This is a genomic window from Streptomyces deccanensis (genome assembly GCF_022385335.1).
GTDB lineage: Bacteria > Actinomycetota > Actinomycetes > Streptomycetales > Streptomycetaceae > Streptomyces > Streptomyces deccanensis.
The window spans coordinates 3,484,670-3,542,340 of record NZ_CP092431.1 but is presented as its reverse complement, the minus strand read 5'-3'; the positions used below and the strand labels follow the sequence as shown (position 1 = coordinate 3,542,340).

The following is a 57,671-nucleotide window of genomic DNA, read 5'->3' as shown; positions in this document are numbered from 1 at the left end:
CAGGTAGCCGTACAGCGTGCCCGCGCCGAGCACGGTGAACCACATCTTCCGCCGGGGCACCCAGGCGAAGAAGCAGGTGGTGAGCACCATGGAGCAGCCGAAGAGCGCGAAGGTCATGACGACCCCGGCCCACCACGGCGCCCCCAGCTCCTGCGCGCTGTCACGGTGGTAAAACCACGCCGAGTTCATGTGCGGCCCCACCCAGTACGCCATCGCCAGCGCGGCGGCCGCCACCGGCACGGACAGCATCCGCACCTCACGACGCCGCATGAACTGGAAGTGCGCGGGCTTCATGAAGAGGCCGGCGACGAAGAACGGCAGGAACTGCAGGACGCGTTGCAGGTCCAGGTCGTCGCCGATGTCGGGCGAGACGGAGGCGAGCGCCGCGATGCCGAGTGCCACCGGGATCGGCCAGCGCACCACCTTCCACAGCGGGGTCGTCAGCCGCCACACGAACAGCGCGATCAGGAACCAGGTGAGGTACCACGGGTCGAGCAGGCTGATCGGGTGGGACGGGTCGTCGTTGCCGTACCGCTTGAAGAAGGAGTACGCGATCTCGAAGAGGACGTACGGCACGGCGATGCCGGTGATCAGCCGGCGGAGCCGGTCGGCGCGCATGTCGAAACTGCGCGAGAAGTAGCCGGAGATGATGATGAACGCCGGCATGTGGAAGGTGTAGACGAACATGTACAGCGCCTCGGCGGCGCGGCTGTGGTCGGTCAGCGGCTCCCACGCGTGCCCCATCGCGACGAGCACGATGGCGAGGTACTTGGCGTTGTCGAAGAACGCGTCACGTTGTTTGGCCGGTCTGGCGTCCGGGGAGGCGCCACCTGGCGTCGGGTGAGGGGACGAGGACTTCAGCGAGCGCGGGCTCGGCACTCCGTCGGCCGGCGACTGTGGTGACTGTGCCGGCGGGAGCGGCGCCCTGGACCGGTCGTGCGGTCGCAGCGAGTTCGTCACAGACCCTCCCGCCGGGGGCTCCGGGGGACGGTCCGAGCACTCGCTGCGCAAGCGGGGGACGAGGCAGCGGTGAACATCTGAGGCACCCTAGCGTTGTCTGTGCGATTTCGTAAAACCACCGACGTGAATCCTGTATTGAGGGGTACGTGTCACTCACGGGTACCCAGGATTCGGTGAAGTGTGCATCAGTCGGAACATCACCGTCCGTACACCTCACGGCGCTTGGCGTGCCTCGGTCTGTCCGCATTCATCCCGACTAAATGGTGCATAACGTGCGCAGGCGATTCCGGCGGAATGTCCGGTTAATTACCGCCCTGGGCACACCTCTTGGTGTGTCTGTGGCAACAATTCGAATTCCCTGCGCCCAGGTTGTGTGTGCACGGAAACGATCACCCCGAATTCACTTCCGAAGCCCTCCCGTTGACCGGGGGCGGGGGTGGCGCGGGTGCGGTGCCGTGGCCGACGTTGCCTCAGCCGCTGCATATGACGGCCTGGTTGGTGGCACGATGGTTCTGGCGGGGTGCGCGTGGGGTCGGCGCCCCGGGCCGGGAGTGCGGACCGACCGAGGGTGTGATCAGTGTGGCCATTTCGCTGTCAGTGGTGCTCTTGCTGGGGATCATCCTGGTGGTACTGATGCGAGGGGGGACGATCAAGGCCGGCCCGGCCGTCGTCGCCATCCTCTTCGGCTTCTTCCTCGCCTCGACGGGCATGGCCGACGACATCCAACGCTTCCTGAACTCGATAGCGGACACGATCAACTCGATCCAGTTCTAGCGACCGTGACCGTCCGACCACGCACGGTGAGCCGAGGAGCCGTCACGAAAAAACCTCCGGCCCGGTCCGAGGAATCCCTCGAACCGGGCCGGAGGCCGTTGGAGCGGGCGACGGGAATCGAACCCGCGTAGCTAGTTTGGAAGACTAGGGCTCTACCATTGAGCTACGCCCGCACAGCGCGCGCCGCAGGTCGGAGGACCGCGGCACTGAAGGCATCGTAGCGGGTCGGACGCCCCGGCCGCACACCCCTTCCGGTCGCGCCCCCCGGCCGCTCCCGCGCCCGCCGTCGCACGCGCCCGCGCACTCGGTAAATCCGGCAACCGTATGGCCTGCGGGCATGTACCCTACGTGTCGCACCAGACGGGGTGTGGCGCAGCTTGGTAGCGCGTCCGCTTTGGGAGCGGAAGGCCGTGGGTTCAAATCCCGCCACCCCGACCACCGTGCCGGTACGGCGCGCCCGCCCACCGGCAAGATCGCCTTTTGGGGCGTGTACCGCCTGCGGTTACTATGCAAGCTGCGCGCCCGTGTGTCTGCACTCTCACGTCTCTCAAGGGCCGCTAATCCGCTGAGGCCCTGCCGCAACCGGCAGGGGACCCCCCAGCAGAACCCCAAGAAGTCAGCCCCCAAGGAGACCGAACCGTGAAGAGCGCCGTGGAGACCCTGAACCCGACCCGGGTTCGGCTCAGCATCGAGGTGCCCTTCGAGGAGCTCAAGGACAGCCTCGACGCGGCGTACAAGAAGATCAACCAGCAGGTCACGGTGAAGGGCTTCCGCAAGGGCAAGATCCCGGCCCGCGTCATCGACCAGCGGTTCGGCCGCGGTGCGGTCCTGGAGGAGGCGGTCAACGACGCGCTTCCGAAGTTCTACACCGACGCGGTCAACGAGGCCGAGCTCAACGTCCTGGGCCAGCCCGAGGTCGACATCACGGAGCTGAAGGACGGCGAGACGCTGAACTTCACCGCCGAGGTCGACGTCCGCCCGACCATCGAGATCCCGGACTACTCCGGCATCGAGGTCGAGGTCGACGCCGTCGAGGTCACCGAGGAGGACATCGAGAAGGCGGTCGAGCAGCTGCGCGAGCGCTTCGCCTCCACCTCCCCGGTCGAGCGCGCCGCCGAGGACGGCGACGTCGTGACGATCGACCTGGAGGCCAAGGTCGACGGCGAGATCCTGGAGGACGGCGTCGCCGAGGGCGTCTCCTACACCATCGGCTCCGGCGAGCTGCTGGACGGCATCGACGACGCCGTGAAGGGCCTGGAGGCCGGTGGCGAGGCCACCTTCACCTCCGAGCTCAAGGGCGGCTCGGCGGCCGGCAAGGAGGCCGAGGTGACCGTCAAGGTCTCCCAGGTCGCCGCCCGTGAACTCCCGGCCCTGGACGACGAGTTCGCCCAGCTCGCCTCCGAGTTCGACACCCTCGAGGAGCTGCGCGCCGACAGCCGCAAGCGCCTGGAGAACATGAAGCAGTACGACCAGGCCACGCAGGCCCAGGAGCGCGTCCTGGAGAAGCTGCTGGAGCTCGTCGAGGTGCCCGTCCCCGAGAAGCTCCTCGAGGACGAGATCAACACCCGCAAGCACAACCTGGAGCACCACCAGCTCGGCCAGATGGGTCTCGACCTCGAGAAGTACCTCGAGATCCAGGGCAAGACGGTCGAGGAGTTCGACGCCGAGACCAAGGAAGCGGCCGTCAAGGGCATCAAGACCCAGTTCGTCCTCGACGAGCTGGTCTCCAAGGAGAAGCTGAACGTCAACCAGGAGGAGCTCACCGAGCACCTCATGCGCCGCGCGGCCTCCTCCGGCATGTCCCCGGACCAGTTCGCCCAGGCCGTCGTCCAGAACAACCAGGTCCAGCTCCTCGTCGGCGAGGTCGCCCGCGGCAAGGCCCTGGCCCTGGTCGTCGAGTCCGCCACGGTGAAGGACACCAACGGCGAGATCGTCGACCTGGACGACGAGGAGGAGGAGACCGAGGCCTCCGCCGAGACCACCGAGGAGACCGAGGGCTCCGCCGAGGCCGAGGAGAAGGCCCCCGAGGCCTGATCGCTCCGCTGTTCGCCTGACGACGGGCCCCTGGATCACTTGTGACCCAGGGGCCCGTCGGCCTACCCAAGGGGCGCGGGGAACTGCGCGACCAGCCCACGACAAGCCGCACTCGCCGATCCACAGCCCGTGGCAGACGCTTCTGCGGCTTGTTCCTGGCCGGTCGCGCAGTTCCCCGCGCCCCTGTCCGGGCCGGGGGCCACCACGCACCCGCTCAGCCAGCGGAGCGCATGCGCTGACAGCGAACAGTTCCCTCTGCGGGATTCACCGGCGGAGCCACCGCGTTAGGGTCCATGAATACGAGGGCGGAGCCGTCGGGAAAACGGCTCGGCCCCCGGAAGGGAAACGTGAAGACGGCCCGGCGCCGTCGTAAGACGAGCAGGTGGATACGTGACGAATCTGATGCCCTCCGCCGCCGGCGAGCCTTCCATCGGCGGTGGCCTCGGCGACCATGTCTACAACCGGCTGCTCAACGAGCGGATCATCTTCCTCGGCCAGCCGGTCGACGACGACATCGCGAACAAGATCACCGCACAGCTGCTGCTCCTTGCCGCCGACCCGGACAAGGACATCTACCTCTACATCAACAGCCCGGGCGGTTCCATCACGGCCGGCATGGCGATCTACGACACCATGCAGTACATCAAGAACGACGTGGTGACCATCGCCATGGGTCTCGCGGCCTCGATGGGGCAGTTCCTGCTCAGCGCGGGCACCCCGGGCAAGCGCTTCGCGCTGCCGAACGCCGAGATCCTGATCCACCAGCCCTCCGCGGGCCTGGCGGGCTCCGCCTCGGACATCAAGATCCACGCCGAGCGACTGCTGCACACCAAGAAGCGCATGGCCGAGCTCACCTCGCAGCACACCGGCCAGTCGGTCGAGCAGATCACCCGTGACTCGGACCGCGACCGCTGGTTCGACGCCTTCGAGGCCAAGGCCTACGGCCTCATCGACGACGTGATCGCCACCGCCGCGGGCATGCCGGGCGGCGGCGGCACCGGGGCCGGGCAGGCGTGACGGCACCCGCCGCCACGCACACCCCCGTAACGCCCCCAGCCGACCGCCTCAGCCCCTCTCAGGCTCCCAGGAGACACCAGTGAACGACTTCCCCGGCAGCGGCCTCTACGACAGCGCACGCTCCCAGTACTCGGGCCCTACGGCCGAGTCCCGCTACGTCATCCCGCGCTTCGTCGAGCGCACCTCGCAGGGCATCCGCGAGTACGACCCGTACGCGAAGCTCTTCGAGGAGCGGGTGATCTTCCTCGGCGTGCAGATCGACGACGCCTCCGCCAACGACGTCATGGCACAGCTGCTGTGCCTGGAGTCGATGGACCCCGACCGGGACATCTCGGTCTACATCAACAGCCCCGGCGGCTCCTTCACGGCGCTCACCGCGATCTACGACACGATGCAGTTCGTGAAGCCCGACATCCAGACGGTCTGCATGGGCCAGGCGGCCTCCGCCGCCGCGATCCTGCTGGCCGCCGGTACGCCGGGCAAGCGCATGGCGCTGCCGAACGCCCGCGTCCTGATCCACCAGCCGTACAGCGAGACGGGCCGCGGTCAGGTCTCCGACCTGGAGATCGCCGCCAACGAGATCCTCCGGATGCGCGCGCAGCTGGAGGAGATGCTGGCCAAGCACTCGACCACGCCGATCGAGAAGATCCGCGAGGACATCGAGCGCGACAAGATCCTCACGGCCGAGGACGCGCTGTCGTACGGCCTGATCGACCAGATCATCTCCACGCGGAAGATGAACAACAACAGCGTCCGCTGACCGCGAAAAGGCTGTAATGTCTGCCGCCCCTTGGCATGGTTGGCACCGTTTGACCCAGTGCACGACAAGGTGCACGTCAAAGCGAACCGTGCCAAGGGGGGCCCGAACGGGGGGCCCGGCAAGGTACCGTCGACATAAGGCAGCACCAGGAGCCGCTGGATCGAAATCGTCCAGTCGTCTCCCAGGCGAAGGGGAAGCACACCGTGGCACGCATCGGTGACGGCGGCGATCTGCTCAAGTGCTCGTTCTGCGGCAAGAGCCAGAAGCAGGTCAAGAAGCTCATCGCAGGGCCCGGTGTGTACATCTGCGACGAGTGCATCGACCTCTGCAACGAGATCATCGAGGAGGAGCTCGCCGAGACCAGCGAGGTGCGCTGGGAGGAACTCCCCAAGCCCCGCGAGATCTACGAGTTCCTCGAGGGGTACGTGGTCGGCCAGGAGGCGGCCAAGAAGGCGCTCTCCGTTGCCGTCTACAACCACTACAAGCGGGTCCAGGCCGGTGAGAACGGCGGCGGTCAAAGCCGCGAGGACGCCATCGAGTTGGCGAAGTCCAACATCCTGCTGCTGGGCCCCACGGGCTCCGGCAAGACCCTCCTCGCCCAGACCCTCGCGCGCATGCTGAACGTCCCGTTCGCGATCGCGGACGCGACCGCGCTGACGGAGGCGGGGTACGTCGGCGAGGACGTCGAGAACATCCTGCTGAAGCTCATCCAGGCGGCCGACTACGACGTCAAGAAGGCCGAGACCGGGATCATCTACATCGACGAGATCGACAAGGTGGCCCGAAAGAGCGAAAACCCGTCCATCACCCGCGACGTGTCGGGTGAAGGCGTGCAGCAGGCCCTCCTGAAGATCCTCGAAGGCACGACGGCCTCGGTCCCCCCGCAGGGCGGCCGCAAGCACCCGCACCAGGAGTTCATCCAGATCGACACGACGAACGTCCTGTTCATCGTGGGCGGCGCCTTCTCCGGCCTGGAGAAGATCATCGAGTCCCGGGCCGGCGCCAAGGGCATCGGCTTCGGCGCCACGATCCGCTCGAAGCGCGAACTCGAGTCGAAGGACCAGTTCGAGGACGTCATGCCGGAGGACCTGGTCAAGTTCGGCATGATCCCGGAGTTCATCGGCCGTCTCCCGGTCATCACCTCGGTCCACAACCTGGACCGCGAGGCCCTGCTCCAGATCCTCGTCGAGCCGCGCAACGCGCTGGTGAAGCAGTACCAGCGCCTCTTCGAACTCGACGGTGTGGAGCTGGACTTCGAGCGCGAGGCCCTCGAAGCCATCGCCGACCAGGCCATCCTCCGCCAGACCGGCGCCCGCGGCCTGCGCGCCATCATGGAGGAAGTCCTCATGTCCGTGATGTACGAGGTCCCGTCCCGCAAGGACGTGGCCCGAGTCGTCATCACAGCGGACGTCGTCCACTCGAACGTGAACCCGACGCTCATTCCGCGCGATGCACGGGGCCGGGGGCCGGGGGAGCAGAAGACGGCGTAGCCCGCAGAGACACGCACGCGGAGAGGGCACCCGACGAATGCGTCGGGTGCCCTCTCCGCGCTCGATCTCCTTCTGATTCAAGCCAGTTGATCGAGAAACAGTGGTGTCATGGCCGCCTCAATGATCTCCTGTCCCCATCAGGGCAGACCACCCTGACGGTTTGAGACGGAAAGGATCTTGGCGTTGAAGGTAAGGCGCTTCTTGACAGTGCTGAGTGTGGTTGCGGCGGCGGGGGTTCTGCCGGTGGTTACGGCTGGTGGGGCACACGCCTCCACTGCCCGGTGCGTGAACTATCTCGGCGGTAAGGGTTACGCAATCGGCCCGAGGGTGGGTGCGGCTTGCGCTTTCGCGGCTCTGACTGCGCCGATCGGCAACAGCAAGATTGCCAACCCCAATTGCTACTCACGGCTCGTTGGCCTGGGCGTTACCTCGACGCATGCGCTTGAAGCGTGCATACGGGCCTGACAGGCCCTTGAACAGCTGACGAGGCAATAAGGAAGAGGGGCACCCCCTGTCGCTTGGCATGGGTGCCCCTCTTCGATGTGGCTCAGGCCTTGACGCGGACCGCCTCGCGGAACTTCGCCGTGGTGTCTGCAGCCGTGGACTGGTCCGTCGCCTTCTCCGCCATGATGCTTGCCAGGTCCATCGGCATCACGATGCCGACGGTGCTGTAGTCACCCCACACGCAGAACGACAGGTTCATCACGCTCGGACCGTCGCTCGTACCGCCGGTCGGCTCCATCTTGGCGTCCTGGCACTTGAGGACCGCACCGTCGGCGGAGTCGTACGACTTCGGGTCCCCGACCATGGTGACCTTCGTGTCTTCGTCGCTCTTGCCGGACTCGGACTCCATGTGGTTCAGCATGGCGTCGACGACCTTCTCGGGGTCCTCGATCTCGCCGTAGACCCCGCTGAAGTGAAGCTGCTTCTGCGCCAGCGGGTTGTTCTCGTTGCCCGATACGTAAGAGGCGCTGACATCCTTGGGATTGCTCACCCCCCACTTCTCGGCGTCCTTCACGTCGCTATCCGACAAGGCGCCGCTGCCGCTGTCGTTCTTCTTGTAGTCACCGAGCACCGTCGCCGGCGTAGTCAGCTTGTGCGGCCCGTCGTCCGCGATGTCCGCGCCGCCGCCGCTGCCGAGGACGAAGTACGCGCCGACCGCGACCGCGGCCACCACGGCGACCGCGCCCAGGATGATGCCGACCTTCTTGCCGCCACCCCCGGAGGGGACCGGCGGCTGCGGCACCGTCGGGTAGGGCTGCTGACCGTACGGTGCCTGCTGCTGGCCGTACGGCGGGGTCTGCGGCGGAACGCCCTGGGGAGCCTGCTGGGGGTACCCGTAGCCGGGCTGCTGCGGCGGCGCCTGCTGCGGGTAGCCGTAGCCGGGCTGAGGGGCGGCCTGCGGCGGCTGCTGGCCGTAGGGGCCCGGCTGACCGTACGGTCCGGGCTGCTGGGGCTGCCCGCCGTACGGGCCCGGCTGGTTGTGACTCATGTTCTGGGTTCCCCTCCAGATGCTTATGTGTTCCTGACATCCTGGCGCAAAGTCGATGGGTGCCACGCACCGGGGGTCACACCGTTACGGAAGAATCCGGTTTCGGGACCACCCCGTGACACCCCTAAACTGAGCGGGTGACCGAGAACGCTCAGCAGCAGCCTCCAGCGCCCGCCACCGATCTGCCGACCCAGTACACGCCGGCCGATGTAGAGGGGACGCTGTACGAGCGCTGGGTAGAGCGTGGTTACTTCGCGGCCGACGCCAAGAGCGACAAGCCCGCGTACACCATCGTCATCCCCCCGCCGAACGTCACCGGCAGCCTGCACCTCGGGCACGCCTTCCAGCACACCCTCATGGACGCCCTGACCAGGCGCAAGCGCATGCAGGGCTATGAGTCGCTGTGGCTGCCCGGCATGGACCACGCCGGCATCGCCACCCAGAACAAGGTCGAGCAGCAGCTCGCCGAAGAGGGCAAGTCCCGCCACGACTTGGGGCGCGAGGAGTTCGTCGAGCGCGTCTGGCAGTGGAAGGAGGAGTACGGCGGCAAGATCCTCGGCCAGATGCGCCGCCTCGGCGACGGAGTCGACTGGGACCGCGAGCGGTTCACCATGGACGAGGGCCTGTCGAAGGCCGTCCAGACCATCTTCAAGCGGCTCTACGACGACGAGCTGATCTATCGCGCCGAGCGCATCATCAACTGGTGTCCCCGGTGTCTGACGGCCATCTCCGACATCGAGGTCGAACACCAGGAGGACGCCGGCGAGCTGGTCTCCATCCGGTACGGCGAGGGCGAGGACAGCCTCGTCGTCGCCACCACCCGCGCGGAGACGATGCTCGGTGACACCGCCGTCGCCGTCCACCCGGACGACGAGCGGTACCGGCACCTCATCGGCAAGCTGATCAAGCTGCCGCTCACCGACCGCTCCATCCCGGTCGTCGCCGACACCCACGTCGACCCGGAGTTCGGCACCGGCGCGGTCAAGGTCACGCCGGCCCACGACCCGAACGACTTCGCGATCGGCCAGCGTCACGACCTGCCGTCCATGACGATCATGGACGAGCACGGCGTCATCACCGTCCACGGCCCCTTCCTCGGCCAGGACCGCTTCGAGGCCCGCTCGGCCGTCGTCGGCGCGCTGCGCTCGCAGGGCCGGATCGTCGCCGAGAAGCGTCCGTACGTCCACTCCGTCGGCCACTGCTCGCGCTGCAGGACCACCGTCGAGCCGCGCCTGTCCATGCAGTGGTGGGTCAAGGTCGGACCCCTGGCCAAGGCCGCGGGTGACGCCGTCCGCGACGGCCGGGTCAAGATCCACCCCGAGGACATGTCGAAGCGCTACTTCGACTGGGTCGACAACATGTACGACTGGTGCATCTCGCGCCAGCTCTGGTGGGGCCACCGCATCCCCGTCTGGTACGGCCCCAACGGCGAGACCGTCTGCGTCGGCCCCGACGAGCAGCCGCCCGGCACCGAGGCCGAGGGCTGGACCCAGGACACCGACGTCCTGGACACCTGGTTCTCCTCGGGCCTGTGGCCGTTCTCCACGCTCGGCTGGCCCGAACAGACCGAGGACCTGCGGAAGTTCTACTCCACCGACGTCCTGCTCACCGGCCACGACATCATCTTCTTCTGGGTCGCCCGGATGATGATGTTCGGCCTCTACGCCATGGACGGCGAGGTCCCCTTCAAGACCATCGCGCTGACCGGCCTGGTCCGCGACGAGCGCGGCAAGAAGATGTCGAAGTCCTTCGGCAACGTCGTCGACCCGCTCGACTGGATGGACAAGTACGGCTCCGACGCGCTCCGCTTCACCCTCGCGCGCGGCGCCAACCCGGGCACCGACGTCCCGATCGGCGAGGACTGGGTCCAGGCCTCCCGCAACTTCGCCAACAAGATCTGGAACGCGACCCGCTTCGCGCTGATGAACGGCGCGACGGTCGAGGGCCCCCTGCCGGAGGCCTCGAAGCTCTCGGCGACCGACCGCTGGATCCTCGCCCGTCTGAACGAGACGGTCGAGCAGGTCGACGCGTACTACGAGGACTTCCAGTTCGCCAAGCTCAGCGACGCCCTGTTCCACTTCGCGTGGGACGAGGTCTTCGACTGGTACGTCGAGCTGTCCAAGACGACGTTCCAGGCGGGTGGCGAACCGGCCGAGGTCAGCAAGCGCGTCCTGGGCGAGGTCCTGGACGTCACGCTGCGCCTGCTCCACCCGGTCGTCCCGTTCGTCACGGACACCCTGTGGACCACGCTGACCGGCGGCGAGTCCCTGGTCATCGCCGACTGGCCCAAGGACAGTGGCTTCCGCGACGACGCCGCCGAGCGCGAGATCGAGCTGGTCCAGCAGGTCGTCACCGAGGTCCGCCGGTTCCGCGCCGACCAGGGCCTCCAGCCCGGCCAGCGCGTCCCGGCCCGGCTGACCCTCGACGGTACGGTCCTGGCCCCGCACGAGGCCGCGATCCGCCAGCTGCTGCGCCTCCAGCCGGAGGGCGAGGGCTTCGCGGCCACCGCGACCCTGCCGGTGGCGGGTGCCGAGGTCGCCCTCGACCTCTCCGGTGTCATCGACGTCGCCGCCGAGCGCAAGCGCCTCGCGAAGGACCTCGCGGCGGCGGAGAAGGAGAAGGCCCAGGCCACGGCCAAGCTCGGCAACGAGGCGTTCCTCGCGAAGGCGCCGGACCAGGTCGTCGACAAGATCCGGGGCCGCCTCGCCAAGGCGGACGAGGACATCGCCCGCATCGCCGCACAACTGGACCGACTGCCGCAGGCGTAGCTGTTCGTAGGTACGCGGAGGCCCCCGGTGCTTTGAGGCACCGGGGGCCTCCGCACAGCCGGGGGATCGCGGGAAAGGGCGCAGCCCTTTCAGGGGCGCGGGGAACTGCGCGAGCAACCACCACACACCCGCACCCGCCACCCGACCCGCACCCCCCGAGCTGTGAGGCGCCCGTCGCCTAGGCGGAGCCCGACCCGCACCCCCCGAGCTGTAAGGCGCCCCTCGCCCAGGCGGAGCCCGACCCGCACCCCCCGAGCTGTGAGGCGCCCCCGGCCAGGCGGAGCCCGACTCGTAGACTGGGCCCCGTGAGCGAACGCAGTGACCCGCAGCCCGACCCGATCGACCCGACCGACCCGTTCGAGGAGATCATCGCCGCCGAGACCGACCGGGATCCGGACCTCGCGGTGATCGAGGCCGGCAGCCGTACCCTGCGTGCCCAGGGCGGCGCACCGCAGGCGGACGTGCCGACCAGGCCCACCGACCCGGCCGTCGACAAGGCCCTGCGCGAGGTCGAGGCGGACCTCGCGACCCGCTGGGGCGAGACCAAGCTGGACCCCTCGGTCACGAGGATCGCCGCGCTGATGGACGTCCTGGGTGAGCCCCAGCGCTCGTACCCCTCGATCCACATCACCGGCACCAACGGCAAGACCTCGACCGCCCGCATGATCGAGGCCCTCCTCGGCGCCTTCGAGCTGCGCACCGGCCGCTACACCTCGCCGCACGTCCAGTCGATCACCGAGCGCATCAGCCTCGACGGCGCCCCCATCTCGGCCGAGCGGTTCATCGAGACGTACGAGGACATCAAGCCGTACGTCGAGATGGTGGACGCGGCCCAGGAGTACCGGCTCTCCTTCTTCGAGGTGCTCACCGGCATGGCGTACGCCGCCTTCGCCGACGCGCCCGTGGACGTGGCCGTCGTCGAGGTCGGCATGGGCGGCACCTGGGACGCCACCAACGTCATCGACGGGGACGTCGCCGTCGTCACCCCCATCGACCTCGACCACACCGACCGGCTCGGCGAGACACCCGCCGAGATCGCCGTCGAGAAGTCCGGGATCGTCAAGCAGGACGCGACGGTGATCCTGGCGCAGCAGCCCGTGGACGCCGCGCAGGTGCTGCTGAAGAAGGCCGTCGAGGTCGACGCGACCGTGGCCCGTGAGGGCCTGGAGTTCGGTGTCGTCTCGCGGCAGGTCGCCGTCGGCGGACAGATGCTCACCCTGCGCGGCCTGGGCGGCGAGTACCCCGAGGTCTACCTCCCGCTGCACGGCCCGTACCAGGCGCACAACGCGGCCGTCGCGCTCGCCGCCGTGGAGGCGTTCTTCGGCGTCGGCTCGCAGCGGCCCGAGCCGCTCGACATCGACACCGTCCGCAAGGCCTTCGCGGCCGTCTCCTCGCCGGGCCGCCTGGAGGTCGTACGGCGGTCCCCGACCGTCGTGCTGGACGCCGCGCACAATCCGGCGGGCGCCCGGGCCACGGCCGAGGCCGTCGGTGAGGCGTTCGATTTCAGCCGACTGATCGGTGTGGTCGGCGCGAGCGGCGACAAGAACGTGCGGGGAGTCCTGGAGGCCTTCGAGCCGATCTTCGCGGAGGTCGTGATCACCCAGAACTCCAGCCACCGGGCGATGGACGCCGACGAACTGGCCGGCATCGCGGTGGAGGTGTTCGGCGAGGAGCGGGTGCAGGTCGAGCCCCGGCTGCCCGACGCCCTGGAGGCGGCGATCACGCTCGCCGAGGAGGAGGGCGAGTTCGCGGGCGGTGGCGTCCTCGTCACCGGTTCCGTCATCACCGTCGGCGAGGCCCGGCTGCTGCTGGGGAAGGGCTGAGTTCCACGACATGCGTACTCTCTGTGCTTCGACGCTGATCGGCGAGTTCTTCGTGATCGGCTTCGCCGGGCTGGTCGCCATGAAGGACCCGGAGCTGTCCATGACCACGGTCTGGACGGTCAGCGGCATCGCCATGTTCCTCTGCGTCCTGCTCTGCGGCCTCGTCACCAGGCCCGGCGGGATCCAGCTCGGCTGGGCGCTCCAGATCGCGCTGATCCTCTCCGGGTTCTTCGTGCCCACCATGTTCTTCATGGGCGCGGTCTTCGCCGCCCTGTGGTGGGCCTCCGTCCACTTCGGGCGGAAGGTCGACGAGGCCAAGGCCCGCTTCGCCGCGCAGGCCGCCGGCGAGGCCGGTGCTTCCTGACGCTGCGTAACACCCGCCCGGACCCGCCCTGTAGCCTCGGTGCTCCGCACCCGCGTGAAACGAAGGAGTCACCACAGTGAGCCAGCGCACCCTCGTCCTGCTCAAGCCCGACGCCGTCCGGCGGGGCCTGACCGGCGAGATCATCAGCCGTATCGAGCGCAAGGCCGGCTGGCAGATCACCGCGCTGGAGCTGCGGACCCTGGACCAGGACACGCTGGAGCAGCACTACGGCGAGCACAAGGGCAAGCCGTTCTACGAGCCGCTCGTCGCGTTCATGGCCTCCGGTCCGGTCGTCGCGCTGATCGTCGAGGGCGAGCGCGTCATCGAGGGCGTGCGGGCGCTCGCCGGTCCGACCGACCCGATCGCCGCCGCGCCCGGCTCCATCCGGGGCGACTACGGCGTGATCGTGCGCGAGAACCTCATCCACGCCTCGGACTCCGAGGAGTCGGCCGAGCGCGAGGTCAAGATCTTCTTCCCCGGGCGCGCGTAGTAGCGTTCGCGACGGCGGGGGCCGGCCAGTCCGTTCGCCCCCGCCGCCTGAACACTTGTGGAACACCCGGAACAACCTCCGCGACATGCGGGGCACTTCCGGAACACCCGGCCATCACCCACACGGCCCACACCCCGGCTGACCAGCCAACCCCGCCGAAAATCAGGCCGTACAACGGCATATGCGCGGCGATCGGGGGAACGCGCACCCCCGATGGACCGTCTCCACAGGCGAGGCGGCGCATCGCATGCCCACAATGGCGAAGACCCTCGCGCAGTGTTCGTGCGGGCGAGACTACGATGTAAGCCTTCACGTCACAGCACCCACTTCGCCGACCCGAAAAAGCCCTGAAAAGCCCTCAAAAGCCGTCAGCGCTCCACTTGGGAAGGCCACACGAATCCTGATGGGGAACTCAATGTCGTTCATCGGCCGTGACATGGCTGTCGACCTCGGGACCGCCAACACGCTGGTGTACGTCAGGGGTCGCGGGATCGTACTGAACGAGCCGTCCGTCGTCGCGATCAACACCAACACCGGTGGCATTCTCGCGGTCGGCGCGGAAGCGAAGAAGATGATCGGGCGGACCCCCGGCAACATCGTTGCCGTACGTCCGCTGAAGGACGGTGTCATCGCCGACTTCGAGATCACCGAGCGGATGCTCCGCTACTTCATCCTGAAGATCCACAAGCGGCGGTATCTCGCCCGGCCTCGGGTCGTCGTCTGCGTGCCGTCCGGCATCACCGGTGTCGAGCGTCGCGCCGTCATCGAGGCGTCCTCCCAGGCAGGCGCGCGTCAGGTGCACATCATCGAGGAGCCCATGGCCGCGGCCATCGGCTCCGGCCTGCCGGTCCACGAGGCCACGGGCAACATGGTGGTGGACATCGGCGGCGGCACCACGGAGGTCGCGGTCATCTCCCTCGGCGGCATCGTCACCGCCCAGTCCATCCGCGTCGCGGGCGACGAGTTGGACAACGCGATCATCCAGCACATCAAGAAGGAGTACTCGCTCCTCCTCGGTGAGCGGACGGCCGAACAGATCAAGATCACGATCGGTTCGGCGTACGACCTCGACGCTGACGAGCACACCGAAATCCGCGGCCGGGACCTGGTGTCCGGGCTGCCCAAGACCGTCGTCATCTCCGCCGGGGAAGTGCGGAAGGCGATCGAGGAACCCGTCAACGCCATCGTCGATGCCGTCAAGACGACCCTCGACAAGTGCCCCCCGGAACTCTCCGGCGACATCATGGACCGGGGCATCGTCCTCACCGGCGGCGGCGCCCTGCTCCGCGGTCTCGACGAACGGCTGCGCCGGGAGACCGGAATGCCGATCCATATCGCCGAGGACCCGCTCGACAGTGTGGCGCTCGGCTCCGGCAAGTGTGTCGAGGAGTTCGAGGCGCTGCAGCAGGTGCTCGACGCCCAGCCCCGCAGATGACGTAACGCTTCGATTCCGCCGTACGGGACGTTCTCTTCTCGTGCGGCGGATCGTTGATATCGAGGCATAAGCTCCCACAAAGCGCCCCTGTTGTTCCCGTCTCGGGATTCCCAGGGGCTACCCGAATTCCCCCAATCCTGTCGAATTCCTATGAGGAAGGCACGGCCGCCGCACGTGAGGGACACACGAGAGAGCCGGCTGCTCCTGGTGCTGCTGGTCGCCGTCGCGTTCGCGCTGATCACGGTGGACATCCGCGGCGGAGAGGACTCACCGGTCGACGGTGCCCGACGTGCCGCCGCCACCGTCTTCGGCCCGATCGAGGACGGCGTCTCGACCGCCGTCGACCCCATCGGCAACGCCATAAGCGCCGTCCGTGACTCCGGCACCCGCCACGACCGCCTCGCCGCGCTGGAGAAGGAGAACGCCGAACTGAAGGCGGCCCTCGGCAGCGACGACCGCAACGGCAGCCGGGTCGAACAGCTCGACAAGATGCTGAAGACCGCCGCGAACGGCCGGTACGGCATCAAGGGCGCCGAGGTCATCGCCATAGGAGCGGCCCAGGGCTTCTCCTGGACCGTCACCATCGACATCGGCACCAACGACGGCATCACCCGCGACATGACCGTCCTCAACGGCAACGGGCTGGTCGGCCGTGTCACCACCGTCGGACCGAACACCGCGACCGTCCTCCTCGCCAACGACCCCGACTTCACCGTCGGCACCCGCATGGAGGCCACCGACGAACTCGGCTTCGCCTCCGGCCAGGGCGACCGCCCGCTGCGCGTCGAACTGCTCAACGGCAAGGCCAAGGTGAAGGAGGGCGACCGCCTCGTCACCTTCGGCTCCCAGGCCGACAAGCCGTTCGTCCCGGGCGTCCCGGTCGGTGTCGTCTCCCGCGTCGACCCCTCCGGCGGCGACCTCACCCGCACGATCTACGTCAAGCCGTTCGTGGCCTTCACCCAGCTGGACATCGTCGGCGTCGTCGTCCAGCCGCCCCGCAAGGACCCGCGCGACACCGTCCTGCCTGCCAGGCCGAAGGCCACCCCCACACCCACCGTGACGGTCACGGTCACCCCGGGCGCGGACGAACCCGGCGAAGGCACCGACGGACAGCCGCAAGAGCAGTAGACGTAGGACAGTAGGAGCTGACCCCCTGATGCGTTTCAACCGGATGCTGCTCTCCACCACCCTGGTGATCGTCGCCCTGGTGATCCAGGTGAGCGTCCTCGCCAGACTCCATCTCCCGGGCGCCGTACCGGACCTGGTGCTCCTCACCGTGCTCGGCCTCGCCCTGGTCTACGGCCATGTCGGCGGCGCCCTGATCGGGTTCGGCGCCGGCCTGCTGTCCGACCTCGCGCCCCCCGCCGACCACGCGGCCGGACGGTACGCCCTCGTCCTCTGCGTCATCGGCTACCTCGCGGGACTGGCCAAGCCCGAGACGGGCCGCCTGAAGTCGGCGACCGGACCGATGGCCGTGGTCGTCGTCGCCGCCCTCGGCTCGACCCTGCTGTACTCCGGTGTCGGCGCCCTCGTCGGAGACGACGCGGCCCGCCATGTCGGCCTGCCCAGCCTGCTGTTCACGGCCGCGCTGTACGACCTGCTGCTCGCGCCGTTCGTCGTGCCCGGCGTCATCGCGCTGGCCCGGCGCGCCGACAACGACCCGCTCGCGGAGACGAGCAGCGCCGCCAAGGCGTCCGACGTCGCCTCCGGCTGGCTCTCCTCCGGCACCGGCCTGCGCATCGGCAACCAGCGCGGCGGACTCCGCATCAAGGCCGCACGCTCACGGATGGCCAGGGCGGGACGCATCAAGGGGGTCAAGCGGCTGTGACGGCACGGCACATGACACCGCGCACGGCACCGCGCATGGCACCCGGGGCGGACGCGGGAACCGATGTGGGAACCGATCACCGCCGGGCGGTGTACCCCATGTACCAGCACTCCGCGCACGGCCCGCACGCGCATCACCGGCACGGGCACCACCCGCACACGCTCTGAGAGGGGGAGACAGGCAGTGACCAACATCCCGGAGACCGGGCGGACCCCACGGGTCCAGATCCGGCTCGTCATCATCCAGATCCTCGTCTTCTCCCTCCTCGGCACCCTCGGCGGCCGCCTCTGGTACCTCCAGATCCGCGAGGGCGACGCCTACGCCAAGGAGGCCTCCGGCAACCACGTCCAGCAGGTCGTCCAACCCGCCGTGCGCGGCTCGATCCTGGACGCGCGCGGCGTGCCGATCGCGGACAACGAGACCCGTCTGGTCGTCTCCGCCTCCCGCACCGACCTGCTGAAGATGGACGACGACGGCAAGGCCGTCCTCACCAAGCTCGCCGGCGTCCTGGGCATGAAGCCCCGGGACGTCATGGACAAGGTCCGGCTCTGCGACTCCGAGACCCCCCAGCCCTGCTGGAACGGCTCGCCCTACCAGCCGATCCCCATCACCGACGAGGCCACCGCCAAGCAGGCCCTGCAGATCCGCGAGCGCTCCGAGGACTTCCCCGGCATCACCGCCGAACCCCAGGCCGTCCGCCGCTACGCGAGCCCCGGAGGCTCCAAGACCTCCCAGGTCCTCGGCTACCTCTCCCCGGTCACCGACGAGGAGATCACCAAGGCCCAGGACACCGACTCGCCGTACCTGCGCTCCGACCAGGTCGGCCGCTCCGGCCTGGAGCGCCAGTACGACAAGGAGCTGCGCGGCAAGGCCGGCGTCACCCGCTACGAGGTCGACAACCTCGGCCGCGTCATCGGCGAGGCCGAGGCCGACCCCGCCCAGCCCGGAGCCAACCTCGTCACCAGCATCGACGCCCGCGTCCAGCGCATCGCCGAGTACGAACTCAACGAGGCGATGAAGGAAGCCCGCAAGCAGAACGACCGCAACACGGGAACCAACTACAAGGCGGACTCCGGCGCCGTCGTCGTGATGGAGGCCAAGACCGGCCGCGTCGTCGCGATGGCCTCCAACCCCGACTACGACCCGAACGCCTGGGTCGGCGGCATCTCCGCCAAGGACTACGCCAAGCTCACCGGCAAGAAGTCCAACTACCCGCTACTGAACCGCGCGATCCAGGGCCAGTCGGCCCCCGGCTCCGTCTTCAAGGTGATCCCGACGGCCGCCGCGGTGAACGCCGGCTACTCCTTCAACGGCCCGTACCAATGCTCCAGTTCGTACTCGATCGGCGGCCAGGTCTTCAAGAACTTCGAGTCCCAGAGCCATGGCGCGATCAGCCTCGGCAAGGCCCTGGAGGTCTCCTGCGACACCGTCTTCTACCGCCTCTCGCACGAGGAGTGGAAGCGTGACGGGGGCATCAAGCCCAAGAAGGGCGCCAACGACTGGTTCTACAAGACCGCCCACCAGTTCGGCCTCGGCGCCGAGACCGGCATCGACCTGCCGAACGAGGTCACCGGCCGCATCCCGGACCGCCAGTGGAAGCAGAAGTACTGGGAGGACAACAAGGACGCCTGGTGCAAGTACGGCAAGAAGGGCGGCTCGTACGCCGAGCAGATCGCCTACGAGAACTGCCTCGAAGGCAACCGCCTGCGTGCCGGTGACTCCGTCAACTACTCCATCGGCCAGGGCGACACCCTCGTCACCCCCATCCAGATGGCCACCATCTACGCGGCCATCTCCAACGGCGGCACCCTCTACGACCCCACTGTCGGCAAGGCGATCATCAGCGCCGACGGCAAGAACGTGCAGGAGATCGCACCCAAGTCGCACGGCAAACTGCCGATGACGAAGAAGACCCTCGCCGAGATAGACGAAGCCCTCGCGGGAGTCGCGACCCGAGGTACGGCAGCCTGGCGTTTCCAGGGCTGGCCGCAGGACGAGATCCCGATCCATGCCAAGACGGGTACGGCCGAGGTCTACGGCAAGCAGACGACCTCCTGGTTCACCACGTACACCAAGGACTACTCGATCGTCATGACGATCTCCCAGGGTGGTACGGGCTCCGGCGCCTCGGCACCCGCCGTGCGCAAGCTCTACAACGCGCTCTACGGCGTCTCCGAGGACGGAAAGATCGACAAGAAGAAGGCGCTGCTGCCGACCCCGCAGAAGGGCCTGCCGAAGATCGAGTCCGACGGCTCGATCGACTCCCCGAAGCTGGAGAACTACCCGCCGAAGAAGAGCGCGGAGGAGAAGGCGGCGGAGGACGCGCAGACCCTGGCCGCCGGGCCGCTCGCCCAACCGGTGTCGCTGAACGACCTGGCGGCGATCGTCAGCACACGCGGCGGCAGCGGCAACCGGGCGGCGCGACGGCGTGCCGGCTGCGGACGGGCCCCGAAGGGGCGCGGGGAACCGCGCGACCAGCCACGACGACGTCGAAGCCGGCCGACTACGGCGTATCCCGGCACCCCCGGCGGAGCGCTCACGCGGAGGAGGCCCGTATGACTGGCAACAGTTTCTCCGTCTCCGGGTACGGGCCCGAACGCACCGGCTGGACCCGGCTGTTCGCCCGCGACTCGCTCGCCCGGCGGCTCGACTGGCCGATACTGTTCTCGGCCATCGCGCTGTCCCTGATCGGCGCGGCCCTCGTCTACTCGGCGACCCGCAACCGCACCGAGCTCAACCAGGGCGACCCGTACTACTTCCTCCTCCGCCACCTGCTCAACACCGGCATCGGCTTCGCCCTGATGATCGGCACGGTCTGGCTGGGCCACCGCACCCTGCGCACGGCCGTGCCCATCCTCTACGGCATCTCGGTACTGCTGATCCTGCTGGTGCTCACCCCGATGGGCGCCACCATCAACGGCGCGCACGCCTGGATCGTCGTCGGCGGCGGCTTCTCGCTCCAGCCCTCCGAGTTCGTGAAGGTCACGATCATCCTGGGGATGGCGATGCTGCTCGCGGCCCGGGTGGACGCCGGCGACAAACCCCACCCCGACCACCGCACGGTCGTCCAGGCCCTCGGCCTCGCCACCATCCCCATACTGATCGTGCTGCTCATGCCCGACCTCGGCTCGGTCATGGTCATGGTGGTCATCGTGCTCGGGGTCCTGCTCACCTCCGGCGCCTCCAACCGATGGGTCCTCGGTCTCATCGGCACGGGCGCGGTCGGCGCGATCGCCGTCTGGCAGCTCGGCGTGCTCGACGAGTACCAGATCAACCGCTTCGCGGCCTTCGCAAACCCCGAGCTCGACCCGGCCGGCGTCGGCTACAACACCAACCAGGCCCGGATCGCCATCGGCTCCGGCGGGCTGCTCGGCACCGGACTGTTCAAGGGCTCGCAGACCACGGGACAGTTCGTGCCCGAGCAGCAGACCGACTTCGTCTTCACCGTGGCGGGGGAGGAACTCGGGTTCGTGGGCGCCGGGCTGATCATCCTGCTGCTCGGTGTCGTGCTGTGGCGCGCCTGCCGGATCGCCCGCGAGACCACCGAGCTGTACGGCACGATCGTCGCCGGCGGCATCATCGCCTGGTTCGCCTTCCAGTCCTTCGAGAACATCGGCATGACCCTCGGCATCATGCCAGTGGCGGGACTGCCGCTGCCGTTCGTGTCGTACGGCGGTTCGTCGATGTTCGCGGTGTGGGTGGCGGTCGGACTGCTCCAGTCCATCAGAGTGCAGCGCCCCATGTCCGCGTAGGGCCCGGCGGCCTTCGGGGCAGGCCTCCGCTCCCCTCCGGGGACGCGGTGGTCTGCCCCTTTGCCGAATATGGGACTAGATTCATTTCATGGCGGACACCAAGCGCGAGATCGAGCGGAAGTACGAGTCCGACGAGAGCGGCCTGCCGGACCTCACCGGCGTGGCCGGGGTCGCGACCGTCATAGACAAAGGCGTGGCGGAGCTGGACGCCGTCTACTACGACACCCCCGACGAACGCCTCGCCGCCGCCTCCGTGACCCTGCGCCGCCGTACGGGCGGCAGTGACGCCGGCTGGCATCTGAAGCTCCCCGTCTCCTCGGGTGTACGGGACGAGATCCGGGCCCCGCTGTCCGACACGCTGCCCGACGAACTCGTCGCGCTGGTCCGCTCCCGGGTCCGGGAGGCCGAGCTGGTCCCGCTGGTCCGTCTCCTCTCCACCCGCGACGTCAGCGAGCTGCTCGACGCGGACGGCACGCTCCTCGCCGAGGTCAGCGTGGACGCCGTGGTCGCCGAGCGCCTCACCGAGGACGGCCGGACCTCCCAGTGGTCCGAGATCGAGGTGGAACTCGCCGACGACGGCGACCCGGCCTTCCTCGACAAGGTCGAGAAGAAGCTGCGCAAGGCGGGCGTACGGCCCTCGGACTCGCCCTCCAAGCTGGCCAGGGCGCTGCAGGAGACGGCACCCAGGAAGGGGAGGAAGAAGGACCGGAAGAAGATCGAGGCGGCGACCTCCGGCGAGCCCGTCACCCCCGCTGATCATGTCCTCGTCTATGTCCGTGCCCAGCGTGACGCGATCGTGGAGCTGGACCCCGCCGTCCGCCGGGACGTCTTCGACTCCGTCCACAGCATGCGGGTCGCCACGCGTCGGCTGCGCAGCACCTTCAAGTCGTTCGGGAAGGTGCTCGACCGGGCCGTCACGGACCCGATCGGCGAGGAGCTGAAGTGGCTCGCGGGAGAACTGGGCGTCGACCGTGACCAGGAGGTCCTGACGGAACGGCTCACCGAGGCACTGGACGCCCTGCCCGAGGACCTGGTGACGGGCCCGGTCCACGCACGGCTGCGCGCCTGGTCCCGGAAGGACGGCGGTACCGGCCCCCGGAGCGAACTGATCGAGGCGCTGGACGGGCCGCGCTATCTGGAGCTGCTGGAGTCCCTCGACGCCGTGATCGCGGACCCGCCGCTGCTCAAGGCCGCCCACGGCGACCCCGAGAAGGTGATCACCAAGGCGGTCACGAAGGACTTCGCCAAGGTGGCGGCCCTGGTCGAGGAGGCCCTGGCGCAGCCGCCCGGCGCCGACCGCGACCTCGCCATGCACGAGGCACGCAAGAAGACCAAGCGCACCCGGTACGCCGCCGAGGCGGCACACCCCCTGCTGGGCAAGCCCGCCAAGGCGCTCGTCAAGGACATGAAGTCCCTGCAGAGCCTCCTCGGCGACCACCAGGACAGCGTGATGGCCCGCGAGGCCCTGCGCGACCTCGCCCACCAGGCTCACGCGGCACCGGGGGAGAGCGCCTTCACGTACGGGCTGCTGTACGGCAGGGAGGAACGGCGGGCGGAGCGGGCGGAGGAGGCGCTGCCGGAGGAGTGGGCGAGGATCAGCGAGGACATGCCCTTCTGACCGGTCCACCGGAAACGGGCGTGCGTGGGGTGTCTCCGGGGGCGTTAGGCTAGATGGTCACCCTCCCCCCAGCCTCCGGCCGGGGGTGCCACCAGTCAGCTCACGAAGGTAACCCCCGCGATGTCTGTCGAGTCGGTCTTCCCACAGCTAGAGGCCCTGCTCCCGCATGTGCAGAAGCCGATCCAGTACGTCGGCGGTGAGCTCAACTCCACCGTCAAGCCCTGGGAGTCCGCGGACGTCCGCTGGGCGCTCATGTACCCGGACGCGTACGAGGTCGGTCTGCCCAACCAGGGCGTCATGATCCTCTACGAGGTGCTGAACGAGCGCGAGCGGGTCCTCGCCGAGCGCACGTACAGCGTCTGGCCGGACCTGGAGGCGCTGATGCGGGAGCACGGCGTCCCGCAGTTCACCGTCGACAGCCACCGCCCGGTGAAGGCCTTCGACGTGTTCGGTCTGTCCTTCTCCACGGAGCTGGGCTACACCAACATGCTCACCGCCCTGGACCTGGCCGGGATCCCCCTGGAGTCCAAGGACCGCACGCTCGACGACCCGATCGTGCTGGCCGGCGGCCACGCGGCCTTCAACCCCGAGCCGATCGCCGACTTCATCGACGCGGCGATCATCGGCGACGGCGAGCAGGCCGTGCTGGACATGACCGAGATCATCCGCGCCTGGAAGGCCGAGGGCCGGCCGGGCGGCCGCGAGGAGGTCCTGTTCCGCCTCGCGAAGACGGGCTCGGTGTACATCCCGGCGTTCTACGACGTGGAGTACCTGCCCGACGGCCGTATCGGCCGCGTCGTACCGAACAGGTCCGGTGTCCCGTGGCGGGTGTCCAAGCACACCGTCATGGACCTGGACGAGTGGCCCTACCCCAAGCAGCCCCTCGTCCCGCTCGCCGAGACGGTCCACGAGCGGATGTCGGTGGAGATCTTCCGCGGCTGCACCCGCGGCTGCCGCTTCTGCCAGGCGGGCATGATCACCCGCCCGGTCCGCGAACGTTCCATCACGGGCATCGGCGAGATGGTCGAGAAGGGGCTCAAGGCCACGGGCTTCGAGGAGGTCGGCCTCCTCTCCCTCTCCTCCGCCGACCACAGCGAGATCGGCGACATCGCCAAGGGCCTCGCGGACCGGTACGAGGAGGACAAGATCGGTCTGTCCCTCCCCTCGACCCGCGTGGACGCCTTCAACGTCGACCTCGCGAACGAGCTGACCCGCAACGGCCGGCGCTCGGGTCTGACCTTCGCGCCCGAGGGCGGCTCCGAGCGCATGCGCAAGGTCATCAACAAGATGGTCTCGGAGGAGGACCTGATCCGGACGGTCTCCACGGCGTACGGCAACGGCTGGCGCCAGGTGAAGCTGTACTTCATGTGCGGCCTGCCGACGGAGACCGACGAGGACGTCCTCCAGATCGCCGACATGGCGATGAACGTGATCGCCGAGGGCCGCAAGGTCTCCGGCCAGAACGACATCCGCTGCACGGTGTCGATCGGCGGCTTCGTCCCGAAGCCGCACACCCCGTTCCAGTGGGCGCCCCAGCTCTCCGCCGAGGAGACGGACGCGCGCCTGGAGAAGCTCCGCGACAAGATCCGCGGCGACAAGAAGTACGGCCGTTCCATCGGCTTCCGCTACCACGACGGCAAGCCGGGCATCGTCGAGGGCCTGCTCTCACGCGGCGACCGCCGCATCGGTGCCGTCATCCGCGCCGTCTACGAGGACGGCGGCCGCTTCGACGGCTGGCGCGAGCACTTCTCCTACGACCGCTGGATGAGCTGCGCGGACAAGGCCCTGGCCGACTTCGGTCTCGACGTCGACTGGTACACCACCCGCGAGCGCACCTACGAGGAGGTCCTCCCCTGGGACCACCTCGACTCCGGCCTCGACAAGGACTGGCTCTGGGAGGACTGGCAGGACGCCCTCGACGAGACCGAGGTCGAGGACTGCCGCTGGACCCCGTGCTTCGACTGCGGCGTGTGTCCGCAGATGGACACCCACATCCAGATCGGTCCGACGGGCAAGAAGTTGCTGCCGTTGTCGGTGAAGCAGCCGGTGGGGAGTGCGCCGCACAGTCACTGACCCGGCCGCGGCCGACAGGTCGTGAGGGGTGTCCGGAGGGCCGTTCGCCGTGCTCCGGGCACCCCTTCTCATGTACTGCCGGTCGGTCTCGTGTCCTACCGGCCGGTCACGCGGGGCGTGACGGTCGAGCCGCCGTTGACGATGTTGTCCGACGGCTGGAGTTCGACCCGGTACCAGGGGCGCGGGTTGCCCTGGGCGTCGTCGCAGTTCAGGGTGGCGTGGGGCTGGGTGTCCACCGGTACGCAGGTCGTCTCCCAGACCTGGCCGACGGTGGTGACGACGTTGAACTTCACGAGGCCCTTCGAGGCGCTCGCGTGGTCGCCCTTGGGCTGGCCCTTGTTCTCACCGTGGTCCGCGCCGGTGCTCCCGCCGTGGTCCTGGCCGGTCTGCTGGCTGTGGCCCTGGTTCGACCCCTGGCTGTAGTCCTTGCCGGTGTCCTGGGTGTAGCCGCTGCTCGTGCCCTGGCTGTGGCTCTGGCCGGTCTGCTGGGCGTGACCGGTGCCCGTGCCCTCGCTCGTGCCCTGGTTGTGGCTCTGCCCCGTGTTCTGGCTGTGGCCCTGACTCTGGCCGGTCTGCTGGCTGTGGCCCTGGCTCTGGCCGGTCTGCTGGCTGTGGCCCTGGCCCGTGCTCTGGCTGTGCTCCTTGCCCGTCTCCTTGCCGGTTTCTTTCTGGCCGTGGCCGTGGCCCTCGCCGTGGGCGTGCGTGTTGACGGAGACACCGCAGGCGTAGCCGACGTAGCGGCCCTGCGAATCACGGCCGCCCGCCGGGAAGTAGGGGTGGGTGCTCAGGTCGGTCCACAGGAACGGGTGGGCCGCCTCGCCCTGGAGGTCGCGGATGCCGGCGAAGACCCGCCCGTCGCTCAGGACGACCCGGAACTCGCGCTTCTTGGAGTCCTGTACCGCGTCGATGTCGGAGCAGGGACCGGCGGGGCCCGTGGCGCCCGTGGTTCCGGTGGCACCGGTGGCTCCCGTCTGCCCGTCCGCTCCGGCCGGGCCGACGGGACCCTCGGGTCCGGCGGGGCCGATCCCTCCGGTGGCACCCGTGGTTCCGGTGGCTCCCGTAGCTCCGGTGGCTCCCGTGGCTCCCGTGGCTCCGGTGGGTCCGGCGGGGCCCTGCTCGCCGGTGTCGCCCTGGGGGCCGACCTCGCCCTGGGGACCGGTATCGCCCTGCGGACCCACCTCGCCCTGGGGACCGACCTCGCCCCGCGGGCCCGTCGGGCCGGTCGGGCCCTGAGGTCCGGGTGGGCCGCTGGGACCTTCCTCGCAGTGGTCGTCGTTGCCACCGAGTGCCGCCGTGCGGTTCTGGTCCTGGTCGTCGTACCAGTCCGGCGACGATCCGTCGTGCTCGTCCTGGTGCTGCCCGTCGTCGGTGTGGTGCTGACCATCGTGCTCGTCGGCGGGCGGGCACTCGTCGTTGCCGGCCCTCGTCACGGTGGAGGGCTCGGACACGCTGCGTGCTGCCGCTGCGGCGGGGCCGGCCAGTCCGGCGGTCACCGCCAGTGCGAGCGAGGCATACGTGCTGACCTTGGTGATCCTGTGGCGTGCCAGCGGGCCTATCAGCGAGATCGTCCTGCGCTCAGGACTCATCTATGTGCTCCTTGTTTCAACCGGTTTGGGGCTTTTCCCCGCACTCGATCGTGAGCCTCGCCCCTGTCCACCGACTCGACCAGCGAGCTGGACCGGACGGGGATGGAGATCATCAAATCGGCCTAAACCGGCCTCACGGCTGGGCTAATTCGGCGTCGGCGGCAGTGATTTGTGCGATATGAGGGGGTACGTCACGCGGCCTCTCGGGCAGCGTTCCAACCGTCCCGGGACCGGTGAAACCGTGAAGCCGCAGACCATCTGCCTCTGCATGATCGTCAAGAACGAGGCGCGGGTGATCGAGCGCTGCCTCGCCTCCGTCCGCCCGCTGATCGACACCTGGGTCATCACCGACACCGGCTCGACGGACGGCACGCCGGACCTGATCCGCGCGGCGCTGGACGGCGTCCCGGGCGAGCTGCGCGAGGAGCCCTGGGTCGACTTCGGCCACAACCGGACGCGGAACATCCAACACGCCCGGGGAAAAGCCGACTTCCTGCTCACCGTCGACGCCGACCACGTACTGCGCCAGGACGCGCCGCTGCCCCGGCTCACGGCGACCTCGTACATGCTGCGCTACGACACACCGGGCACCCAGCACCGCTTCAAGCACCTGATGCGGGGGGACCTGCTCTGGCGCTACGAAGGGGTCACTCACGAGTACCCCTGCACCGACGGGCCCGACGTCCAGGAGAACCTGGACGCCCTCGTCATCGAGGACCACGCGGACGGCGGCTGCCGCGCCGACAAGTTCGAACGCGACGCGCAGTTGCTCAGGCGCGAACTGGAACGCGACCCCACCAACCCCCGCACCGTCTTCTACCTGGCCAACACCGAACGGGACCTCGGCCACGCGCGGGAGGCGATCGACCTGTACGAGCGACGTGCGGCGATGGGCGGCTGGGGCGAGGAGGTCTACTGCTCGCTCCTGGAGGCGGGAATCCTCCGGGCGGAGGCGCAAGACGACTGGCCGGGAGCCATGGACACCTTCTCCCGCGCCTGGGAGTCACGTCCCACCAGGCTCGAGGCCTGCTACGAGTTGGCCTCCCGGCTGCGGCTCCGGCGGCGTCATCACACCGCGCACGCCCTTCTCGTCGACGTCGTCGACCGGCCCGCGCCGGACGACCTGCTCTTCACCAAGCCCTGGGTCTACCGGTGGGGCCTGCTGTTCGAGTTCTCCATCACCGCCCACTGGGTGGGCGACCACGCCGCCGCGCTCCGGGCCTGCGACCGTCTGCTGGCCATGCGGGACCTGCCTGAACGCGTCCGCCGCCAGGTCGAGATCAACCGGGAGTTCTCGGCGCCGCACGCCGACCGGCCGGACCTGTCCGCCGTGGTACGCCGCCCCAAGGCGGCCCGGACCGGCAAGAGGTCGTCCGGGCGCAAGCGGTAGGACGCGCAACGGGCAGGCGCGGCGCGGCCGCCGGGGGCGGTGCGCTGTGGACCCGCCGACGTCGGCCCGTGCCGTGCGTACTCGGTGACGTGGCCGCTGCCGTGCGAAATCGGCGGCGTGGGCTGGATCCGGACGACACGCCGACTGCGTCTACGTCGTCATGGACCTGGAGAAAGGGCCCGCCCGGGAGCAGGAACCCGCGGCGCGCCGGACAGCCGCCGGGGCGCAGCAGGCGCCCGAGGGGTGTCTTGTCGTCGCGATACGGATTCCCGTGCGGATCGTGGTGCTCGTGCTCGTCGTACCCGTGCGCATGGTGTGGGACGCGCTGGTGGTGGGCGGGCGGTTGCTGACGGACACCGTGTTGCGGCCCGCGGGCCGTGCGGTGCTGTGGGTCGGCCGGGCCGTCCTCGTGTGGCCGTGTGTGGCGCTGTGGCGGTACGTCGTCGTGCCGCTCGCCCGGCTGCTCGGGTGGCTCGGGTACCGGCTGCTGGTGGTGCCGGCGGTGTGGGCGTACCGGTACGTGCTGACGCCGGTGGGGCATGCGCTCGCCTGGGCGGCCGCCGGTGTCGGGGCCGGGTGCGGCTGGGTCGCCCGAGGTGTCCTCGCCGGGCTCCTGTGGTCGTACCGGTGGACGGTCGTGCCGGTCGGGCGGGGCATCGCCTGGCTGCTCCGCCACCTGCTCGTCGTACCGGCCGCGTGGTTGTACCGGTACGTGCTGACGCCCACGGGGCACGCGATCGCGTGGGTGGCGAGGGGGTGCGTGTGGCTCGTACGGATGATCTTCACCGGGCTCTGGCTCGGCGTTCACTGGACGCTGCGCGTGCTCCTGGTGCTGCCCGTGCTCGCTCTGTGGCGTTGGGTGCTCGCGCCCGTCGGGCGGTTCCTCGCCGTCGTCGGCCGGGAGATCGGGGAGGCCCTCGGGCACGCGTGGCGGGTGGCCGGGCGGGTCTCGCTCGCCGTCGGACGGTTCCTGGCGAACCTGTTCCGGTGGCTCCTGGTCGAGCCGACCCGGTGGGTGTACCGGACGGTCCTCACCCCCGCCGGTCACTTCGTCCGGGACGCGGTGTGGAAACCGGTCGCGGCGGTCGGGCGTGCCGTGGGCCGCACCACCAGGCAGGCGCTGGCCACCGCCCGCGAGACCGTCCGCCAGGCCCGCGCCGGGGTGCGCTCGGCCCTCTTCGGACCGCCGCCCGAACCGAAGCCCGTGCACCGGCGGGAACCGCGAGCCGCCGAGGCACGTACTCTTGGTAGCAGTACGACCGCTCTCACGAAGGACTGAACGACACTGGGCAAGCGACAGCCCGAAGGCCCGCCGCCCGCACCCGCGGTGCAGCGCATCCGACTGCGCTACACCAAGCGCGGCCGCCTCCGGTTCACCAGCCACCGTGACTTCCAGCGCGCTTTCGAGCGTGCGCTGCGCCGTGCCGAGGTGCCGATGGCGTACTCGGCGGGGTTCACGCCGCATCCGAAGGTGTCGTACGCCAATGCCGCACCCACCGGCACGGGCAGTGAGGCGGAGTACCTGGAGATCGCGCTCACCGAGGCGCGTGATCCGGAGAAGCTCAGGATCCTGCTCGACGAGTCGCTGCCCACCGGCCTCGACATCGTCGACGCGGTCGAGGCCCGGACCTCCGGGCTCGCCGACCGGCTCACGGCCTCCGAATGGGAACTGCGCCTGGACGGCGTGGACCCCGAGGAGGCCGCGCGCGCGGTCGAGGTCTTCAAGGCGGCGGAGCTCGTCGAGGTCCAGCGCAGGACCAAGAACGGCATGCGGACCTTCGACGCCCGCGCCGCCGTCGTCGATCTCGACAGCCGTGACGGACACGCACGTGATGACCATGACGCACGTGATGGACGTGACGGAAGCGCCGGAGCGGCCGGTTCTGAGACGCCGCGTCCACAGGCTGATAGGCCGACGGACCAGCCCTGTGCGATACTGCGGCTGGTTGTTCGGCACGTGACGCCTGCCGTACGACCCGACGACGTCCTGTCCGGTCTCCGCGCCGTGGCCGACCTGGCGCCGCCGGTCCCCGCTGCGGTGACCAGGCTGGCGCAGGGGCTTTTCGATGATGAGACCGGCACGGTGACCGACCCGCTCGCGCCCGACCGCGAGGCAGCGCCGGCCCCCTCAACGGCCGAACCCGCTGCCGCCGCGAAGGCGTCGGCGCCGGTAGGCCCCGCGTAGGGACGGACGTCGTAGCGCCGCCCTCTGATCCGGGAGCCACCTGGGTCGGGCAGCGCACCGACCACAAGACTTTCGCCAGGCCGTACGCAACATGGCGTACGGAACCGGCGAGACAGGACACAGAGAGCTCCCGTGCGGCGCCCGCGCCCCGGACGGCGGCAGTCGCGTATCACGCGAGCCGCGGACGTCACCGGCTACGCCGGGCCGGGTGCGGCGCCCGGGAGCCTGACGGGAGAAACGCCCGCATGCCCGAATCGATCGAACCCGCCGAGCCCGCGCAGGGCTCCGACAACAACACGCCGAGCGACACCCTGCCGCCGCGCCGTCGGCGCCGTGCAGCGTCCCGCCCCGCGGGTCCGCCGGCCGCCGGCTCCGAAGCGGCCGCGGAGACCACCGCGCCGGCCATACCGGCCGCCGAGTCCGAGGACCTCGCGGCCGTCGAGCCGACCGAGGCGGACGACACCACCGAGACCGTCGACGACGGCGTGACCGGTGAGGACGCGCAGGTCGCCGAGGCCGAGGAGGCCGAGGTCCCCGCCGCCGAGGCGCCCGCTGCCGTCGAGGAGGCCGCGCCCGCCGGGCGTACGCGCCGTCGCGCGACCCGCCGCGCCTCCGCGCCCGCCGGTGCGCCCAAGGACGCCGAGGTCGTCGAGGTGGTCGAGACCGTGGCTCCGGCCGCCGTCGCCGAGGTCGCCGCCGAGCCCGTCGCCGAGGCGCCCGCTGCCGTCGAGGAGGCCGCGCCCGCCGGGCGTACGCGCCGCCGTGCGACCCGCCGCGCCTCCGCCCCCACGAGCGCGCCCCAGGCCGCCGAGGAGACCCCCGCCGAGACGGCCGCGGTGGCCGAGCCCGAGGTCGCCGCCGAGCCCGCCGCCGTCGCCGAGGCCCCGGCCGCTGCCGAGGAGGCCGCGCCCGCCGGGCGTACGCGCCGTCGCGCCACGCGCCGGGCGTCCGCGCCCGCCGGTGAGCCGAAGGCCGCCGAGCCCGTGGAGGCTCCGGCGGAGGCCGTGGACACCGCGCCCACCGAGGTGCAGGAGAGCGCGCCGGTGGAGGCCGCGGCCGAGGAGGCCGCGCCCCGTCGCACCCGTCGGCGTGCCACCCGCCGGGTCGCAGCGCCCGCCGGCGAGGCCACCGACGAGCGCGCGACCGAGAACGAGTCCGTTGCCGCCGAGACCGCGCAGGCCCCGGCCGACCGGGCGCCCGCCGCCGAGGCCGCCCCCGCGACCGCCGTGGCCGAGCGCGAGCCGGTCGCGGCACCGCGGGCGGCTACCGAGGCCGAGGTCGAGGACGACGGCCCGCGTCGGCCCCGTCGTCGGGCCACGCGCAAGGCCGCCGGAGGATTCTCCGCGCCTGCCGCGCCGAAGACGGAGGACGCGCCGTCGCGTCCGTCGCGGCCCGCCGTGGCCGTGTTCCAGGCCCCGGTGTTCACCGAGCCGATGTTCCAGACGCCGGAGCGGGCCGCCGCGCAGGCCGCCGCCGAGGCCGAGACCGAGACGGTCGAGCCGGCCGAACCGGCCGAGAGCGCCGAGACCACCGACCTCGGCGGGGCCGTCGAGGAGGAGCCCACCGGCGGGTCGCGGCGTCGCCGTCGCCGCCGGGGCGAGCCCGCCGAGGCCGAGCAGCCCGCGGCCGCCACCGTGGTCGCCGACGAGCCGGAGGAGCTCGAGGACGCCGAGGAGACCGGCGAGGACTCCGCCGAGGGCGACGAGTACGGCGAGGAGGAGTCCACCGGGTCGCGGCGTCGCCGTCGCCGTGGTGGGCGCCGTCGTCGCCGGGGCGAGTCGGCCGAGGCCGAGGACGCCGCCGAGGGCGACGAGCTCGCCGCCGAGCAGGCCGAGCAGGACGCCGAGGACACCGCCGAGCAGCTGGACGAGGACGCCGAGGACGAGGGCGACGAGCGCGAGGAGTCCGGTTCGGGCTCCAGCAGCAGCCGTCGTCGCCGTCGCCGTCGTCGTCGGGCCGGTGACTCCGGCACCGAGGCCGAGACGGGCCAGGACGACCCCGAGCGCACGGTCGTCAAGGTCCGTGAGCCGCGCGAGCGGCGCGCCAAGGAGACCGAGTTCTCCGACGAGGTGCAGTCCATCAAGGGCTCGACCCGCCTGGAGGCCAAGAAGCAGCGCCGCCGGGAAGGCCGGGAGCAGGGCCGCCGGCGTGTCCCGATCATCACCGAGGCCGAGTTCCTCGCCCGCCGTGAGGCCGTCGAGCGCGTCATGGTCGTCCGCCAGAGCGGCGAGCGCACCCAGATCGGCGTCCTGGAAGACAACGTGCTCGTCGAGCACTACGTCAACAAGGAGCAGGCGACCTCGTACGTCGGCAACGTCTACCTCGGCAAGGTGCAGAACGTGCTGCCGTCGATGGAGGCCGCCTTCATCGACATCGGCAAGGGCCGCAACGCCGTCCTGTACGCCGGTGAGGTCAACTTCGAGGCGCTCGGCATGGCCAACGGGCCGCGCCGCATCGAGTCCGCCCTGAAGTCCGGGCAGTCCGTGCTCGTCCAGGTCACCAAGGACCCGATCGGGCACAAGGGCGCGCGTCTGACCAGCCAGGTCTCCCTGCCCGGCCGCTACCTGGTCTACGTCCCCGAGGGGTCGATGACCGGTATCAGCCGCAAGCTGCCCGACACCGAGCGGGCCCGGCTGAAGACCATCCTCAAGAAGATCGTCCCCGAGGACGCGGGCGTCATCGTGCGCACCGCCGCCGAGGGCGCGAGCGAGGACGAGCTGCGCCGTGACGTCGAGCGGCTGCAGGCGCAGTGGGAGGACATCCAGAAGAAGGCCAAGAACGGCAACGCGCCGACGCTGCTGTACGGCGAGCCGGACATGACCGTCCGGGTCGTCCGCGACATCTTCAACGAGGACTTCTCCAAGGTCATCGTCAGCGGCGAGGACGCCTGGCAGACCATCCACGGATACGTCTCCCACGTCGCCCCCGACCTGGCCGAGCGGCTGCAGAAGTGGACTTCCGAGGTCGACGTCTTCGCGACGTACCGCATCGACGAGCAGCTGATGAAGGCGCTGGACCGCAAGGTGTGGCTGCCCAGCGGTGGTTCGCTGGTGATCGACAAGACCGAGGCCATGATCGTGGTCGACGTCAACACCGGGAAGTTCACCGGCCAGGGCGGCAACCTGGAGGAGACGGTCACCAGGAACAACCTGGAGGCGGCCGAGGAGATCGTGCGCCAGCTGCGGCTGCGCGACCTCGGCGGCATCGTCGTCATCGACTTCATCGACATGGTCCTGGAGTCCAACCGGGACCTGGTGCTGCGGCGCCTGCTGGAGTGCCTGGGACGCGACCGTACGAAGCACCAGGTCGCCGAGGTCACCTCGCTGGGCCTGGTGCAGATGACCCGCAAGCGGGTCGGCCAGGGTCTGCTGGAGTCCTTCTCCGAGACCTGTGTCCACTGCAACGGGCGCGGCGTGATCGTGCACATGGACCAGCCGACGGCTCCGGGCGCCGGCGGCAAGCGCCGCAAGCGCGGGCGTGGCGGTGCCGAGCACGACCACGAGCACGTGTCCGCTCCCGAGGCGGTCGAGCCGGCCGAGTCGGCCGAGCTGGTCGAGGCGGAGGTGGCCGCCGAGGTCGCCGAGCCGGTGGCGCTGCCCGCCCCGGAGTTCGAGCCGGACGAGGAGCTGTACAGCAGCGTCGCCGAGGCGGAGGCGGCGGTCGGGCGCGGCCGTTCGCGTCGCCGGGCGACCCGGCGGGCGTCGGCGCCTTCCGGTGCCCCGAAGTCCCGTGAGTCCCGCGAGGCCGCGGCTGTCACCACCGTCTCCGAGGACCGTGCCCCGAAGTCGCGGGAGGCCGCCGAGGCGGAGCCGGTCGCGGTGGAGGACCCGGTGGTCGAGATGCCGGCCGCCGCCCCCAGCACCGAGGAGGCCGCGCCCAGCACCGAGGAGGCCGCGCCCAAGGGCCGTACGCGTCGCCGGGCGACCCGCAAGGTGTCCGCCCCCGCGGGCGCGCCGGCCGGAGCGGCGGCGGACGACGCCGTGGTCACGGTCGAGCCGACCCCGGAGCCGGTCGCCGAGCCCGTGGCCGAGCCCGTGGCCGACGAGGTGGCGCAGCCCGAGGCGGCGGCCGTCGCCGAGAGCGCGGCTCCGGCCCGTCCGCGTCGGCGTGCCGTGCGCAAGGCGACCGCGCCCACCGCGTCCGAGGAGGCGGCCGTGGTCGTGGTCCCGTCGGCTCCGGCCGAGGACGCGGCCGAGACCCCGGTCGAGGAGTCCGCTCCGGCGGCCGAGGAGGCCGAGGCCGAGGCGCCGGCCAAGAAGACGGCGGCGCGCAAGACGGCCAAGAAGGCCACCGCGAAGAAGGCCGCCACCAAGAAGACGGCGGCCGCCAAGAAGACGGTCGCCAAGAAGGCCACGGCCAAGAAGGCGGCCACCAAGAAGTCGGCAGCCAAGAAGACCACGGTGGCGGCCGAGCAGTCCTCGGCCGCGGTGACGGCTTCGACCGACGAGAGCTGAGCCCACGGGGCGGATCTCCGGTCCGCGCCAACCGATGCCCCCACCGGGTGGTTTGACCACCCGGTGGGGGCATCGGCGTGTGCGGGGAGAGTAACTTCACTCGCGCTGGGGAGATTTGCGGAAGTTTGGTCATCTCTGTCGTCTCATCGGCATCCCCTCCCTCCGGGAGCATCGTCCGACGCCTGTAACACTCACGTAGGCGAATTCGCAGTCGTATACGCAGTCGTGAGCGTTGCCGAGGGCATCCGGGCAGGGCGGGGACGGAGAGGGGATCGCATGGCGCGCGTGCGTTCGCGTGGAGCGGTGGCACTGGCCACCGTGCTGGCGGCGGCCGGTGTGCAGGTGGCGATGTCCGCGGGCATCGCGCAGGCCGCGCCGACCTGGACCGAAGGCCCCCTGTTCAACGACCCGTTGGGCGACGCGGGCGCACAACTCGCGATACGCACCCGGCTCATCGAGCTGACGGACGCGGCGCTGCCCGGCTCCACCATCAAGGTCGCCGTCTACCACGTGTGGGAGGCGTCCGTCGTCGACGCGCTGGTCGCCGCCCACAACCGGGGGGTGCGCGTCCAGGTCCTGCTGGACGAGTCGAGCGTCAGCGACCGGCCCACCAACACCGCGTACGGCAACCTGGTCGCGGCGCTCGGCACCGACCGGACGAAGGGGTCGTACATAGCGACCTGCGCGGTCGACCGGTCCTGCCTCGGTGATCCGAAGTACGGGCAGTCGATCATGCACAACAAGTTCTGGCTGTTCTCGGCGGTCGAGGGCGCCACCAACGTGGTGGTGCAGACGACGTCGAACTCGACGCCCTCCGCGCACACCAAGTTCTTCAACGACGCGCTGCTGCTGCCGGACAACCCGACGATGTACGACGCCTACGCGGACTACTTCGACACGATGGTCGCCCGGGACTGGGCGGCCTGGGAGTACCGGACCGTCAGCAACGGCCTCTACAAGGCCTACTTCTTCCCCCGCGCCGGGAACACCCGCGCCACCGACACCGTGTACTCGGTGCTCGACAACGTGCAGTGCTCCTACAGGGACAGCGCCGGCGTGGCGCGGAAGACCTGGGTGCGGGTCGCGATCTTCAAGATCACCCGGCTGGCGATCGCCGAGAAGCTGGTGGCCCTGAAGAAGGCCGGCTGCAACGTGAGCATCGTCTACGCCGAGTCCGACAGCGCCAAGAGCAGCGGCGGGACCAAGGGGACGTGGGAGAAGATGCACACGTCCGGCGGGCCGACCGTGCGGTGCTACAACGACGACCGGGACCCGCTGAACCCCGGGAAGAAGCTGACCACGCCGTACATCATCCACACCAAGTACATCCTGGTGGACGGCCAGTACGACGGCGTGCGCAACAAGATCAGCTTCACCGGGTCGGGCAACTACACCGGGCCCGCGCTGCGCGAGAACGACGAGGCGATCGTCAAGGTCGACGACGACGCGGTGCACGACATGTACCGGACGCACTTCGACAAGGTGATCCGCGTCGCCCACCCGGGCAAGGCGGACACCACCGACCTGTGCAAGGGCGTGAAGCCGCTGCCGGCGGACGGCGAGAAGCCCGCCCCGTAGCGGGAAGGGGCTCGGTTTGACCCCTTCGGGCAGCGCCCCGTAACCTTGACCGTCGGCGTGTCCGTAGGTAGTGACGCGTCACATCCCCGTAAACCTCATTCCTTCCGCGCGCCGGGCGCCGTGGGAGAGGCCGTTCGCGTGTCGGGCGGCTGGACTGCGGGGGTGCCGTTCCCGAGCGAGAGAGTGAGATCCGCGTGTACGCCATCGTGCGCAGCGGTGGTCGCCAGCACAAGGTTGCTGTCGGCGACATCGTTGAGGTTGACAAGATTTCCACCGCCAATGTCGGCGACACGGTCGAGCTCTCGACCCTGCTCGTCGTCGACGGCGACGCTGTGACCAGCGACCCGTGGGTGCTGGCCGGCATCAAGGTCCAGGCCGAGGTCGTGGACCACCACAAGGGCCAGAAGATCGACATTCTGCGCTACAAGAACAAGACCGGCTACCGCCGTCGTCAGGGCCACCGCCAGCAGTACACGGCGATCAAGGTCACTGAGATCCCCGCGGCTGCGAAGTAAGGGACTGAGGAGAGATGGCACACAAGAAGGGCGCATCGTCCACCCGGAACGGTCGCGACTCCAACGCTCAGCGGCTCGGCGTGAAGCGCTTCGGCGGTCAGGTCGTCAACGCCGGTGAGATCCTGGTCCGCCAGCGCGGCACGCACTTCCACCCGGGCTCGGGTGTCGGCCGCGGCAAGGACGACACGCTGTTCGCCCTGAACGCCGGTGCGGTCGAGTTCGGCACCGCCCGTGGCCGTAAGGTCGTGAACATCGTTCCGGTCGGCTGATCGGACAAGTCTTCGGACAGTCTTTCGCGAGGCGGACCTCACTTCCCGTTCGGGAAGGCGGGTCCGCCTTTCGCGTGTTAACCCCATATCAGTCAGTCGATGACTGAACCCGTACGTCTCTGGAGGCACCCACCATGACCACCTTCGTGGACCGCGTCGAACTGCATGTCGCCGCGGGTAACGGAGGTCACGGCTGTGCCTCCGTCCACCGGGAGAAGTTCAAGCCGCTCGGCGGCCCCGACGGCGGCAACGGCGGACGGGGCGGCGACGTCATCCTGACCGTCGACCAGTCCGTGACGACTCTCCTCGACTACCACCACTCCCCGCACCGCAAGGCCACCAACGGCAAGCCCGGCGAGGGCGGCAACCGCTCGGGCAAGGACGGACAGGACCTGGTCCTGCCGGTCCCGGACGGCACCGTCGTGCTCGACCGGCAGGGGAACGTCCTCGCCGACCTCGTCGGCCACGGCACCTCCTTCGTCGCCGCTCAGGGCGGCCGGGGCGGCCTCGGCAACGCGGCCCTCGCCTCCGCCCGCCGCAAGGCCCCCGGCTTCGCGCTGCTCGGCGTGCCCGGAGACACGGGCGACATCGTCCTGGAGCTGAAGACCGTCGCCGACGTGGCGCTGGTCGGCTATCCCAGCGCCGGCAAGTCCTCGCTGATCTCGGTCCTGTCCGCCGCCAAGCCGAAGATCGCGGACTACCCGTTCACGACCCTCGTCCCCAACCTGGGCGTGGTCACGGCCGGCGAGACGGTCTACACGATCGCCGACGTGCCCGGCCTGATCCCGGGCGCCAGCCAGGGCAAGGGCCTCGGCCTCGAATTCCTGCGCCACGTCGAGCGGTGCAGCGTCCTGGTCCACGTCCTCGACACCGCGACGCTGGAGTCGGACCGCGACCCCGTTTCCGACCTCGACATCATCGAGGAGGAGCTGACGCAGTACGGCGGGCTCGGCGACCGGCCCCGCATCGTCGTCCTCAACAAGATCGACGTGCCCGACGGCAAGGATCTCGCCGAGATGGTGCGGCCGGACCTGGAGGCCCGCGGCTACCGGGTCTTCGAGGTGTCCGCGGTCGCCCACATCGGGCTGAAGGAGCTGTCCTTCGCCCTCGCCGACCTCGTGGGCCGGGCGCGTGCCGCGAGGCCCAAGGAGGAGGCGACGCGGATCGTCATCCGGCCCAAGGCCGTCGACGACGCGGGCTTCACGGTCGTGCGGGAGGAGGACGGGCTCTTCCGGGTGCGCGGCGAGAAGCCGGAGCGCTGGGTGCGTCAGACCGACTTCAGCAACGACGAGGCCGTGGGCTACCTCGCCGACCGGCTCAACCGGCTCGGTGTCGAGGAGGAGCTGATGAAGGCGGGCGCCCGCGCGGGTGACGGCGTCGCCATCGGGCCCGAGGACAACGCGGTCGTCTTCGACTGGGAGCCGACCGTCATGGCCGGTGCGGAGATGCTGGGCCGTCGGGGCGAGGACCACCGCTTCGAGGCGCCCCGGCCGGCCGTCCAGCGGCGCCGCGACCGGGAGGCCGAGCGGGACGAACTCCAGAGGGAGTACGACGACTTCGAGCCGTTCTAGGACCCCGGGGGCCTGGCCCTCCGGAGTTCCACGGCTCCCTGCGCTGGGGCTGAGCGGGACGCGGGTTTCGCTCACCGGCGCTTGCCGGGTGCCGCCTGCGCCCACCCGTGCCGCCCCAGCGGCACGACTGCCCGCAGCTGAATGAGCGGGGGAAACTGGGCGGCCTCCGAACAACTCGCAGAACAACCCGCACACGACGAAGGGCCCCGGTCGCGACCGGGGCCCTTCGGCTGCTGAACGGACGGCCGTCAGGCCAGTGCCTCCGTGGTTTCGCCCTCGGTGAGCTCGTCGGTCGCCTCACCCGACTTGCGGGGCGATGGCACCTCGTCCGCGAGGCGGGACTCCATGCGGGCGCGACGGTCGTCGGCCTTGGCGCAGAGCGCCTTCACCGCGAGGTCGAAGCGGACCAGGGACGGCGGGTCCGAGGGGCCGAGCAGCTGCTCCTTGAGCTCGGCGCGGGCCTGCGCGAACCGGTCCTTCTCGGGGTTGCGCACCGACTCCAGCAGCGCCGGCACCCCGCCCGCCTTGGGCGTCAGCACGACACCCGCAGAGACCGTCGGGAACGCCGCCCGGAACGCCACCTCCGGCAACCCGGACGTGTTGGCGACCGAGTACGGCTTCTCGCTCGACAGCCAGTCCGAGACCACCGACGAGACATCGCTGATCAGCAGGTCCGACGCGTTGAAGCAGGCGAAGATCGCGGGCCGCGCCTCGGTGATGATCCGGTGCTCCCACTCGGGGAACGACGCCCAGTACGCCTTCTCCCAGGCCAGCGTCGCCTCGGCGATGGCCGCCTCACGGTTCCCGCTCGGCGTGCCCTGCAGCAGCATCCGCTCCATCTCGTCCGCGCTGGTCCGGAACGACGTCGAGGTCAGCTTGTCCAACTCGGCCGCACGCCGGGCGAGTTCGGCGGCGGCCTCGGGACCGGGGCGGGCCCCGGACCGCTTGGTGTTGGCCTCCCGGATCATCGCCTTGATCCGCTCGTTCGCGGCACCCGCGCGCGGGTCGACCGAGCCGGTCATCGGGTGCGGCTTGTACAGCAGCCGGACCTTGTCGTCGGCGAGGAGCTGCCGGACGATGTTCTCGCCGGCCAGGACCACGGACGTGTTGCCGGGGTTGCCGTCCCAGCCCTCCCAGGTGGGGGCGTAGAGGACGGTGGTGTACGTGCCGGTCGGCGGGCCCGCGTACGGGCGGATCGGCGCCAGCTGCGGGCGGCCGACCTCGACGATGTCCTTGTCCTCCACGCCGACCTCGGCGAGCGCGTACCGCTCGCGCGCCGCGGGACCGGCGACCCACACCTCGTCGTACGCCTTGGCGTACGGGTTGCAGGAGGACAGCTTGTCGCTCTCGCCGTGGTTGATGAAGGCGTGCTTGATCGTGGGGATGCGCAGCACCTGGGAGGTCTTCGCGGCGTTGGCCGGGTGCAGCATCATCTTCAGCGTCGAGTTCTCCAGGGAGAACATCGTCGACACCTTCGGGAAGCAGATGATCGGCACGTCCGTCGCGTCGATCTTCTGCACCATGAAGCGTTCACGCAGCACGATCAGCGGCTTCTCCAGCTGCGACAGCGTGGAGAGCCACATGTTCGCCTGGTAGGCCGACGTCGTACCGCCGGAGAAGTACATCGCGGTGGTCGGCCGGTAGTCGGCGAGCCACTTGTCCAGCCACTCCATGACCTGCTGCTCGTTCTTCGCGCGCTTCTTCGGCAGCAGCCAGGTCGCGAGGTAGGCGGTGCCCAGGACGAGCAGGGCGAGCCCGGCACCCACGCCGACGAAGCCCCAGACGGCGTCCTTCGTGGCCGCCGTGAGCAGCAGGCCGGCCGTGACCGGCAGGGAGAAGGTCAGCAGCCGGTGGGCCTGGCGGCGGGCCAGGATGCGCGGCGGGGAGACGGTCAGGCGCAGCTCGGAGGCGTCGATGTTGCGCGTGACGATCGGCAGGGTCCGGGTGCGGCGGACCAGCACCGAGACGGCCTGGCAGGTGAAGTGCACCGCGTAGAACGCGATCAGGGCGACCAGGAGCGGGGCCTGCTCGCGCAGCGGGTCGATGCCGTCGATGCGCAGCAGGCCCACCAGGATCAGCATGTCGCGGAGCAGCTGGCGCACCAGCGCGTCGAAACGGACCTTGCCCAGCAGGGCGAGCAGTCCGGGATCCCGGTACTGGAGGAACGTGTCCAGGACGAGGGCCGCCGCGCCGGCGGCGACGAACACGGGAATGTTCGGCAGCAGCGCGGAGACGATCTGGGCCGTGAAGAGCGCGAACATCGCGAGCAGCGCTGACAGCTGCGCGATGCGGCGGGGTGCGAGGCCTGCGGAGGGCACGGGCTGGGCTCCTGCGGAAGGTGCGACGGACGAAGGGGGAGGGTCAAGTCTGGGGGTGGCCTGAGGAGGCCGATCCCTGACCGTATGACTTAGAGAGGCCGAGGAGCAATCTCCCGAGGGGTCGATAGGCCGCGAGTCGGGCATAACGCCTGGAACCTTGAGGGACGTCACAACATCTCCTCAGGAAGGGCTCCATGCCGGAGCGCCCCCTTCCGCGCCGGGACCCGCGCCGTCCGCCCCTCGAAATGAGAACGCGTCCGGTCCGCCCGCTCCCGTAGATTGCGCAGTGCACACACCGGGCTGGTTCGGAACATTGGGGATACAGGTGTCAGCGGCAAGGCAGGGCGTGCGGGACGCGCACCGGATCGTCGTCAAGGTGGGCTCCTCGTCGTTGACGACGGCCTCCGGGGGCCTCGACGCGGACCGGGTGGACGCCCTCGTGGACGTCCTCGCCAAGGCCCGCAGCGGTGGCGAGCGGGAGGTCGTGCTCGTCTCGTCCGGCGCCATCGCCGCAGGGCTCGCGCCCCTGGGGCTGCGCCGCCGGCCCAAGGACCTCGCCCGGCAGCAGGCGGCCGCCAGTGTCGGCCAGGGCCTGCTGGTGGCCCGCTACACCGCCTCCTGCGCCCGCTACGGCATCCGGGTCGGCCAGGTGCTCCTCACCTCCGACGACATGAGCCGCCGGGCCCACCACCGCAACGCCTCCCGCACCCTCGACAAGCTCCTCGCGATGGGCGCGCTGCCGGTCGTCAACGAGAACGACACCGTCGCCACGGACGAGATCCGCTTCGGTGACAACGACCGGCTCGCCGCCCTCGTCGCCCACCTCGTCCGGGCGGACCTGCTGGTCCTGCTGTCGGACGTGGACGGCGTGTACGACGGCGACCCCAGCAGGCCCGGCACGTCGCGGATAGCGGAGGTACGGGGCCCCGAGGACCTCGCGCACGTGGAGATCGGCAGCGCCGGCAAGGCGGGCGTCGGCACCGGCGGGATGGTCACCAAGGTCGAGGCGGCCGGCATCGCCACCGGCGCGGGCATCCCCGTGGTCCTGACCAGCGCCGTCCACGCGGCGGACGCGCTCTCCGGCGGCGACACCGGCACGTACTTCCACCCCACCGGCAAGCGGTCCGCCGACCGCCTGCTGTGGCTCCAGCACGCCTCCACCCCGCAGGGCGCGCTCGTCCTCGACGAGGGCGCCGTCCGCGCGGTCGTCGAGCGACGTACGTCACTGCTGCCGGCCGGCATCGCGGCCGTCGAGGGCGACTTCACCGCCGGCGACCCCGTGGAACTGCGCGACGGCACGGGCCGGGCCGTGGCGCGCGGACTGGTGAACTTCGACGCCAAGGAGATCCCCCAGCTGATCGGCCGCTCGACCCGGGAACTGGCGCGCGAGCTGGGTCCCGCGTACGAACGAGAGGTCGTACACAGGGACGACCTCGTCCTCCTGCGTCCCTGACCAGCGGCCCCCCGGAGGGGCCGGAGCACGGGCCCCGGCGGTGCGCGTTCCGTAAAACCGCCACGCGAAGCCCCTGAGCCTGCTCAACTTTGTCTCAGGGAGATTCCGCACGACCTGTGGCAGACCTGGTGCAGACCTGCTGCACGACCTGTTGTGAGGCACTACATCGTTGCGAAGGAGGCCGTCGTGAGACGAGTGCGCCCCGGGGCCGCGGCGTCCCGTGGTGGGGGTACCTCCCGGGCGGCCGGCGAGGAGCGGACGCTCACCAGCGTCGCCGCCTCGGACACGTACGAGGGCGACAGCGTCGAGAGGCCCCAGGACCTGCCCCGGCTGTGGCACGTCACGCTGAGCCTCTCCGGCCCCGAGGCCCCCCTCAAGGAGGTGCGGCGCGGCCTCGAACAGCTCGCCCACGACCACCCCTTCCTGCTGACCAGCCGCTACGCCCACGACCACGCCGAGATCCGCTACTGGGAGGAGGCCCGCGACCTCCACGACGCGGCCGCCGTCGCCCTGCGCCTGTGGGGCGAGCACCGCCGGACGGCCGGACTGCCGCCCTGGGAGATCGTCGGCCTGGAGGTCATCGACCGCCAGACGTACCACCAGCGCATCGCCGAGGGCTACGGACCCGCCCCGGCCACGCCCGTGGGGGTCCACCCGTACTGACGGCTCGCCGCCCGGGTGGCCCGAGAACGTCCCTCCACGGGCGTGAGCGCGGGTGTCTCGCGCTGTGGAACACGCGGAGGGCCCTCCGCCGGGCGGACTACCCTTCCTGTATGACCTCGCTCTCGCCGTACGACTCCATGACGCCGGTCACCCGCGCCGCCTACCGTGCCAAGGCCGCCGCCGCCGACCTCGCGCCGCTCCCGCGCGCCGACAAGGACGACGCGCTGCTCGCCGTCGCCGACGCGCTGGAAGTCCGTACGAGTGACGTCGTCGAGGCCAACGCCAAGGACATCGCGCGGGCCCGCGAGGCCGGCACCAGCGAGGCGATCGTCGACCGGCTGACGCTCACCCCGGAGCGGATCCGCGCGATCGCCGCCGACGTCCGCGACGTGGCCGCGCTGCCCGACCCGGTCGGCGAGGTCGTCCGCGGCTCCACCCTCCCGAACGGCATCGACCTGCGCCAGGTCCGCGTCCCGCTCGGCGTCGTCGGCATCATCTACGAGGCCCGCCCGAACGTGACCGTGGACGCCGCCGCGCTCTGCCTGAAGTCCGGCAACGCGGTCCTGCTGCGCGGCTCCTCCTCCGCCGTCGAGTCCAACACCGCCCTCGTACGGGTCCTGCGGGACGCCGTCGGCGGCGCGGGTCTGCCCGCCGACGCCGTCCAGCTCGTCCCCGGCGAGAGCCGCGAGTCGGTGCGCGAGCTGATGCGCGCCCGCGGGCTGGTCGACGTGCTCATCCCGCGCGGCGGCGCCTCCCTGATCCGCACGGTCGTCGAGGAGTCCACCGTCCCGGTGATCGAGACCGGCACCGGCAACTGCCACGTCTACGTCGACGCCAACGCCGACCTCGACACGGCGATCGAGATCCTGATCAACTCCAAGGCCCACCGCGTCAGCGTCTGCAACGCCGCCGAGACGCTCCTCGTGCACCAGGACATCGCCCCCGAGTTCCTGCCCCGCGCCCTCGACGCGCTCGCCGACGCCGGGGTCACGGTCCACGCCGACGAACGCGTCATGGCCTACGCCAAGGACTCCAAGGCCACGGTCGTCGAGGCCACCACGGAGGACTGGGAGACCGAGTACCTGTCGTACGACATCGCCGCCGCCGTGGTCGACTCCCTCGACCGGGCCGTGGAGCACATCCGGCTGTGGAGCTCCGGCCACACCGAGGCGATCGTGACGACCTCCCAGCAGGCCGCCCGCCGCTTCACCCAGCTGGTCGACTCCACCACGGTCGCCGTCAACGCCTCGACCCGCTTCACCGACGGCGGTCAGTTCGGATTCGGCGCCGAGATCGGCATCTCCACGCAGAAGCTGCATGCCCGCGGCCCGATGGGTCTGCCCGAGCTGACCAGCACGAAGTACATCGTCACCGGCGACGGACACGTCCGCCGCTAGCCGCCGGCGGGTCCCGTGGGGCGCCGGTCCGTTTCTGTGAACAGCCTGGCGCCCAGCTGGCACAACCGATGAATTTCCTTACCGTCTGCCCAAATTGACCACCCCGGTCTACTCTGGATCCGTGCCGGAGGACGTGGGGGGCACGCCGTTCCCGGACGGCTGGGAGCCCGACGACGACCGCGACCGCGGGGGTATGGACGAAGAGTTCGCCTCCGTGGTCTTCGACGAGGACTTCGTCCGGGCGGCCGTGGTCCACGAGCCGACCGCCGTCGAACGTCTGCTCGCGGCGGCGGAGGCGCGTGCCGCCGCCCAAGAGGCCGAAGCCCGCCGGGCACACTCAAGAGGCGTCCGCGACGACGACCGTTACGACGACGGCTTCGGCCCCGACGGCCCCGATTTCGGCCACCGCCGCGACGACCTGGACGACTACGACGACACCGAGATCCTGGAAGGCCGCTACGGCGTCGACGGGCCCTACGGCAGGCCGTACGGCAAGCAGACCCGCTGGCACCGGCCCGTCGCCTGGATCCTCGCCCTCGTGATGGGCATCGGCATGGTGGCGCTGGCCTTCACCGCGGTCTACCGGGGCGCCTCGTCCGGCCGTGGCGAGATCCCGCCGCCCGCCACCAGCGGCGTCGAACAGAACACCCCGACCGGGCCCTCCGCCTCCGCGGACTACTCCCAGCCGGCGGTATCCGCGGACCCCCGCACGCCCTGACCCCACCCCGCCCGTACGGTCCCGTACGGCCCCCTGCCGGGCCGTTCGGTGACGCCGCGTGAACCTGGTGAGGACCTGTCAGAACTTGTCGTGCACCGCAGCGTTTACCGAGGCCTCGGAAGACCTACCCTCCAAGTATGGGCGGGCCAGGAAACCCACCTGAGGGGGCTCCCGAGGGCGCCCCCGGCGGTGGAGAGGACGAATACCGATCCGTCGTCTTCGACGAATCGTTCGTCCGCGCTGCCCGCCTCCAGGAGTTCTCCGCCCACGAGCGCCTCTCCGACCACGCCCCGGCCGTGCGCCGCCGCCCGCCCGTGCGCCGCGGCCTCTCCCGGCAGGCCCTGGTCCTCGTCCTGCTGATCGCCCTCGCCTTCGGCACCGCGATCTACATGGGCGTCCGCCACCCGTCCGGCACCCCGGCCGCCAAGCCCACCGAACCGCTCAGGATGACGGTGATCCCGCTGTCCCCGCAGTCCGCGGTGCCGGGCGCGCGGGACGCGGAGACGCTGTACGCGCACAGTCCCGCCGCCCAGTTCCGGACCGGCGCCGAGGGCATCACGATGCCGGCCACCCGGCGCACCGCGCACTTCACCGACAGCCAGGTCGTGTCCGCGCTGACCATCGCCAAGGAGTACCTGGTCGCCTCCGCGCTCGACCCGGAGGTCCTCGGCGGCGCCACCGTGCAGCCGGTGCGGCGGCTGGTCGACTCCGAGCAGCTCGACCAGTTCGAGCAGAGTTTCGATCAACCGGCGGCGGACGGCCGGCACGCCCCCACCGGCTGGCTGATCCGCTTCGACCCGTCCCGCGCGGAACTCGCCGACCGCGGGATCCGCGTCCAGGGCACCCTCCAGGCCGCCGAGTTCGACTCCGGCACCCTGGAGGTCGTCGCCGCGCACACCCTCGTGTACGCGCTGCGGCCGACCGGCGGCCCGGCCGACGCCGAGGCCTCGCTGTTCACGGTCCGGCGCGAGCTGCACTTCCGCTTCGACCAGAACGACCTGCGCACCCACCAGGCCGAGGTCGTCGTCTCCTACGTCCAGGCCGGGCCGCTGGCCTGCGCCGACGACGCCTCGAACCATCTGCGACCGCTGCTGGCGGGGCAGACCGCGAAGGCCGGCGGGCCGGCCGCCGGGACCGATCCGTACGGCACGGGGGCGGCGACGGCGTTGTGCGGGACCTTGGCGGAGAGTGCGCAGCCGAAGGTGTGAGCCGGGGGCGTTGTCGGGTGCGGGTGCGTTGGGCTTCTCGCGCGGTTCCCCGCGCCCCTGAAAAAGCGGGGCTGCGCCCCTGCCTTCAGGGGCGCAGCCCGGCCGTTCTCAGGCGTGCGTCACTCGTCGTCGCGGGGCCGGTCCTCCTGGGCGGTGGACGCGCCGCCGCCGAAGCCCCTGCGGACCCGGCCGCCGAGGTCGCCCGCGCCGCCCGCGATGTCGGTGACCAGCTTCATCAGCGGGTCCTTGGAGTTCTTCACGGTGCTCGTGTAGTGCGAGGCCGACTCGCGGAAGGAGTCGGTCACCGAGGTGTCCTTGTCCTCGCTGCGCCGCGGGTAGTGCCCGTCCATGATCCGCTGGAAGTCACGGGACTCGGCCCACTTCTTCAGCTCGGCCGCGCGCACCGTGGTGAAGGGGTGCGAGCGGGGCAGCACGTTCAGGATCTTGAGGACGGAGTCGCGCAGGTCGCCCCCGGCCTCGTACTCCTCGGCCTGCGCGAGGAACGCGTCCACGTTCATCTCGTGCAGGTGGTTGCCGCCCGCGATCTTCATCAGACCGCGCATCGACGCCTGGACGTCCTGCCCGACCAGCAGACCCGCCCGGTCGGCGGACAGCTCCGACTTGCGGAACCACTCGCGCAGCGCGGTCACGATCGCCATGATCGCGAGGTTCCCCAGCGGGATCCACGCGATCTTCAGGGCGAGGCTCGTCAGGAAGAGCAGTATCGTCCGGTACACCGAGTGGCCGGAGAGCGCGTGGCCCACCTCGTGACCGATGACGGCCCGCATCTCCTCCTCGTCGAGCAGCTCGACGAGTCCGGTGGTCACGACGATGATCGGCTCGTCCAGACCGATGCACATCGCGTTCGGCTGCGGGTCCTGGTTCACGTACATCGGCGGGACCTTCTCCAGGTCCAGGATGTAGCACGCGTCCCGCAGCATGTCGTTGAGGTGGGCGAACTGCTGGTCCGAGACCCGTACGGAGTCGGACAGGAACAGCAGCCTGAGGCTGCGCTCCGGCAGCAGACCGCTGAGCGCCTTGAACACCGTGTCGAAGCCGCTGAGCTTGCGCAGCGCCACCAGCGCCGAGCGGTCCGCGGGGTGTTCGTAGGCGCGGGAGGAGATCCCCTCGAAGCGCCTGCGCTGCCTGCTCGGCACGTGCTCGTGCCCGTTCTGCTCGTGGCTGTCGTCCGGCATGTTTCCCCCATGCTCTGTTTGCCCATGTTGCCCCCGAAGCGGGGTCCAGCCTAGGCGGAGTTACCGTGGCAGGGCATCAACCGTAAGGAGCGATCTCCATGGGACATCTCCCGCACCCGCCCACGTCCGCCTGGCTCACCGAGGCCGCGGACGTCGCCGCGAAGGAACAGGGAGCGGGCAATCTGCTGCGCGTGGTGCTGATCGTGATGGTCCTGGGCTCCGTCCTGATGGCCTGGTTCCTGCTGCGTGGCTACAAGCGGGACGACTGACTCCCGCCGACGACAAGGACGCCGACGGGGCGCGAACGGTTGTCTCGAACGGGAAGTACGCGCTCCGCGGCGCCCCCGTTCACTCCTGGGCGGAGTCGGCGTGATCGCCGGCGGACCCCCCGCTTACGATGGGCGGGTCTTCATCCCGATCCCACACCCGGATAGGTCACGCCGACGATGAGCTTCCACAGCACCGCTGCCGACTTGGTCACTCTCGCCGCCGAGGGCGGCGGGGAGCACGGCGGCAACCACGAGAGCCTCAGCCCCTACCTGACCGGCGGCGGAGCCTTCGTCGCCCTGATGCTGCTGCTGTGGATCACCACCCGCTTCAACCGCGATCGCTAATCCGCGCAAAAGGACGTTCGAACGGTGCCCGTCGGCCGGGCCGGTAGGCTCTCCACGCATGGGAGAGCAGGAAATGCCTACCGGTCCGGGGCTCGACAAGGCGGCGGACCAGGCGAACGACACCACGGACGGCCGGGCCGACAGCGCCTCCGGCGCACCGGGAAACCGCCCGTCGGAGCACGGTAGGCGCCGTCTCGGCGTGATGGGCGGCACGTTCGACCCGATCCACCACGGGCACCTGGTGGCGGCCCAGGAGGTCGCCGCGCAGTTCGGTCTCGACGAGGTCGTGTTCGTGCCGACCGGCCAGCCCTGGCAGAAGTCCCACCGCTCGGTCTCGGCGGCCGAGGACCGCTATCTGATGACGGTCATCGCCACGGCCGAGAACCCCCACTTCTCGGTGAGCCGTATCGACATCGACCGCAAGGGTCTCACCTACACCATCGACACCCTGCGCGAACTGCACGAGCTCAACCCCGAGTCCGACCTCTTCTTCATCACCGGCGCCGACGCGCTCTCCCAGATCCTGACCTGGCGCGACGCCGAGGAGCTGTTCTCCCTGGCACACTTCATCGGGGTCACCCGTCCGGGTCACACCCTGGCCGACCCGGGCCTGCCCGCGGGCGGGGTCTCCCTGGTCGAGGTCCCGGCGCTCGCCATCTCCTCCACGGACTGCCGTGCGAGAGTCGCCAAGGGCGATCCCGTCTGGTACCTGGTGCCGGACGGCGTCGTGCGCTACATCGACAAGCGGCAGCTGTACCGCGGCGAGTGAGCCGAGAGGGGCACCGGTGAACGACCGATACGACGCCGGCTACGGGGGCGGCGACCAGAGTTACGAACTCGTCGGCTACGACGAGTACGGGCAGCCGGTGTACCGACAGGCGCCCGCCCAGCAGGTGCCTCAGCAACAGGCGTACGACCCCTACGGGACCCAGCAGCACGGCACGCAGCAGACCCAGGGGCAGCAGCAGGGATACGGCCAGGGCTACGGCTACGACCCGTACGCGACCCAGCAGCAGTACCCGCAGGGCTACGGCACGGGCGGCACGGGCTACGACCCGGGCCACCAGGCGCAGGGGACCGGCTACGACCCGTACGACCCCTACGGGCAGACGGCCGCCGCCGGACTGCAGGCGCCCGTCACGGAGCAGACCGCCTACATCCCGCAGCAGTCGGCACCGCAGACGGCCGCTGGGGAGAACGGGCCCCTCGCCGACGACGTCTCCCCGGAGGGCGACTCCGGGGAACGGGAGTACCGGACGGAGCAGTTCGCCTTCGTCGAGGAGCCCGACGGCGACTCCGAGGACGTCATCGACTGGCTGAACTTCACCGAGAACCGCACCGAACGCCGCGAGGAGGCCAAGCGGCGGGCCAGGAGCCGGATGGTCGCCCTCGTGGTGGTCCTCGCCCTGGTCGCGGTCGGCGGCGTCGGCTACCTGTGGTGGGCGGGCATGCTGCCCGGGGCGTCCTCCGACGAGCAGACCGGCACCACCACCTCCGCGGCCGCCCAGAAACGGGACGTGATCGTCGTCCACCTGCACGACACCAAGGGCGGCGGCACCTCCACGGCGCTGCTGGTGAACAACACCACCACCGAGCGGGGCGCCACGGTCCTGATCCCCAACGCCCTCGCCCTCACGGGCGACGACGGCACCACGACCACCCTCGCCAAGTCCGTCGACGACGACGGCTCCTCCGGCACCCGTGACGCCCTCGACACCGTCCTCGGCACCGACATCGAGGGCACCTGGCGGCTCGACACCCCCTACCTGAACAACCTCGTCGGCCTCGTCGGCAACATCGACGTCGACACCGACACCGACGTGCCCGACCCCGAGGCGAAGAAGAAGGGCGCGGCCCCCCTCGTCACCCAGGGCAAGGCCCAGACCCTCAGCGGCAAGATGGCCGTCGCCTACGCCACCTACCGGGCCTCCGGCGAGTCGCAGGACGCGCAGCTGAAGCGGTTCGGGCAGGTCATGCAGGGCGTACTGCGCAAGCTGTCCTCCGACTCCCAGGCCGCCACGGTCACCGTGCAGACGCTGGCGCAGATCCTCGACCCCTCGCTCAGCGACAAGGACCTCGGCACCTTCCTCGCCAAGCTGGCCGACCACGCCAAGGGCGGCGACTACAAGACGGAGCTGCTGCCCGTCCAGCAGGACGGCACGCTCAGCGCCGAGGACTCCGACAGCGTGGTCAAAGACCTGCTCGGCGGCGCCGCGAAGAGCCCCGACGCCGGGGACGCCGTCCGCGTCGGCATCCGTAACGCCACCGGCGAGAAGGACGCCACCGAACAGGCCCGCGTCGTCGTCCTCAACGGCGGCTACACCTTCCTCGACGCCGGCACCACGGCCACCGCCCAGGCGACCTCGCAGGTCACCTACTCCGACGCGGCCCGCAAGCAGGACGCCATCGAGGTCGCCAAGACCCTCGGCCTGCCGACCAGCGCCGTCAAGAAGGGCGAGACCACGTCCAACGCCGACGTCTCCGTAGTCCTCGGCCAGAACTACGAGACGACGGACACCACCGGGACCACCGGGACCACGGGGACGACCGGCGCGACCGGCACCACGGGGACCACGGGGACGACCGGCACCACGGGCTGACCGGGCCGGGCGATCGAGCCGGGGATCGAGCCGGGTGATCGACAGCAGGCCCCGGAGCCGCCGTATCGGCGCGGCTCCGGGGCCTGATCCGTTAACCCGTGGGGCGGTGTCGGTGGGCCGTGAGATCCTTGCAGTAACCCGCGAGGGTCCCTGACCGACGACCGAAAGCCGTGTAGTGACCGCCACCGACCGCTCCCTCGAGCTCATCCACACCGCCGCGCAGGCGGCCGCCGACAAGCTCGCGCACGACGTCATCGCGTACGACGTCAGCGATGTGCTGTCCATCACGGACGCCTTCCTGCTCGCCTCCGCGCCCAACGACCGCCAGGTCAAGTCGATCGTCGACGAGATCGAGGAGCGGCTGAACAAGGAGCTCGGCGCCAAGCCGGTCCGCCGCGAGGGCGACCGCGAGGCCCGCTGGGTGCTGCTCGACTACGTCGACATCGTCGTGCACGTCCAGCACAGCGAGGAGCGGGTCTTCTACGCCCTCGAGCGGCTCTGGAAGGACTGCCCCGAGCTGGAGCTGCCCGCCGACGCCAAGGCCACCCGCGGCAAGGGCGAGGAGCACGCCAAGCTGCGGGCAGCCGAGGAGGACGCCGAGCTGGGCGGGGAGCTGCGGTGACGGGCGGGATCGACTCCGCGGATCGCAGGGGCCGGGGCCGCCGCCTCATCCTGTGGCGGCACGGCCAGACCTCGTGGAACGTGGAGCGCCGCTTCCAGGGCACCACGGACGTCGAGCTGACCGAGACAGGCCTCGGCCAGGCCCGTCGCGCGGCCCGGCTGCTGGCCTCCCTCAGGCCCGACGCGATCGTCGCCTCCGACCTCGCGCGCGCCGCGAACACGGCCGCCGAGCTGGCCGCGCTCACCGGCCTGGCGGTCAGCCACGACGAGGGCCTGCGCGAGACCTACGCCGGTGTCTGGCAGGGCCTCACGCACGACGAGATCATCGCCCGGCACGGCGACGAGTACGCCGCGTGGAAGCGGGGCGAGCCGATCCGCAGGGGCGGCGGCGAGCTGGAGACCGAGGTCGCCGACCGCGCGGCCCCCGTGGTGCTCCGGCACGCCGACAAGCTCCCGGAGAACGGCACCCTCGTGGTGGTCAGCCACGGCGGCACCATCCGCACCACCATCGGCCGCCTCCTCGGCCTGGAGCCCCACCACTGGGAGAGCCTCGGCGGCCTCTCCAACTGCTGCTGGTCCGTCCTCGGCGAGGGCGCCCGCGGCTGGCGGCTCCTGGAGCACAACGCCGGCACGCTCCCCGAGCCGGTGCTCGGCGACGACGACTGAGCCCCGTAAGAGGCCTGGTCACACGGCTCGGGGCCCGGATTTCACTTTCCGGCTGGTCGCAGGCTAAAGTTCTTCTTGTTCGCCCCGCCGAGCGGGGCGAAACACCGAGTGGTCACCGTTCGTGTGGCACGAGGGGCTATAGCTCAGTTGGTAGAGCGCCTGCATGGCATGCAGGAGGTCAGGAGTTCAATTCTCCTTAGCTCCACAGATCGGTACAGAAGATCCCGTTCCCGCAAGGGAGCGGGATTTTTCGTGTGTGACCTGCGTCCCTTCTTGAGCAGGTCCGGCCCCGGAGGCGTATACCTCTGCGGACGGCCTTCTTTCCCACTCCGTGCCGGGACTGGTACGAAGGCGTCGCTGACCGTATTGGTCCGGCCGTGGCAGAATCAAACGGCCGGAAGGGGGCGCGGCCCGGACGGGAGGGAGAAGCGATGCCTGCGAGCATCCGCGGGAGGGTCCACGACCTTTCCGCAGCGGTGGTGATGCGGAGCAAGACCACCTTCCTCTGCCCTTCCTGCGGCTCGCTCCACGTTGCCCAAGTCCTCGGTGACAACGGAGGGATCTCCTACGTGTGCACGGCCTGCGGCCACAGCTGGAGCTGATCGATGGGTGCACACAGGAGGAAGTGCGACTGGTGCGGCAGCGGCACCCCCATCGTCCGCGACATGGAGCCCGTCAACGCCGACTACCAGTACTGGTGCGAGGAATGCGCCCGGGCGCTGATCATAAAAGGCGACCCGATCGAGACGTACCGTGAGCTGGAGGGCGAGCCGATCTACGGCCGGCTCCTCGAAGAGCACTGCACGCTCAAACGCTTCTACTCGTTCGTGACGGCCTGAGCGTCAACTCGGCGCCCGTCCCCGGCAGTCGCCCGTCCCCGGGCCGCCACGGGCGCCCCAGCGGCCGCGTGACGGCCGTCGGGGGACGGGACGGTGAACGCAGGCTGAGCGGTGGGTCCCGCGAAATCAGGCAAAAGCTCCCTGATCCTCCCATAGTTCGCGCCCGACGGAAACGATTTGGTGGTGCGCGTGGGGGACCGGTAATGTTGGCGTCGTCGCCAGGGAAACCGGGCGGACAACACCGCAAGGGGCTATAGCTCAGTTGGTAGAGCGCCTGCATGGCATGCAGGAGGTCAGGAGTTCAATTCTCCTTAGCTCCACAGAAAAGACCCCGTCCAAGTGGACGGGGTCTTCGCGTTGTTGGCGACGACGACGGCGACGGCGGACGCGGACGGTGAAAGGGCGGGCCACCCCGAGTGGGGTGGCCCGCCCTTTGCGTACGTGCGTCAGCGACCGCTGCCCAGGGCCCGGCGGCCGCGGCCCTGGGAGAGGACCGGGAGGTTGCGGGACGGGGCGGAGAGGCGGTTGTCCTCCTCGATGCGCAGGGCGAGCGCGGGGCAGCGACGCACCGCGCGCAGGGCCTTCGCCTCGGCGTACTGAGGGACCTTGGCCTGGGCGACGGTGGGGAAACCGTCGGCGCCGAGCTGGAAGACCTCGGGGAGGATGTCGGCGCACAGGCCGTGGCCGCGGCAGAGCGTCCAGTCGACGAAGATCTTCTGGCGGCTCGCGCCGCTCTCCTCCTGGCCCGCGCCGCCCGGGATGCCGGTCGGCATGCGGCCGCCCTCGAAGAGCGGCAGCACGCCCTCCACGGGCCGGCCGCAGCCGTTGCCCAGGACGTGTGCCGCGAGGTCGTCCGTGAACGCCTTGATGGTCGATTCGAGGAACATCGCGGAGCCGTCGGGGTGCGAGCAGGCGCCGCGCCGCTTGACGTTCTTCGCGACCTGCTTGAGGGCCTCCAGGGCGGCCGGACCGCCGCCGTTGAGGATGTCCTCCATGCCGCGCGCGGCGGCGGGCAGCCCGAGGTAGCAGGGGCCGCACTGGCCCGCGCTCTCCTCGGCGAGCCACTTGGCGACCTGCAGCGACTCGCCGAGCGGGCAGGTCTCCTGGCTGATGGGCAGGATCGCGCCCGCGCCGAGCGCGCCGCCCACCGCGTCCAGCGAGTTGCGGGAGACGACCGCCTCGTTGACCGTCGCCGCGTCGATCCACTTGCCGTGGTAGCCGCCGGTCAGGACGCCCTGCGGGACCGGCGGCGCGCCGGCGAGCTGGAGGATGTAGCGCAGCGGCACGCCGGTGGGCGCCTCGATCACCATGGGGCGGGCGACCGCGCCGGAGACGGTGAGCATGACGGTGCCCGGCTCGTCGTACAGGCCGGTGTTGCCGTACCGCTCGGAGCCGATGCGGGCGCCGATGGCGAGCTGGGCGAACGTCTCCGCGTTGGACAGCAGCGTCGGCGCGCCGCCGACACCGCTCTTGGAGGCGCTGGTCTTGCGGCCGGGCGGGATCGGCGGGCCGCCGTCGATGGAGCGGATCAGCGAGCCGGCGGCGCCGGTGACCATACGGACCGGGTTGCGCTGCACACTCGCGCGGATGGCGGCGCCGCGCCGGTTGCTCAGCCCGCGCTCGGAGAGGGCGGCCTCCATCGAGCGCTGGGTGGATTCACGTGTCACCCCGATGACCAGTTGGCGGGCGCCCAGGGCCTCCGCGACCAGCAGGGCGCCGTCCAGGATGAGGTGCGGGGCACGGTTGATCAGCACCGTGTCCTTGCGGCAGGCGGGTTCGTCCTCGCTGCCGTTGACGACCACGACGGGTCGGATGCCGCGCTTGATCGCCGACTCGGCTACCGAGCGCAGTTTCTTGTGGAACGGGAAGCCCGCGCCGCCCCTGCCCTTGAGGTTGATCCGCTCGGACAGCTGGGCGAGTTGCTCGCCGCCCATCGGTTCGAGCGGACCGTGCACCTTCAGGTGCATGGGGAGGTCGAGTCTCTCGACGAGGTCGAAGCCCGAGGTGAGCTGGGGAAGACCCACCACTCGGACTTCGGGGACGTCGGGAAGGGCCTCGTTCACTTAAATCCTCCGGAAGGCGCGTTCCAGGGTTCGCCTGAGCCCGGCTGGTTGTAGTCCTCGTAGCCGGACAGCGTTTCAGTGGCGGGACCGCTGTTGTACGTGTCGTTCGGGTTGTACGTGCCGTAGGGGGCGTTCGTCTCAGCGGTTCCGTAGGAAGTTTCGGGGACCACGGGGGTGGCCCCGGTGTTGTACGTCTCGCCCTGGTACGCCTGGCCCGGATACGCCTGGCCGCCCTGGTACGACTGCCCGCCCAACGGCTGCCCGGCGAAGGTGTCCTGCATCGGGTCGTACGCCGACGGGGGCGCCTCGCCGACCGGCGGCGGGGAGGGCGCCGGCCAGCGGGTGCTGCCCGTGGTCGAGCCGTCGTCCATGCGGGGCATGGCCTGCGTCGGCTGCATGTCCAACGGCGGCTGCTGCTGGGTCAGATAGGGCGCGGTGGGCTCCGAGGCGCGCGGGGTCATCGACACGGCGCGGTACGCGGCCGCGAAACCGGGGCCGCTGTCGGCCGAGGCGCCCGCGCGCTGCGGCGGCACCAGCGGGTCGCCCAGCGGGGGGTTGCCCTGCCCGCCGCCGAAACCGGGCAGCGGGAACTGGCCGGTGTCGCGCATCTGGTCACGCTGTCCGCCCTCGCGCCGGCCGCCCTCACGGCGTCCGCCGGTCTCGTCCAGGCCCTGCAGGGCCGAACGGGACTTCACGAGTTCGTCGACCTCGGGGGGCCGCTGGCCGTCGGTGCCCAGGATGGCGGCGACGCGCTCGACCACCTCGCGCTTGACCTCGCGCGGCGCGGCCCGCAGCAGCAGGGCGGCGGCGACGGCGATCAGGCCGGCGGAGTAGAGGATCACGAAGATCGGCTTGGCCTCGCGACCCGCGTAGAGTCCGTGCACGAGCGCGAAACACCAGGCTGGGTAGGCCATCATGTGCATCGCGCGCCAGCGTGCCGCGACCGGCGCCGGGGAGGCGAAGTTGCTGCGGAGTGCTCCGGTGATGGCCACGAAGATCATCAGGGAGCCGGCGGTCGCGCCGAAGCCGATGAGCGCGCCCGACCCCGTCACGCCGAGGGCGAAGGGGAACAGGGCGATCGCGGAGACGTGGTTCAGCGCCAGCTTGACCGAGACGTGCAGCACGAGGAACGCGACCGAGGCGATGGCGGTCGTCCGGTGGACGGCCTGGCCGATGATCCGCTGGCGCACGGTGAGCAGCGTCCGGTCCTGGGCGACGAGCCCCCAGAGCACCGAGAGCGTGAGCGAGACGAGCGAGAGAACGCCCGCTCCGAAGTCGAGGAACTCCCGGTACGCGTCACCTCCGACCAGCACACTTACGGGTATCAGCAGCAGAGCGGCAGCCGTGGCTATCCCGTAGGCCGAGCGGCCTGTCTGGGGCAGCGAGCTGTTACTGCGACGAGGGTTCATGGGGGCAACTCCGAACAGTTCGGGAAAGCGGTCCCGTCGTCGAACTGTAAGTGGTGCCAATACCGGGCGGTACGAGGTTTGAGTTATTGCGCTGTTATCAAGGGGCAATCTCACATCTGTGATGTCCCTTAGCGGCTGTTACGCGAAGTAAGATTTGAATAAAGTTCAACTTTTTTGGCCGGATTCCGTGGCTGACACGCTGCGGGTCCGTGTCCATCGGGGCTGCGGTACCCTGACCGCATGCGTGCCGTACGCCTTCTGCTTAGCGGGCCGCGCTGATCAGTCCCGACCGCCTCTGACGGCGTGGTCGGCATCAGCGCGGCGTCCCCTCCTGTGCGAGGGGATTTTTCGTTTCCTGGACGAACAGCCCGCTGGCAGAGACGATCGATGGAGCTTTGAGGATCATGAGCGAGACGAACCCCGCTGCCGCCGAGGTGGCCGCGCACCGCTACACGGCCGCCGTCGCGGCCGAGATCGAGGCACGCTGGCAGGACTTCTGGGACGCCGACGGCACGTACGCGGCGCCGAACCCCACGGGCGACCTGGCGGGCGACGCCGAGCTGGCCGCCCGGCCCAAGAAGTTCATCATGGACATGTTCCCGTACCCGTCCGGTGCGGGCCTGCACGTCGGCCACCCCCTGGGGTACATCGCCACCGACGTCTACGCCCGCTACCAGCGGATGACCGGCCACAACGTCCTGCACACCCTGGGCTTCGACGCCTTCGGCCTGCCCGCCGAGCAGCACGCCGTCGCCACCGGCGAGCACCCCCGGGTCACCACCGAGGCCGCCATCTCCAACATGAAGTCCCAGCTGCGCCAACTGGGCCTGGGCCACGACAAGCGCCGGTCGTTCGCCACGATCGACCCGGACTACTACAAGTGGACCCAGTGGATCTTCCTGCAGATCTTCAACTCCTGGTACGACGACGAGGCGAGGAAGGCCCGCCCGATCGCCGACCTGGTCGCCCAGTTCGAGTCCGGGGAGCGCGCGCTGCCCGGCGGCGGCTCCTGGAGCGAGCTGAGCGCCGGTGAACGAGCCGACGTCCTGGGCGAGTACCGCCTGGCCTACGCCTCCGACGCGCCCGTCAACTGGTGCCCCGGGCTGGGCACCGTGCTGGCCAACGAGGAGGTCACCGCCGACGGCCGCTCCGAGCGCGGCAACTTCCCCGTCTTCAAGGCCAAGCTGCGCCAGTGGAACATGCGGATCACCGCGTACGCCGACCGTCTGCTGGAGGACCTGAACGAGCTGGACTGGCCCGAGGCCATCAAGCTGCAGCAGCGCAACTGGATCGGCCGCTCCGAGGGCGCCCGCGTCGACTTCCCCATCGACGGCGAGAACATCACGGTCTTCACCACCCGCCCCGACACCCTGTTCGGCGCGACCTACATGGTGCTGGCCCCCGAGCACCCACTGGTCGACAAGTTCACCCCGGACGCCTGGCCCGAGGGCACCCACGACGTGTGGACCGGCGGGCACGCGACCCCCGCCGAGGCCGTCGCCGCCTACCGCGCGCAGGCCGCCTCCAAGTCCGACGTCGAGCGGCAGGCCGAGGCCAAGGACAAGACCGGCGTCTTCACCGGCTCGTACGCCACCAACCCGGTCAACGGCGAGCGGATCCCGGTCTTCATCGCCGACTACGTCCTGATGGGCTACGGCACCGGCGCGATCATGGCCGTCC

General features: G+C 70.2%; 44 protein-coding genes and 4 tRNA genes (2 of these 48 running past the window's edge). 40 read left to right on the top strand and 8 right to left on the bottom strand.

The window, feature by feature from the left end:
• A protein-coding gene (locus L3078_RS15800; RefSeq protein WP_239754288.1) for an acyltransferase family protein crosses the window boundary here: on the bottom strand, window positions 1-960 show its 5' portion. It extends 246 nt beyond the left edge of the window; only the first 960 of its 1,206 coding nucleotides appear in the window; the start codon lies at window positions 958-960; the stop codon falls past the left edge of the window.
• A 579-nt stretch (window positions 961-1,539) separates the two neighbouring features.
• Between L3078_RS15800 and L3078_RS15795 the strand changes: the two genes are divergently transcribed.
• Window positions 1,540-1,734, top strand: a complete 195-nt coding sequence (locus L3078_RS15795; RefSeq protein WP_033526477.1) for a hypothetical protein — start codon at window positions 1,540-1,542, stop codon at window positions 1,732-1,734.
• Window positions 1,735-1,833: 99 nt separating this feature from the next.
• Here L3078_RS15795 and L3078_RS15790 read toward each other — a convergent pair.
• Window positions 1,834-1,907 (bottom strand) — tRNA-Gly (locus L3078_RS15790).
• Between the two features lie 188 nt (window positions 1,908-2,095).
• On the opposite strand from L3078_RS15790, the gene L3078_RS15785 reads away from it, so the two are divergent.
• The 5 genes from L3078_RS15785 (at window position 2,096) to clpX (ending at window position 7,035) form a co-directional block, all read left to right on the top strand.
• Window positions 2,096-2,172 (top strand) — tRNA-Pro (locus L3078_RS15785).
• Between the two features lie 201 nt (window positions 2,173-2,373).
• Window positions 2,374-3,768 (top strand): trigger factor, encoded by a 1,395-nt coding sequence (tig, locus tag L3078_RS15780; RefSeq protein ID WP_239754287.1) that lies wholly within the window; start codon window positions 2,374-2,376, stop codon window positions 3,766-3,768.
• A gap of 402 nt (window positions 3,769-4,170) precedes the next feature.
• Complete coding sequence (locus L3078_RS15775) at window positions 4,171-4,785, top strand: ATP-dependent Clp protease proteolytic subunit (protein ID WP_239760336.1); 615 nt, start codon at window positions 4,171-4,173, stop codon at window positions 4,783-4,785.
• 79 nt (window positions 4,786-4,864) lie between these two features.
• Window positions 4,865-5,545: an ATP-dependent Clp protease proteolytic subunit gene (locus tag L3078_RS15770; RefSeq protein ID WP_239754286.1), complete on the top strand. Its 681-nt coding sequence runs from the start codon at window positions 4,865-4,867 to the stop codon at window positions 5,543-5,545.
• Between the two features lie 203 nt (window positions 5,546-5,748).
• The gene (gene clpX / locus L3078_RS15765) at window positions 5,749-7,035 is read left to right on the top strand and encodes an ATP-dependent Clp protease ATP-binding subunit ClpX (RefSeq protein WP_239754284.1); all 1,287 of its coding nucleotides are present in this window, start codon (window positions 5,749-5,751) and stop codon (window positions 7,033-7,035) included.
• Window positions 7,036-7,582: 547 nt separating this feature from the next.
• On the opposite strand, the gene L3078_RS15760 is transcribed toward clpX, so the two are convergent.
• On the bottom strand, window positions 7,583-8,527 hold the full coding sequence (locus L3078_RS15760) for a hypothetical protein (RefSeq protein WP_239754283.1): 945 nt from the start codon (window positions 8,525-8,527) through the stop codon (window positions 7,583-7,585).
• A gap of 137 nt (window positions 8,528-8,664) precedes the next feature.
• On the opposite strand from L3078_RS15760, the gene L3078_RS15755 reads away from it, so the two are divergent.
• The 11 genes from L3078_RS15755 (at window position 8,665) to L3078_RS15705 (ending at window position 24,678) form a co-directional block, all read left to right on the top strand.
• Window positions 8,665-11,295: a valine--tRNA ligase gene (locus L3078_RS15755; protein WP_239754282.1), complete on the top strand. Its 2,631-nt coding sequence runs from the start codon at window positions 8,665-8,667 to the stop codon at window positions 11,293-11,295.
• A gap of 338 nt (window positions 11,296-11,633) precedes the next feature.
• Window positions 11,634-13,118 (top strand): bifunctional tetrahydrofolate synthase/dihydrofolate synthase, encoded by a 1,485-nt coding sequence (gene folC / locus L3078_RS15750; protein ID WP_239760335.1) that lies wholly within the window; start codon window positions 11,634-11,636, stop codon window positions 13,116-13,118.
• 10 nt (window positions 13,119-13,128) lie between these two features.
• Window positions 13,129-13,482, top strand: a complete 354-nt coding sequence (locus tag L3078_RS15745; protein ID WP_239754281.1) for a DUF4233 domain-containing protein — start codon at window positions 13,129-13,131, stop codon at window positions 13,480-13,482.
• A gap of 76 nt (window positions 13,483-13,558) precedes the next feature.
• Entirely contained in the window at window positions 13,559-13,972 is a 414-nt protein-coding gene (gene ndk / locus L3078_RS15740) for a nucleoside-diphosphate kinase (RefSeq protein ID WP_045557536.1), read from the top strand.
• Between the two features lie 415 nt (window positions 13,973-14,387).
• Window positions 14,388-15,407 (top strand): rod shape-determining protein, encoded by a 1,020-nt coding sequence (locus L3078_RS15735; RefSeq protein WP_005479350.1) that lies wholly within the window; start codon window positions 14,388-14,390, stop codon window positions 15,405-15,407.
• A gap of 174 nt (window positions 15,408-15,581) precedes the next feature.
• Entirely contained in the window at window positions 15,582-16,535 is a 954-nt protein-coding gene (gene mreC / locus L3078_RS15730) for a rod shape-determining protein MreC (RefSeq protein WP_239754280.1), read from the top strand.
• Window positions 16,536-16,563: 28 nt separating this feature from the next.
• Window positions 16,564-17,235, top strand: a complete 672-nt coding sequence (gene mreD / locus L3078_RS15725) for a rod shape-determining protein MreD (RefSeq protein ID WP_239754279.1) — start codon at window positions 16,564-16,566, stop codon at window positions 17,233-17,235.
• Window positions 17,236-17,418: 183 nt separating this feature from the next.
• The gene (mrdA, locus tag L3078_RS15720; protein WP_239754278.1) at window positions 17,419-19,794 is read left to right on the top strand and encodes a penicillin-binding protein 2; all 2,376 of its coding nucleotides are present in this window, start codon (window positions 17,419-17,421) and stop codon (window positions 19,792-19,794) included.
• A complete protein-coding gene (rodA, locus tag L3078_RS15715; protein ID WP_239754276.1) occupies window positions 19,791-20,987 on the top strand; it encodes a rod shape-determining protein RodA in 1,197 nt (398 codons plus the stop codon). Before mrdA ends, rodA begins: the two co-directional genes overlap by 4 nt.
• 88 nt (window positions 20,988-21,075) lie before the next feature.
• The gene (locus L3078_RS15710) at window positions 21,076-22,605 is read left to right on the top strand and encodes a CYTH and CHAD domain-containing protein (protein ID WP_239754274.1); all 1,530 of its coding nucleotides are present in this window, start codon (window positions 21,076-21,078) and stop codon (window positions 22,603-22,605) included.
• A gap of 120 nt (window positions 22,606-22,725) precedes the next feature.
• Window positions 22,726-24,678: a TIGR03960 family B12-binding radical SAM protein gene (locus L3078_RS15705; RefSeq protein ID WP_239754272.1), complete on the top strand. Its 1,953-nt coding sequence runs from the start codon at window positions 22,726-22,728 to the stop codon at window positions 24,676-24,678.
• Window positions 24,679-24,773: 95 nt separating this feature from the next.
• Here L3078_RS15705 and L3078_RS44570 read toward each other — a convergent pair whose 3' ends face one another.
• Complete coding sequence (locus L3078_RS44570; RefSeq protein ID WP_275593145.1) at window positions 24,774-26,264, bottom strand: collagen-like domain-containing protein; 1,491 nt, start codon at window positions 26,262-26,264, stop codon at window positions 24,774-24,776.
• Between the two features lie 241 nt (window positions 26,265-26,505).
• Between L3078_RS44570 and L3078_RS15695 the strand changes: the two genes are divergently transcribed.
• The 8 genes from L3078_RS15695 to obgE all read left to right on the top strand — a co-directional run bounded on the left by L3078_RS15695 (window position 26,506) and on the right by obgE (window position 38,226).
• On the top strand, window positions 26,506-27,654 hold the full coding sequence (locus tag L3078_RS15695) for a glycosyltransferase (protein ID WP_239754271.1): 1,149 nt from the start codon (window positions 26,506-26,508) through the stop codon (window positions 27,652-27,654).
• A gap of 160 nt (window positions 27,655-27,814) precedes the next feature.
• Window positions 27,815-28,933: a hypothetical protein gene (locus L3078_RS15690; RefSeq protein WP_239754270.1), complete on the top strand. Its 1,119-nt coding sequence runs from the start codon at window positions 27,815-27,817 to the stop codon at window positions 28,931-28,933.
• 48 nt (window positions 28,934-28,981) lie between these two features.
• On the top strand, window positions 28,982-29,839 hold the full coding sequence (locus L3078_RS15685; RefSeq protein WP_239754269.1) for a TIGR03936 family radical SAM-associated protein: 858 nt from the start codon (window positions 28,982-28,984) through the stop codon (window positions 29,837-29,839).
• A gap of 245 nt (window positions 29,840-30,084) precedes the next feature.
• Window positions 30,085-34,293 carry an Rne/Rng family ribonuclease gene (locus tag L3078_RS15680; protein ID WP_239754268.1) on the top strand — a complete coding sequence of 1,403 codons (4,209 nt, stop codon included), beginning with the start codon at window positions 30,085-30,087 and terminating at the stop codon, window positions 34,291-34,293.
• 276 nt (window positions 34,294-34,569) lie between these two features.
• The gene (locus tag L3078_RS15675; RefSeq protein WP_239754267.1) at window positions 34,570-35,871 is read left to right on the top strand and encodes a phospholipase D-like domain-containing protein; all 1,302 of its coding nucleotides are present in this window, start codon (window positions 34,570-34,572) and stop codon (window positions 35,869-35,871) included.
• Window positions 35,872-36,065: 194 nt separating this feature from the next.
• Entirely contained in the window at window positions 36,066-36,386 is a 321-nt protein-coding gene (rplU, locus tag L3078_RS15670; protein WP_033525816.1) for a 50S ribosomal protein L21, read from the top strand.
• 14 nt (window positions 36,387-36,400) lie between these two features.
• Window positions 36,401-36,655 (top strand): 50S ribosomal protein L27, encoded by a 255-nt coding sequence (rpmA, locus tag L3078_RS15665; protein ID WP_033525817.1) that lies wholly within the window; start codon window positions 36,401-36,403, stop codon window positions 36,653-36,655.
• A gap of 134 nt (window positions 36,656-36,789) precedes the next feature.
• On the top strand, window positions 36,790-38,226 hold the full coding sequence (gene obgE / locus L3078_RS15660) for a GTPase ObgE (RefSeq protein ID WP_239754266.1): 1,437 nt from the start codon (window positions 36,790-36,792) through the stop codon (window positions 38,224-38,226).
• Between the two features lie 248 nt (window positions 38,227-38,474).
• On the opposite strand, the gene L3078_RS15655 is transcribed toward obgE, so the two are convergent.
• Window positions 38,475-40,544, bottom strand: a complete 2,070-nt coding sequence (locus tag L3078_RS15655; RefSeq protein WP_239754265.1) for a hypothetical protein — start codon at window positions 40,542-40,544, stop codon at window positions 38,475-38,477.
• Window positions 40,545-40,890: 346 nt separating this feature from the next.
• Here L3078_RS15655 and proB point away from each other — a divergent pair, with 346 nt between their 5' ends.
• From proB to L3078_RS15630, 5 genes are all read left to right on the top strand, one after another.
• Window positions 40,891-41,997 (top strand): glutamate 5-kinase, encoded by a 1,107-nt coding sequence (gene proB, locus L3078_RS15650; RefSeq protein WP_239760334.1) that lies wholly within the window; start codon window positions 40,891-40,893, stop codon window positions 41,995-41,997.
• Between the two features lie 195 nt (window positions 41,998-42,192).
• A complete protein-coding gene (locus L3078_RS15645; RefSeq protein WP_239760333.1) occupies window positions 42,193-42,660 on the top strand; it encodes a hypothetical protein in 468 nt (155 codons plus the stop codon).
• Window positions 42,661-42,770: 110 nt separating this feature from the next.
• A complete protein-coding gene (locus L3078_RS15640) occupies window positions 42,771-44,057 on the top strand; it encodes a glutamate-5-semialdehyde dehydrogenase (protein ID WP_239754264.1) in 1,287 nt (428 codons plus the stop codon).
• Between the two features lie 121 nt (window positions 44,058-44,178).
• On the top strand, window positions 44,179-44,775 hold the full coding sequence (locus L3078_RS15635) for an SCO2584 family spore wall biosynthesis protein (RefSeq protein ID WP_239754263.1): 597 nt from the start codon (window positions 44,179-44,181) through the stop codon (window positions 44,773-44,775).
• 137 nt (window positions 44,776-44,912) lie between these two features.
• Window positions 44,913-45,983 carry an SCO2583 family membrane protein gene (locus L3078_RS15630; RefSeq protein ID WP_239754262.1) on the top strand — a complete coding sequence of 357 codons (1,071 nt, stop codon included), beginning with the start codon at window positions 44,913-44,915 and terminating at the stop codon, window positions 45,981-45,983.
• A gap of 119 nt (window positions 45,984-46,102) precedes the next feature.
• On the opposite strand, the gene L3078_RS15625 is transcribed toward L3078_RS15630, so the two are convergent.
• On the bottom strand, window positions 46,103-47,179 hold the full coding sequence (locus L3078_RS15625; RefSeq protein ID WP_239754260.1) for a M48 family metallopeptidase: 1,077 nt from the start codon (window positions 47,177-47,179) through the stop codon (window positions 46,103-46,105).
• Between the two features lie 98 nt (window positions 47,180-47,277).
• Between L3078_RS15625 and L3078_RS15620 the strand changes: the two genes are divergently transcribed.
• The 9 genes from L3078_RS15620 (at window position 47,278) to L3078_RS15580 (ending at window position 52,839) form a co-directional block, all read left to right on the top strand.
• Entirely contained in the window at window positions 47,278-47,448 is a 171-nt protein-coding gene (locus tag L3078_RS15620; RefSeq protein ID WP_239754259.1) for a hypothetical protein, read from the top strand.
• A gap of 177 nt (window positions 47,449-47,625) precedes the next feature.
• Window positions 47,626-47,793, top strand: coding sequence for a hypothetical protein (locus L3078_RS15615; RefSeq protein ID WP_045557516.1), 168 nt, complete (start codon window positions 47,626-47,628; stop codon window positions 47,791-47,793).
• A gap of 58 nt (window positions 47,794-47,851) precedes the next feature.
• Complete coding sequence (nadD, locus tag L3078_RS15610) at window positions 47,852-48,562, top strand: nicotinate-nucleotide adenylyltransferase (RefSeq protein ID WP_239754258.1); 711 nt, start codon at window positions 47,852-47,854, stop codon at window positions 48,560-48,562.
• Between the two features lie 16 nt (window positions 48,563-48,578).
• Window positions 48,579-50,393 carry an LCP family protein gene (locus L3078_RS15605; RefSeq protein ID WP_239754257.1) on the top strand — a complete coding sequence of 605 codons (1,815 nt, stop codon included), beginning with the start codon at window positions 48,579-48,581 and terminating at the stop codon, window positions 50,391-50,393.
• A gap of 175 nt (window positions 50,394-50,568) precedes the next feature.
• Window positions 50,569-51,015, top strand: a complete 447-nt coding sequence (gene rsfS, locus L3078_RS15600) for a ribosome silencing factor (protein ID WP_239754256.1) — start codon at window positions 50,569-50,571, stop codon at window positions 51,013-51,015.
• On the top strand, window positions 51,012-51,680 hold the full coding sequence (locus L3078_RS15595) for a histidine phosphatase family protein (protein WP_239754255.1): 669 nt from the start codon (window positions 51,012-51,014) through the stop codon (window positions 51,678-51,680). The genes rsfS and L3078_RS15595 overlap by 4 nt, the downstream gene beginning before the upstream one ends.
• Window positions 51,681-51,812: 132 nt before the next feature.
• A tRNA-Ala gene (locus tag L3078_RS15590) sits at window positions 51,813-51,885 on the top strand.
• 400 nt (window positions 51,886-52,285) lie between these two features.
• Window positions 52,286-52,519: a hypothetical protein gene (locus L3078_RS15585; protein ID WP_005479297.1), complete on the top strand. Its 234-nt coding sequence runs from the start codon at window positions 52,286-52,288 to the stop codon at window positions 52,517-52,519.
• Between the two features lie 247 nt (window positions 52,520-52,766).
• Window positions 52,767-52,839: transfer RNA gene (locus L3078_RS15580), tRNA-Ala, on the top strand.
• A 126-nt stretch (window positions 52,840-52,965) separates the two neighbouring features.
• Here L3078_RS15580 and L3078_RS15575 read toward each other — a convergent pair.
• The gene (locus L3078_RS15575) at window positions 52,966-54,582 is read right to left on the bottom strand and encodes an NADH-quinone oxidoreductase subunit NuoF family protein (protein ID WP_239754254.1); all 1,617 of its coding nucleotides are present in this window, start codon (window positions 54,580-54,582) and stop codon (window positions 52,966-52,968) included.
• Window positions 54,579-55,991 (bottom strand): ferric reductase-like transmembrane domain-containing protein, encoded by a 1,413-nt coding sequence (locus L3078_RS15570; RefSeq protein ID WP_239754252.1) that lies wholly within the window; start codon window positions 55,989-55,991, stop codon window positions 54,579-54,581. Before L3078_RS15570 ends, L3078_RS15575 begins: the two co-directional genes overlap by 4 nt.
• Before the next feature lie 404 nt (window positions 55,992-56,395).
• Between L3078_RS15570 and leuS the strand changes: the two genes are divergently transcribed.
• On the top strand, window positions 56,396-57,671 hold the beginning of the coding sequence (gene leuS, locus L3078_RS15565; protein WP_239754250.1) for a leucine--tRNA ligase. 1,586 nt of this gene lie beyond the right edge of the window; the window shows 1,276 of its 2,862 coding nt (coding positions 1-1,276); it begins with the start codon at window positions 56,396-56,398; its stop codon lies off the right edge, out of view.

Excerpts from the sequence above, each read along its gene's own strand:
- L3078_RS15775 (WP_239760336.1), top strand. The coding sequence starts at position 4,171 with ATGCCCTCCGCCGCCGGCGAGCCTTCCATCGGCGGTGGCCTCGGCGAC.
- L3078_RS15760 (WP_239754283.1), bottom strand. The coding sequence starts at position 8,527 with ATGAGTCACAACCAGCCGGGCCCGTACGGCGGGCAGCCCCAGCAGCCC.
- L3078_RS15745 (WP_239754281.1), top strand. The coding sequence starts at position 13,129 with ATGCGTACTCTCTGTGCTTCGACGCTGATCGGCGAGTTCTTCGTGATC.
- L3078_RS15735 (WP_005479350.1), top strand. The coding sequence starts at position 14,388 with ATGTCGTTCATCGGCCGTGACATGGCTGTCGACCTCGGGACCGCCAAC.
- mreD (WP_239754279.1), top strand. The coding sequence starts at position 16,564 with ATGCGTTTCAACCGGATGCTGCTCTCCACCACCCTGGTGATCGTCGCC.
- rodA (WP_239754276.1), top strand. The coding sequence starts at position 19,791 with ATGACTGGCAACAGTTTCTCCGTCTCCGGGTACGGGCCCGAACGCACC.
- L3078_RS15710 (WP_239754274.1), top strand. The coding sequence starts at position 21,076 with ATGGCGGACACCAAGCGCGAGATCGAGCGGAAGTACGAGTCCGACGAG.
- L3078_RS15705 (WP_239754272.1), top strand. The coding sequence starts at position 22,726 with ATGTCTGTCGAGTCGGTCTTCCCACAGCTAGAGGCCCTGCTCCCGCAT.
- L3078_RS44570 (WP_275593145.1), bottom strand. The coding sequence starts at position 26,264 with ATGAGTCCTGAGCGCAGGACGATCTCGCTGATAGGCCCGCTGGCACGC.
- L3078_RS15690 (WP_239754270.1), top strand. The coding sequence starts at position 27,815 with ATGGACCTGGAGAAAGGGCCCGCCCGGGAGCAGGAACCCGCGGCGCGC.
- L3078_RS15680 (WP_239754268.1), top strand. The coding sequence starts at position 30,085 with ATGCCCGAATCGATCGAACCCGCCGAGCCCGCGCAGGGCTCCGACAAC.
- L3078_RS15675 (WP_239754267.1), top strand. The coding sequence starts at position 34,570 with ATGGCGCGCGTGCGTTCGCGTGGAGCGGTGGCACTGGCCACCGTGCTG.
- rpmA (WP_033525817.1), top strand. The coding sequence starts at position 36,401 with ATGGCACACAAGAAGGGCGCATCGTCCACCCGGAACGGTCGCGACTCC.
- obgE (WP_239754266.1), top strand. The coding sequence starts at position 36,790 with ATGACCACCTTCGTGGACCGCGTCGAACTGCATGTCGCCGCGGGTAAC.
- L3078_RS15640 (WP_239754264.1), top strand. The coding sequence starts at position 42,771 with ATGACCTCGCTCTCGCCGTACGACTCCATGACGCCGGTCACCCGCGCC.
- L3078_RS15630 (WP_239754262.1), top strand. The coding sequence starts at position 44,913 with ATGGGCGGGCCAGGAAACCCACCTGAGGGGGCTCCCGAGGGCGCCCCC.
- L3078_RS15625 (WP_239754260.1), bottom strand. The coding sequence starts at position 47,179 with ATGCCGGACGACAGCCACGAGCAGAACGGGCACGAGCACGTGCCGAGC.
- L3078_RS15620 (WP_239754259.1), top strand. The coding sequence starts at position 47,278 with ATGGGACATCTCCCGCACCCGCCCACGTCCGCCTGGCTCACCGAGGCC.
- L3078_RS15615 (WP_045557516.1), top strand. The coding sequence starts at position 47,626 with ATGAGCTTCCACAGCACCGCTGCCGACTTGGTCACTCTCGCCGCCGAG.
- nadD (WP_239754258.1), top strand. The coding sequence starts at position 47,852 with ATGGGAGAGCAGGAAATGCCTACCGGTCCGGGGCTCGACAAGGCGGCG.
- L3078_RS15585 (WP_005479297.1), top strand. The coding sequence starts at position 52,286 with ATGGGTGCACACAGGAGGAAGTGCGACTGGTGCGGCAGCGGCACCCCC.
- L3078_RS15570 (WP_239754252.1), bottom strand. The coding sequence starts at position 55,991 with ATGAACCCTCGTCGCAGTAACAGCTCGCTGCCCCAGACAGGCCGCTCG.